We start from the raw sequence: 55,534 nt of genomic DNA on the forward strand, positions 1-55,534 counted from the left end.
CGGTCCTGGCGCGCGTGCGTCATCGCAGTGCTCGCGCTGCTGCTGGTCGCCGTACCCGCACTCCTCGCACAGGACGGGCGTTCAGGCGAGCCCTCCGCCGGCCCGCAAGCCGTCCCGCTCGCCCCGGGAGCCGGCGAAGACCCCTCGGCGCCCGCGGGCGATCCCGGCAGGGCGCGTCCCACCCCGGCTGTCCAGGAACAGGCCGTGGGCAGCGCTTCCAAGCCCGGCGCGTCGCTCGCGGACAACCGGACCCAGCCTGCCGCCGACCCTGAGCCCCGCGTCCTGCCCGAGCGGATGCAGGGCCGCCCCGCCGTACGCGCGCTCGGTGACCGGCTCCCCGCCGTGGCCGCCAGCAACGGACTCTCCCCGGCAGGCTTCGAGGAGCTGCTGGTCGAGGACGACACCGTCTGGCTGACCCCGGAGGGACGGGTCTACTTCGAGGAGGAGGCCCCCGCCGAGGTCACCACCACCTCGGGTGCCGCCGCCCCGACCGTGGCCGCGGCGTACGCCGTGAGCGAGACCTTCACCCTGCACAGCCGGCCGGACGCCCCCCGCAAGATCTTCCTCGACTTCGACGGGGCCACCGTCACGGGCACCGGCTGGAACACCTCCAGGGGCGGCTCGATCCCCGACGGCGTCCACACCGGCTTCGACACCGACGGTTCACCGAGCACGTTCAGTGCCTCCGAGCACGGGTTCATCCAGGAGGTCTGGCGCCAGGTCGCGGAGAGCTATGCCCCGTTCGACGTGGACGTCACCACGCAGGATCCCGGCGTCGCCGCGATCACCAGGAGCTCGGCGAGCGACACCACCTACGGCACCCACGTCGTGGTGACCAGCTCCGAGGCTCCCCGGGCGGCGGTGTGCGGCGGCTGCCTCGGAGTGGCCTACCTCGGCACGTTCAACCTGATCAGGGCCACCCCCGACTACCAGCCGGCCTGGGTCTTCGCCTACAACAAGGGCTTCGACCCGATGACGGTGGCGCAGGCGGCCACCCACGAGACCGGGCACAACCTGGGACTCCAGCACGACGGCACCACGTCCACCGACTACTACGCCGGCACCCGCGCGTGGGGCCCGATGATGGGTTCCTCGATGAACCGGGCAGTGAGCCAGTTCAGCATCGGGGAGTACGCCAGGGCCAACAACACCCAGAACGACTTCGCCGTGATGCAGTCCAACGGACTCCCGCTGCGCACCGATGACCACGGCGGGACCGTCCAGACCGCCACGCCGCTCACCGCCAGCACGCCGTACGACGTCTCCGGGGTGATCGGCACCCGCACCGACACCGATGTCTTCGCGATCACCCGCTCGTGCGTGAGCGAGCTGCGGGCCTCCGTCACCGGCATCGGCGCCCAGACCGCGCTCGACCTCAAGCTGGACCTCCTCGACGCCGACGGCCGGGTGCTGGTCAGCAACTCCCCCGTCTCCGGCTACACCGGCACCACCGTCCCGGTCTCAACCGGGATGAACGCCTCCCTCGTGCGGGAGCTGGGTCTCGGGACCTACTACCTGCGCGTGGACGGTGTCGGCAACGGCGATCCGCTCTCGGGCGGCTGGTCGGACTACGGCAGCCTCGGGCAGTACCGCCTCACCGCGACCGGATGTCCGACCACCCCCACCGACCCGCTCTCCCCGTCACCGACTCCCACTCCCAGTCCGGGGCCGTCCCCTGCCCCGGGAGCGACCCCGTCGCCCAGCGCCCCGGCGGTGCCGGCGCCCAAGCCGACCGCGGCTCCGGCACCCAAGCCCACTGCGCCGAAGCCCCCGGCTCCCAAGGCCCCGGCTCCCAAGGCCCCGGCCCCCAAGGCCCCGGCTCCGCAGGTCAAGAAGCCCACCGCACCGCGCATCGGCGTCGCGGCCGCCGGCGCCCGCCGCGGACCCAAGACCGCGCTGGTCCGCTGGGGTGCCCCCGTCCGCACCGGCGGTGCCGCGATCACCCGCTACCGCGTCGTGGCGTTCCGCCTCAACGCCCGCAACCGGGTGGTGCGCACGTTCGCCTCCGGCTACCAGCGGGCGAGCGCGAGATCGCTGGTGATGCGCCTTCCGCGCGGCCGCTACGTGTTCAAGGTGATGGCCCAGAACAGGGCCGGCTCCTCGCCGTGGTCGCCGGCCTCACGCGTCGTCCGGGCCCGCTGACAGGTCCGGCAGGTGGCGGACTGCTCCGGTTGGCCCTAGCCCTGGGCCAGCCGCTTCAGCGCCCGGCGTACGACGGCGGGGTCGTCGGTCTGCCACATCGGCGGCAGGCTGGCGCGCAGGAAGCCGCCGTAGCGAGCCGTCACCAGCCGCGGGTCCAGGCAGGCCACCACTCCCCGGTCGGTGGTCGTGCGGATCAACCGGCCGGCCCCCTGGGCCATCAGCAGCGCCGCGTGCGTGGCGGCCACCTTCATGAACCCGTTGACCCCGGCCTTGTCCGCGGCCCGCTGGCGCGCCGACATCAGCGGGTCGTCGGGGCGTGGGAACGGGATCCGGTCGATGATCACCAGCTGGCAGGTGTCCCCGGGCACGTCGAGGCCCTGCCACAGGCTGAGGGTGCCGAACAGGTTGGTGTGCGGGTCGCCGACGAACTGCCGGGCCAGCTCGGGCAGCTGCGCGTCGCCCTGCGCCAGCGTGGTCAGGTGCGGCAGCGCCTCGCGGACGTGCTCGGCCGCAGCCTCCGCGGCGCGACGACTGGAGAACAGCCCCAGCGTGCGGCCGTCGGCCGCATCGACGAGCTCGGCGATCTCGTCGAGGTGGGCCTGGGTGAGGCCGTCACGGCCCGGGGGCGGGAGGTGCCGGGCGACGTAGAGGATCGCCTGCTGGCCGTAGTCGAACGGAGAGCCGACATCGAGGCCCTCCCAGGTCCCGTCGCTCGCCTCGGTCGCCCGGTCGCCGGGGCGCAGCCCCAGCGAGGCCGCGACCGCGTCGAAGTCGCCGCCGAGCTTGAGCGTGGCCGAGGTGAACACCACGGTCTTCTCGGCGAGCAGCTTCTCCCGCATCGGGCCGGCCACCTCCAGCGGCGCCACGCACAGGGGGTTGGCCCCGCGGGGACGGTCGCTCTTCCCGCCGGAACGGTCGGCGATCCAGAGCACGTCGCGGTCCGAACCTGACGACATCCGCTCGGCCACCTTGAACAGCTCCTGGGCCCAGCCCCTGGCCTGGGTGCTCGCCGCGTCGGCGCCACCGCCCTCACCGCCCCGGGGCGCGTCCTTGGGGAACGCCGAGACGAGTGCTCGGGCCGCGTCGCGCACCAGCACGATCGCGTCGGCTAGCTGCTCGGGCACCCGGTCGATCCGCCCGGGCTCGCTGACCTCGATCGCGTCCCGCAGCCGCTCCCCGGCATCGGCGAGGTCGTCGGCCTCGGGCCCGTCGACGTGGCGCTGGGAGCGGCGCGCCGTACGGTCGATCTCGAAGACCGAGAGCTCGTCGGTCGCTGCCTGGGTCACCCGCGAGACGAGCTCGTGCGCCTCGTCGATCACCGCGACGTCGTACTCCGGGATCATCGGCACGCCCTCGATCGCGTCGATCGCCAGCAGCGAGTGGTTGGTCACGATCAGCTGCGATCGCGCCGCCTTCTCCTTGGCGCGCTCGGCGAAGCACTCCATGCCGTAGGGGCACTTGGCTGCCCCCAGGCACTCCCGGTGGCTCACGCTGACCTGTCGCCAGATGCGGTCGGTGTGCCGCGGCGCATGGTCGCGCTCACCGGTACCGCTCTCCCTGGCCTCCTCCTCGACCCACTCGCGCAGGGCGAGGACCTCGGCGCCCTGCGACCCCTCGGGGAGCTCGACCAGCGCACCCTGGTCGTCGGGCACTCCCTCGCGGACGCGGTGCAGGCAGGCGTAGTTCGAGCGCCCCTTGAGTACGGCGTAGCTGCCGTTCTCGCCGAGCTGGTCACCGGCCGCCTCGATCAGCGCCGGGATGTCGCGCTCGACCAGCTGGTGCTGCAGGGCCAGGGCCGCCGTCGCGATCACGACCCGGTCGTGGTGCAGCAGCGCCGGGACGAGGTAGGCCAGCGACTTGCCGGTGCCGGTGCCGGCCTGGACGAGGAGGTGCCGACCGCGCTCCATCGCCTCGGTGACGGCCTCCGCCATCGCCACCTGGCCGGGCCGCTCCTGGCCGCCGAGCTCGGCCACGGTCGCACCGAGGACCGTCCGCACATCACGCTTCTCGACCGACTCCTGGACCACCAGGGCACCCTATGTCCTGGCTCCACCAGGTCCGTGAGCGCGCACACACCCTGAGGCGGGAGGGTGCACTTCAGGCTGGTCAACGCGTTGCGTTCTGGGGTAAGCAAGTCAGATGTCCACCACTGAGAAGACTCCAAAGCCCGCTCGCCGGGCCGGGCGCGGCCACTTCACCGTCCACCCGGCCCTGGAAAGTCCGGTCGAGGACCACCAGGCCACAGGCGGCCTGGACCGGGTCGTCTTCGGTGTCACCGCCGCGATCGCGCTCGCCTTCCTGGTGTGGGGCTTCGTCGACACCGGCTCCCTGGGCAGCGCGTCCTCCTCGGCCCTGGACTGGACGGTCACCACGATGGGGTGGCTGTTCGTGCTCACCGCCTCGGCGTTCGTGCTCTTCGTGATCTGGCTCGCGATGGGCAAGTTCGGTGACATCCCGCTGGGCAACGACGGCGAGCGCCCGGAGTTCTCCACCATCTCCTGGGTGGCGATGATGTTCAGCGCCGGCATGGGCATCGGCCTGATGTTCTACGGCGTCAGCGAGCCTCTTGCGCACTTCGTCACCCCGCCTCCCGGCACCGGGGGCGAGAACGATCCGGCCGCCGTCCAGACCGCGATGGCCACCACGCTGTTCCACTGGACGCTGCACCCGTGGGCGATCTACGCCGTGGTCGGCATCGCGATCGCGTACGGCGTCTACCGCAAGGGCCGCCCGCACCTGATCAGCGCGGCGTTCACCTCCCTGATCGGCAAGCGTCGCGTCGAGGGCCCCGCCGGCCGGGTGATCGACATCCTGGCCATCTTCGCCACCCTGTTCGGCTCGGCCGCCTCGCTGGGCCTCGGTGCCCTGCAGATCGGCAGCGGCCTCGAGATCGTCGGCGGCATCGGCAAGATCGGCAACGGCGTGCTGGTCGGCGTGATCGCCGTACTCACCGTCTGCTTCATCGCCTCGGCCGTCTCGGGCATCAGCAAGGGCATCCAGTGGCTCTCCAACATCAACATGGTGCTCGCGCTGACCCTGGCGGCGTTCGTGTTCGTGGTCGGACCCACCGTGTTCATCCTCGACCTGGTCCCCACGGCGCTGGGCTCCTACTTCCAGGACCTCGCGCAGATGTCGGCTCGCACCGAGGCCGCCGGCGGCGACGGCATGGCCTCGTGGCTCTCCGGGTGGACGGTCTTCTACTGGGCCTGGTGGATGTCGTGGACCCCGTTCGTGGGCATGTTCATCGCCCGGATCTCCCGCGGTCGCACGATCCGGCAGTTCGTCACCGGCGTGCTCCTCGTCCCCAGCCTGGTCAGCCTGGTCTGGTTCGCGGTCTTCGGTGGTGCAGCCATCAAGCTGCAGCAGGGCGGCACCGACATCGGCGGCGAGTCCAGCGCCGAGGGGCAGCTGTTCGCGATGCTGGAGCAGTACCCATGGGCAACCTTGACCTCGGTGCTCGTGATGATCCTGGTGGCGATCTTCTTCGTCTCCGGAGCCGACGCCGCCTCGATCGTGATGGCCGCGCTGTCCGAGCGAGGCACCCTGTCCCCCAGCCGCTGGGTCGTCATCTTCTGGGGCGTCACCACCGGTGGCGTGGCCGCGGTGATGCTGCTGATCGGCGGCGACACAGCCCTGACCGGCTTGCAGAACATGACCATCGTCGCGGCCCTGCCGTTCGCGCTGGTGCTGATCGGTCTCTGCGTCGCCCTGGTCAAGGACCTCCGCTCCGACCCGCTGATCGTGCGCCGCGAGTACGCCGCAGCCGCTGTCGAGGACGCGGTCGTCAGCGGCGTCACGCGGCACGGCGATGACTTCTCGCTCTCGGTGGAGGAGAAGCCGGAGGCCGAGCCGCAGGCTGGGCCGCAGACTGGGCCGCAGGCCGGGCCGCGGGAGGGCTAGCCGGTTTCCCAGGTCTAGATGTCAAACTGCCTCTTCACACACCGCGTGGGGTGTGTGAAGAGGCAGTTCGGGTTCATCACCTGGGAAACCGGGTCCACGGAACCGCCCCTCAGAACGTGACGCTCGGCGCGCTCGCCTGGCCCTCGGGGGCGCGATAGAAGTCGCGCTCGTGCACGCTGGCGATGCTGGTGAAGAACATCCACGGGATCGTCTGGGTGAGCTTGTTCAAGGTGGCGACGGCGTCGTTGTAGTACTGGCGCGCGAACGAGATCTTGTCCTCGGTCTCCGCGAGCTGGGTCTGCAGCTCGAGGAAGTTGGTGTTCGCCTTCAGGTCGGGGTAGTTCTCCGCGACCGCGTTCAGGCTCACCAGCGAGGAGGTGAGCTCGGCGTCGGCCGCGGCCTTGGCCGGCACGTCGTCACCCTGCGCCGCCTGCTGCACCCGGGTGCGCGCGTTGGTGACCTGCTCGAAGACCCCCCGCTCGTGGGTGGCGTAGCCCTTCACCGTCTCGACGAGGTTGGGGATCAGGTCGGCGCGCCGGGTCAGCTGCACGTCGATGCCACCGAGCGCCTCCTGGGCGCCGATGTCGGCGGTGCGGAGCTTGTTGAAGCCGATGATGCCGAAGCCCACGAGCGCCACCACGACGACGGCGATCACGATCAGTGTGGTCATGTCAGTTCCTTCTCTCAGGTGTGGTGGCCGCGGTGACCACCGTGAGTGTGGCGCAGCGACTCACCAGGAGCCACCCCCGCCGCCGCCTCCGCCGCCACCGCCGGAGAAGCCGCCGCCGCCCCCGCCGCTGCTGCTGCTCGAGGAACTGCTCTGGGAGTCCTCGTACGCCGAGATGGCGGAGTTGACCGTCGAGGAGAAGTCCTCGACCAGGTCCGAGGCGATGCTCCCGCCGGCGTACCCGCCCGCCGAGCCGGCGAGGTAGTGCGGCTCCGGGGGTGCCTCGCCGGTCTCGAGCTGGTACTTGCGCGCCCACTCCTCGGCGACCCCGAACGCCACGGCCCAGGGGATGTAGCTGGTGTAGAGCTCCTTGCGTCCGGAGAAGTCGAAGCGCTGCTCGGCCGACGGGGTGGCCAGCATCCGGCGGAACCCGCCGATCCGTGACCACAGCTCCCGACCCGCCTCCGTCCGCTTGGTGCTCGAACCCGGCACCAGCAGCTCGGCCGCGGCCAGGGCGAACAGCCCCGGGACCAGCGCGAGGGCCGAGACGTGGAACGGGTTGGCCACACCGATCCCGATCGCGAGCAGTGCCGCAACGATCACCAGGACACCACCGAGGCTGCCGATCCCCGCAGTGACGATCAGGTGTTGCTGCCTCGCCCAGGACTCGACCTCGGACTCGAATCCGGAGATGGCCCGTTGCAGCTTCTTGCCGGCCTTGACGCTCGCGTCGGCCTGGAACGAGCCGCCACGGACGCCGAGCTTGGTCACGGCGTACGCGGTGACCGGGTCGAGGCGCTGCCAGGCGGCCTTCTCCATCGTGTCGGTCACCTTCCAGCCGCCCTCGTTGCGACTGAGCCGGGTGGCCCCGACCTCGGCGGTCTGCATGATCGAGGCGACGAACCCACGCTGGTCGACGTCCTCGCTGTGCAGGTACGCCGCCTGCGCCGGCCCGATTCCCTCCGGTGGGGCGTACATCAACGGGAACTGCGGCTTGCGTTCCCTGGTCCGCCTGGCCAGCCACTCCCCGATCAGTCCCGCCGCGGCGGCCAGCAGGAGCAGCGAGACCAGCGCCGGCGTGCTGGTGCCCAGGACCGGGTCCCACCGCAACGGCCATGCCGAACGCTCTCGCTCCGGCGCGGCCAGGTCGAGCGAGGTCTTCACCGTCAACGGGGTACGCCGGGCGATCTCCCCGGTGGTGACCGTGAAGCCGTTGCCACTGACAGCGGCGGTGCACCCGTCGGCGCTCCCGACGCCCACCGCGCAGCGGACGTCCTGCGGCGGGCCGGGCAGGGTGACGCTCAGCCGCGCTCGGTCGATCCCCATCTGCCAGCCCCCGGGGACGAGGTTCCAGTAGAACTGCGAGCCGGCGCCCGCCGGGGCGAGCACTCCGTCGATCGTGTAGCTGATGACGTAGGTGTGCTCGCCGCTGATCTCCCGGGAGGCCGAGCCGATCTTCACGTTGCGGTAGCGGCTGTTCCCGACGTTCTCCACGTCGAAGTCCTCGGGCCGGCCGTCGCGGGTGACCGCGATGTCCTGCGGCTCGAGCCGGACCCGGGAGTCGCCCGGGTCGCGCAGGTCGAAGAACCTGAAGATGCCGTGCTTGTCGGTCCGGAAGTCCACCGTCAGCGACTCGGTCGCGCTGAGCCGCCCGTCCTCGGAGACCACGAAGTCGGCCGTGTAGTCGGTGATCCTCGTCGGGTCGAAGCGCCCCTCGTCACCGTCCGATCCCCAGTAGAGGGCCGGGAAGACGAGCATCAGGGCGAGCACGAGCAGCCCGAGAACGCGGCCCCCCCAGCGCAACATGCCCGCACGCTACTGGCTGCCGCGCTCCCCCGTGTCGGAAACGGTGCGGTCGGCCGGGTTGCCGGAAGCCTCAGCCCTGCTGGGCGTACGGCGCGAGCTCGCCGGCGAGCGCCTCGTTGACGCGGGCGGTGAGCAGGGTGCCGTCGGGGGTGTGCTCCACCGAGAGGACCTCGCCGCCCTCGTGGGCGCGGCTGAGCAGGTCGCCGCGGTCGTAGGGAAGCAGCGCCTCGATCTCGACCGAGGGGTGCGGCAGGTCGGCCTCGACGGCTTCCAGCGCCTCGGCGATTCCCTCGCCGGTCTGGGCCGAGACGACCACGGAGTGTGGCTCGCGCTGGCGCAGCCGGGCCAGCACCAGCGGGTCGGCGATGTCGGCCTTGTTGATCACCACGAGCTCGGGCACCTTGTCGGCGCCGATCTCGGCGAGCACCTCGCGCACGGCGGCGATCTGGCCCTCGGGGTCGGGGTGCGAGCCGTCCACCACGTGCAGGATCAGGTCCGCGTCGGCGACCTCCTCCAGCGTGGACCGGAACGCCTCCACGAGCTGGTGCGGCAGGTGCCGGACGAAGCCGACGGTGTCGCTCATCGTGTAGATGCGGCCGTCGGAGGTCGTCGTACGCCGCGTCGTGGGGTCCAGCGTCGCGAAAAGGGAGTCCTCCACGAGCACGCCGGCGTCGGTGAGCCGGTTCAGCAGCGAGGACTTGCCGGCGTTGGTGTAGCCCGCGATCGCCACGCTGGGGATCTCGTGGCGACGACGCCCGGAGCGCTTGGTGTCGCGGGTGGTCTTCATGTGGGCTAGCTCGCGGCGCAGCTTGGCGATCTTGGTGTTGATCCGCCGCCGGTCGGTCTCGATCTTGGTCTCACCGGGGCCACGGCCACCGATGCCCTCACCGCCGGCGACCCGGCCACCGGCTTGGCGGGAGAGGTTGCCACCCCAGCCGCGCAGCCGCTGCTTCATGTAGCTGAGCTGGGCCAGCTCGACCTGCGCCTGACCCTCCTTGCTCTTCGCGTGCTGCGCGAAGATGTCGAGGATCAGGGCGGTCCGGTCGACGACCTTGACCTTGACCTTGTCCTCGAGGTTCCTCAGCTGGCTGGGAGCGAGCTCCCCGTCGAGGATCACCGTGTCGGCGCCGGTCGCGCGGACGATCTCGGCGAGACCCTCGACCTTGCCGCGGCCGATGTAGGTCGCGGGGTCGGGGCTGTCGCGGCGCTGGTAGAGCGCGTCGAGCACCTCCGAGCCCGCGGTCTCCGCGAGCAGGGCGAGCTCGGCCATCGAGTTCTCGGCGTCCTGGACGGTGCCGCTGGTCCACACGCCGACGAGGATGACCCGTTCGAGCCGGAGCTGGCGGTACTCGACCTCGGAGATGTCCTCGAGCTCGGTGGAGAGCCCGGCGACGCGGCGCAGCGAGTGCCGCGCGGCGAGGTCCATCTCGCCGGTGGTCTCGTCGGCGGCCTCGGGCCACTCGGTGTCGGTGTCAGCGCGTGCCGGGGCAGCGTGATCGGCCGCGGAGGCGTCGGCCGGGGAGTCGTCCCAATCGGCTGTCTCGGCAAGCTCGGCGGCGAGGTCGAAGTGTTCTGGTGCGTTCGTCATACGCGTCCAGAGTATGGCGGCACGCAAGTCATTAGTGCAGATCGGGGCCGAAGATCCGATTTGGGCGACTGCGTCGGCGACGACCCCGAAGGCGACTCCGTCACCGCCGGGAGACGACGAGCGCCGAGCCACCGCCGCGGCGTACCGGCTCGCTGACCGCGGTGACCTGGCCGCGGGGCCCGAACTCGATCGCGGTGGCCGCCCCGATCTCCGCCTTGCTCGTGAGCGCGTCACCGGCCAGGACCAGGTCGTGGTCCAACGGCGCCAGCACCTTCTCGTACGCCGAGATGAACGCCGGCTCCGCGGTCACGGTGGCGGTGTTGCGCTGCGAGGCGCGCGGCGCGGCGATCGCCTGCTCGACGCTCATCCCCCGGTCGAGCCGGTTGAACAGCATCTGCAGCACCGTGGTGATGATCGTGGAACCGCCGGGCGAGCCCAGCGCCAGGAACGGCTTGCCGTTCTTGAGCACCAGGGTCGGCGCCATCGAGGAACGGGGCCGCTTGCCCGGCTGGATCCGGTTCGGGTCGGCCGGGTCGTAGGTGGCGGAGAAGTCGGTGAGCTCGTTGTTGAGCAGGAACCCGCGGCCGGGCACGGTGATCCCGGAGCCGCCGGTCTGCTCGATCGAGAGGGTGTACTCCACGACGTTGCCCCACCGGTCGGACGTGGTCAGGTTGGTGGTGTCGATGTTCTCGGTGTCGGCGGCCTTGCGCCCGCTGCTCGCGGGGTCGCACTTGCCGTCGTAGCTCGCGACGTTCCCGGCCGCCACCGGCTTGGTCGCCGCCCTGGCCGGGTCGATGCTGCAGGCGCGCTCGGCGGCGTACTTGTCGGAGAGCAGGTCGCGCAGCGGCACCTTGGTGTACGCCGGGTCGCCGACGTACTTGCCGCGGTCGGCGAAGGCCAGCGCGCTCGCCTCGAGGTAGCGGTGCAGCGCGTTCGCGTCGCTCATCCCGCTCAGGCGGAAGCGCTCGAGGATGTTCAGCGCCTCCCCCACGGTGGACCCGCCGCTGGAGGACGGCGCCATCCCGTAGACGTCGTAGCCGCGGTAGCCCACCCGGGTCGGTGCCTGCTGCTTGACCCGGTAGCGCCTCAGGTCGCCGGCGGTCAGGTGGCCCGCCGGGACCGGCAGGGTGGCGTCGGCCCGCTTCGGGGGCGACTGGACCGTGCGTGCCATCTGCCGGGCGAGCTTGCCCCGGTAGAAGGCCTTGGTGCCCTTGCGGGCGATCAGCTGGTAGGTGCGGGCGAGGTCGCGGTTGCGGAACACCGAGCCGACCGCGGGCGGCTTGCCGCCGGGCAGGAACAGCTTGCGGGTCGCCGGGAACTGCGCGAACCGGGCCTGGTTGTCGGCCGTCTGCTCGTTGAAGGTCTTGTCCACCACGAACCCGCGCTTGGCCAGGCGGGTCGCGGGACGCAGCGCCTGGCGCAGGCTCTTGCGGCCCCACTTGCGCACCGCGGTCTGCCAGGTCGCGAGCGTGCCCGGGGTGCCGACCGCAACGCCGCTGGTGACCAGCTCGGGGGTGAAGTTGTAGGGCTTGCCGGTCGCGGGGTCGATGAACGCGTTGCGCGGCATCGTGCGGGGCGCGGTCTCGCGGCCGTCGAGGGTGCTCACCTTGCCGGTGCGCCCGTTGTAGTGCACGAAGTAGCCACCGCCGCCGATGCCGGAGCTGTAGGGCTCGGTGACGCCGAGGGCGGCTGCAGTGGCGATCGCCGCGTCCACGGCGTTGCCGCCCCGGCGCAGCACCGCGATGCCGATCCGCGAGGCCTCGGGGTCGACCGAGGTGACCGCGCCGCCGTACCCCTTGCTGGTCGCGGTCTTCACGTTGTAGCGCTTCTGCTTCGGTGGCAGCTCGCGGGACTGCTTGACCTCCGCCTGTCCGGTGGCCCCCACGGCCGGGGGCGGCACCAGGGCGAGACCGGCGAACCCGGTGAGGACGGCCGTCCCGGCGGCCACGAACCTGCGATGTGCCTGCGACATGGGTGCTCCCGAAAACGTCGACGAGTGCGTTCATCCAAGATGAGCACGTCCGGGCGACGCAAGGGGGGACGTGGCGCCACGGCGTGTTTGCCGGGTTCGGGGGCGGGTACGTCGTTCCCCATGACCGACGAGCAGAAGGACGACGCCAAGCAGGGTCCTGCCAACCCGCAGGCCGCGGGCGTGGAGGCACCCACACCGCCCCGCGGCCCCCAGCGCCAGGACGAGCCCGAGGGCGACCTGTCCGAGGGCCACGACGACGACGTCTCCGGGAGCGCGACCGCGAACAAGCACGCCTCCGAGTCCGGCGGCGGGACGATCCCGCTCGAGGACGAACAGCCCGGCCCATCGGATTCGGGCCAGGATTCTGGGGAGGCGCTGCAGGAGGAGAACGCGGGCACCTCCCAGGACCAGCCGTCCGGCGCGGCGTCGGAGGGCTGAGCGATGAGCGGCAACGACGACGCCGACCACACCCTCGCCGGTCCCGACGAGGTTGCTCCCGCGGGGCAGACCCCGCCCGCACACATCGAGGAGTCCGACCCCAGCGCGGACAACAGGACGGGCCTCGCCGGCGAGATGGGCGTGAGCAGCGAACGCCCCGGCCGGGTGCGCGGCCTCGACGAGGAGGTCACCTACGGGGCGGTGCCCACCCAGCACGACGACGATGAGAGCGAGCTCGCCGAGGGTGAGGATCCGCCCGAGCAGTCCACCTCCGGCGACCGGCCCGAGGTCAACCCCGCGGAGCTCGGCCGGCACGAGTCCGACCCCGACGCCCATCCCGGGCACGGCGTCTGAGACCTCACCCCACGACGACGGGGTGCCTGACCACGGCGTCGAAGAAGTAGCCGGCGTCGTTGAACCTGGCCACGTCCGGCTGGGTCCGGCCGTGCACGTCGGTCGCGCGGGCCAGCAGGACGTGCTCCCCCGGCGCCGCGCCGTCCCAGCGCACCGACCACCGGGTCCAGGCCGTGCCCCGGTCCTCGAGACGAGCCCGGCGCCAGCTGCGGCCGCCGTCCAGGCTCAGCTCGACCTTGCGGATCGGCCCGGCCCCGCTCCAGGAGCGGCCGTGCAGCACCCGGCCGCCGCGGCGCGGCAGGCGGGCACCCCAGGCGAGCTCCCAGGCGCTGCGGACCGGGTTGACCGTCAGCGGCGGGCTGTCGGCGGGCCAGTCGCCGCCGCTCATCCGGTACCACTTCGTGTTCCACGGGGACCTCAGCACCGACCGGGACACCTCCAGCGAGCCGAGCCACTTGATGCTCGCGATCCCGACCCAGCCCGGGACCACGAGGCGTAGCGGGAAGCCGTGGTCGGGGAGCAGCGCTCGCCCGTTCATCCCCCACGCGAGCAGGGCGTCGTCGAGGGCCTTGCCGATGGGCAGCGGTCGGCGTACGGGTCCGTGGTCGACGCCCTTGTCGACGTAGTCGGGGTCCAGCCCGGTCGCCATCACGTCGACGGCGTCGCGGGAGACCCCGATGCGCTGGAGTACGTCGGCCAGCCGGACGCCCTGCCAGGTGACGGCGCCCACCGAGCCCAGCTGCCACTGGGTGCCCGAGGCGGGCGTGCCCTGCTGCCCGGCGAAGAGGCTCCGGCCGTTGCCGGTGCACTCGTGGACCGTGGTGGTGCGGACCACCGGGAACCGCCGCAGGTCGCGCAGGCTCAGCCGGGTCACGCGGTCGCTGCGCAGCCCGTCGCCGAAGATCTCCAGCCGGTATGCGTCCGGGTCGATCACCGGCGTCCGGGTGTGGTTGCGGACGAACAGCCGCGACTGCGGGGTCAGGTGGCGCGCGTGCACGACCGAGTCCCAGCGCATCTCGGCGTTGGTGCCGTAGCCGATGAAGAACCGCTCCGGCAGCGGCTTGAGGATCGCTGCGGGCGCGCCACCGGCTGCCGGCGCCGCGGGTGCGGCGACGGCGGGCAGCGGCGCCCCGGCCACCCAGCCCGCGCCAGCCGCTCCCGCGGCGGCCTGGAACAGCCCGCGACGGCTCAGCGGCCGCTCGGTGGGAGCGGCGGTGCCGGGGAGACCGGCACCGGCCGCGGGGTCAGGGATGCGTCCACGGGGCGAGTCCATGCCGAGTGAGCATACTCTAGTAATCCACTCGACATAGTCCCCAACCCGGGGTGTCGGACTACTTCGGGGGCATCCTGATGCCGCCGTCGACGCGGATGGTCTCGGCGTTCATGTAGGAGTTGGTCACGCACTCCACCACCATGCTGGCCAGCTCGTCGGGGACGCCGAGGCGCTTGGGGAACAGCACGCTCTCCCCCAGCTTGGCCTTGAACGTCTCGGCCGCCTCGCCCTCGCCGTAGATCGGGGTGTCGATCAGGCCCGGGGCGACGGTGTTCAGCCGGATCCCCACCGCCGCGAGGTCGCGCGCCACCGGCAGGGTCATCCCGACGACACCGCCCTTGGACGCGGAGTACGACGCCTGGCCGATCTGGCCGTCGAAGGCGGCGACGCTGGCCAGGTTGACGATGGCGCCGCGCTCCCCGCTCTCGGTCGGCTCGTTGCGCGAGATCGCCGTACCCGCGAGGCGGATGCAGTCGAAGGTACCGATCAAGTTGATCTCGACGACCTTGCGGAACGCGTCCAGGTCGGCGGCCGACTCGTAGGTGCCGTCGCGCCCGACGGTGCGCTGGGCCCAGCCGATGCCGGCGGAGTTCACCAGGACCCGGATCGGGCCGAGCTCCTCGGCCTGCTCGATGGCGGCCTTGATCTGCTCGGTCTTGGTCACGTCGACCGGGGCGAAGACGCCGCCGATCTCGTTGGCGAGGGCCTCGCCCTTCTCCGCGTTCAGGTCCGCGACCACGACCTTCGCACCCTTGGCTGCGAGCTGACGGGCGACTGCTGCTCCGATGCCGGAGGCTCCGCCGGTGACGATCGCACTGGCTCCGTTGATGTCCATGCGCGGCATCCTAGGGGCACCGCGCTCCTGCCCGCGGCCCGCCCACGTGTCGTCAGCCGACGTAGCTCTCCGGCCGTCCCCACCCGGCGGTGCGGGTGGTGCCCCGGTCGACCAGGACGCACCGGGTGCCGGTGTAGTTGGTGGGCATGCACTTGTTGCAGTGGATGCACAGGGACGGGGTCGCGGGCTGGTCGGCGATCCGGTTGACGAGGTCGGGCTCGCGCAGCAGCGCCCGCCCCATCGCCACGAACTCGAAGCCCTCCCGCATGGCGAGGTCCATGCTGGGACGGTCGGTGATGCCACCGAGCAGGATCATCGGCAGGTCCACCGCGGCGCGGATCTGCCGGGCGTCCTCCAGCAGGTAGACGTCCCGGTAGGGGTACTCCCGGAGGAAGTGGCGGCCCACCGACTTCACGCCGAGCCTAATCGGCTGCGGCATCACCGCTGAGAACTCCTCCAGGGGCGCGGCACCCTTGAACAGGTACATCGGGTTCAGCAGCGAGGAACCGGCCGTCATCTCCAGCGCGTCACAGGTGCCGTCGGCGGTGAGCCACTGCGCGACCGGGATCGCCTCGTCGAGCCAGAACCCGCGGGAGACGCCGTCGTCCATGTTCATCTTGACGATCACCGCGACCTGGTCGCCCACGGCGTCGCGCACGGCGCGCATCGTCTCCCGCGCGAACCGGGCCCGGTTCTCCAGAGACCCTCCGAACTCGTCGCTGCGACGGTTCAGGCGAGGGCTCAGGAACGAGCTGATCAGGTAGTTGTGCCCCAGGTGGACCTCGACGGCGTCGAACCCGCACTCCACCGCGCGCCGCGCGGCGTCGGCGTGCGCGTGGACCACGCGCCGGATGCCGTCGGCGGTGATCTCCCGAGCGAAGGTGAACGCCGACTTGTTGAACAGGCGACTCGGTGCGAGCGCGGGGAGGCCGTTGCCCTTCGCGTGGGCCACCGGCCCTCCGTGGCCGATCTGCGCGGAGACGGCCGCCCCCTCGGCGTGCACCGCGTCGGTCAGCGCGCGCAGGCCGGGCAGCGACTCGTCGGTCCAGTGGACCTGGTGCCGGTCGGTGCGGCCCTCCTTGGCCACCGCGCAGTAGGCGACGGTCGTCATCCCCACCCCGCCCTTGGCGTAGGCGACGTGGAAGTCCACCAAGTCCTGGGTGACCCGACCCCGGTGGCTGAGCCCCTCGTAGGTGGCGGCCTTGATCACCCGGTTGCGCAGGGTCACCGGTCCGAGTCGTGCCGGAGCGAGCGGGTCGGGACCAGGTCGTGTGGCACCGGGGCCTTGGTCGGGTAGGGAGATCACGCCAGCACGCTAGGAGCGGCCCCTGGCGGACACGCGGCCCGATCTCGCTCACCGGGAGCCCGACCAGCCCGGCTGCGTCTGTCTCCCGGTGAGTGGGACCGCCCCGGCGAAGCGCTCGGCCGCGACCTCACTCTGACCAGGAACAAGCGGTACGGCGTCCTGGCTCGGGGGGGCACGTGCCCGTCCACCCCGGAGGAGTACCAGTGAAGTCATCCATCTCTCGTCGTTCCCGGCTGGCGGCGGCGCTCGTGGCAAGCACCCTGACCCTGACCGCGTGCGCGGCCTCGTCGGACGAGGCAGGCGACGACAAGGACGCCTCGAAGAGCAAGGTCAGCAAGTCCGAGATCTACACGACCGGCATCGTCGGCGCGACCGGGGAGGAGGGCGAGCCCAAGAAGGGCGGCACCCTCACGATCGCGGACTTCGGCGAGCCTCGAGTCCTGGATCCCGCGAAGACCTACGCCAACGGGGCCACCGGCGGTAGCGCCATGGCGGCCGTCTACGACACGTTGATGCGCTTCGACTACGAGAAGCAGACCTTCGAGCCCAAGCTGGCCGAGTCCCTGACCAGCGACGACGACACAGTCTGGACGCTGAAGCTGCGTGACGGCGTGAAGTTCACCGACGGCACCCCGCTGGACGCCGACGCGGTGCTGGCGAGCCTGAAGTACTACCAGGACAACTTCGCCTACCAGTCGCTGCTGCTGCTGGCGAACGTGGCCGGGACGAAGAAGACCGACGACCGCACGGTGGAGTTCACGCTGCGCACCCCGTGGGCGAGCTTCCCGAACATGCTGGCGCAGGGCCCGGGCATGATCCTGGCCCCGGCGGCGTACGCCGACCCGAAGAAGTTCCAGCCGATCGGGGCCGGCCCGTTCGTCCTGGACAAGTACTCCCCCGGCGAGGAGCTGACCCTCAAGGCGAACAAGGACTACTGGGACGGCGCGCCGTACCTCGACGGACTCCGGTTCATCTGGCTGGGCGGCACCGACGACCAGCCGAAGCTCGACGCGATGAACAGCGGCGACGCCGACACCGCGTTCCTGCGCGACGCCGCGGTGGTGGAGAAGGCCCGTAACGAGGGCGCGGCCGGGATGATGTTCGCCACCGGCCTCGGCGACAACCTGTGGATCAACAGCCGCAAGGGCTCCCCCGGGGCCGACCCGAGGGTGCGCCAGGCGATCAGCTACGCGTTCGACGCCAAGACCTACGTCGCCCGCACGCTGGACGGTGCCGGCCTGCCGACGAAGAGTCTCTTCAACGAGACCTCGCCCTGGTTCACCGAGGTGGAGCCGCCGGCTGCGGACCCGAAGCAGGCCAAGAAGCTGCTGGAGGAGGCCAAGGGCGACGGCTACGACGGAGAGATCTCCTACTCCCACGCCGCCGACGCCTCCGCGCAGGCGGGAGCGGTCGCGATCAAGGCCATGCTCGAGGCGGTCGGGTTCAAGGTCACCCTGGACCCCATCCGCAGCGTCGCCGACCAGGTCAAGAAGATCTACGTGGACCACGCCTACGACATGGCAGTGGCCGCGACCAGCATCCCCGACGAGGACCCGTACTCCCGGCTCGCAGGTGCCCTCGGCGGCAAGTCGCCGTCCAACCCCACCGGCTACGCCAGCGCAGAGATGGACGGGCTGCTCGCCGAGCTGCAGACCGCCGACTCCCCGGAGACCGGCAAGGACGCGATGACCAAGATCGAGGAGCTGTGGCACCAGGACGCCCCGGGGGTCGCGATCTCGGCCGGCGGGACCTTCCAGCCCTGGAACGAGGACGTGCACGGCATGTCCCCGACCACGGAGACGATGTTCCTGCTCGACAAGGCGTGGAAGGGCTGATCCCCACGGCCTGAGGACCGGTCGTGCCCCGGACCCCGATGGGGTCCGGGGCACGACTGCGTCCGGGGTAGGACTGGTCCGGGGTGGGGACGCTCAGGTCAGCGGACCGTCCGCGGCCACGGCAGCGCCTGCTCGAGCTGGGCGGCCAGGCCGAGCAGCAGCGACTCCTGCCCGAGGTCGGCGGCGAGCTGGACGCCGACCGGCAGGCCGTCCTCGTCGCTGCCCAGCGGCAGCGAGATCGCCGGCATGCCGGTGAGGTTGAAGACGCTGGTCCAGGCGGAGTAGGTGCTGCCGTGCTCGTACATCGTCTCGGGGCGCGTCGTGTCCAGCAGCCCGAGCGGTGGGACCGGTCGCGGCAAGGTGGGCGTGAGCAGCACGTCGTACGTCGTGAAGGCGGCGCCCACCTCCCAACCGATCTCCTGGGCCCGCCGCAGCGCCCGGTGGACCTGGGACCCGGTCAGGGAGCGGTAGTGCTCGAGGAGCAGGTGGGTGAACGGCTCCACGTCGTCGGGGCGCAGCTCCCGGCCCAGCGCCGCGAGCCGGTCCTCGACGGTGACCACGAGGTCCGCTCCCATGAGCACCCCGGAGGTGGCACCGACGTCGTCGACCTCGAAGGCCGGCACGGTCTCCTCCACCACGTGACCGAGCTCTTCGCAGACCTTGGCGGCCGCGAGCACCGCGTCGCGGCACGCCGGGTGGAGATCGATCCCGTTCCGCGGGCGCAACGCCAGCCCGATCCGCAACGCTGACGGTGCTCGACCCACGGCGTCGAGGAAGGTCCCGTCCGGCGTCGGGGCGGCGAACGCCTCCCCGGGCAGCGGGCCGGCGACGACGTCGAGCAGGAGCGCGCTGTCGCGAACGGTGGTCGTCACCGCGTGCGGCACCGACACGGGGCCGGCCAGCGTCCCCGGATCGGGTGAGCCCGTCACCCTGCCCCGGCTCGGCTTGAGCCCGACCAGCCCGCACATCGAGGCGGGGATCCGGATCGACCCGCCACCGTCGGTCGCGTGCGCCGCCGGCACCATCGCGACCGCGACCGCGGCTGCCGAGCCACCGCTGGAGCCCCCGGTGGAGCGTGCCGGGTCGCGGGGGTTGCGCGCGGGGCCGTGCAGCTGGGACTCGGTGCTGGCGTTGAGCCCCAGCTCGGGGGTGTTGGTGGTGCCGAGCACCACGAGGCCGGCCCGCTTGTAGCGTCGTACGAGCTCGCTGTCGTGGGGCGGCACCTGGTCGGCGAACAGGCGACTGCCCTGGGTGGCGGGCAGTCCCGCCACCTCGATGCCCAGGTCCTTGACCAGGAACGGCACCCCACGCAGCGGCCCCTCGGGGAGACCGGCCTCCACCTCGGCGAGTGCCTGCTCGTAGCGGCGACCGACGACCGCGTTGACGCCCGGGTCGAGCCGCTCGATGCGCTCGATGGCGTCCTCGACCACCTCCCGGGCGGTCGTCTCGCCGGTGCGGATCGCCGCCGCGGTCGCGATGGCGTCCCTGGTCTGGTTGCTCTCGGTCACGGCAGCGGCTCCTCGGGGACGGGTTCGACGTGGTGGCAGGCGATGAAGTGCCCGGCGCCGACCGGTCGTAGCTGTGGTTCCTCCTCGGCGCAGCGTTCGGTGGCGAGCGGGCACCGGGTGCGGAAGCGGCACCCGCTCGGCGGTGCGAGCGGCGAGGGGAGCTCGGTGCTGCGGACGTCGGGACCGACCTTGTCGTCCACGTCTTGGTCGGGAGCGACCTGACCGGGGACGGACGCCAGCAGCATCCGGGTGTACGGGTGCAGGGCCTGGGTGTCCACGGTCGCCGAGGGCAGCACCTCGCAGGTCTTGCCGAGGTAGAGCACCATCACCCGGTCGCTGACGCTCTTCACGACCGCCACGTCGTGGGCGATGAACACCATGCTGAGGCCGAGACGCTCCTTGGTCCGCTCGAGCAGGTTCAGGATCTGGGCCTGGACGGAGACGTCGAGGCTGGAGACGGGCTCGTCGCAGATCAGCACCTGCGGCTCCAGCAGCAGGGCCCGGGCGATGCACACCCGTTGGCACTGGCCACCGGACAGCTCGTGGGGCCGCCGGTCCCAGACGGAGTCGGGGTCCAGCCCGACGGCGGCGATGGTCTCGCGGACCAGCCCGTCGCGGTCGGGGCCGTCGTACCCCCACACGGAGAGGCCCTCCGCGACCAGGTCCTTGACCCTGCGTCGCGGGTTCAGGGCGGAGACCGGGTCCTGCAGGATCATCTGCATCCGGGCCCGGGCGCGACGCAGCTCGCGTGCCGACAGCCCGGTGAGCTCTTGCCCCGCGAACCGGACCGACCCCGCCTTGGGCCGCGGCAGCTGCATGATCGCCCTGCCGGCGCTGGACTTGCCGCAGCCGGACTCCCCGAGGATGCCGAGGGTCTCGCCCGGGAGCAGGTCGAGACTGATCCCGGACACGGCGTGGACGCGCTGGCGACGACCAACGGGGAACTCCACGACGAGATCGCGTACGGCGAGGACGGGCTCGGCCTCTGCGCGCAGGTGTGCGTCACCGGTGCCCGCCATCAGTCCCTCTCCCCGATCTCGACAGGTCCGGGCACGGTCTGCTGCGGACCGAGCGGACGATGGCAGGCGACGACGCGCGTCGTCCCCGCGGTGACCAGCGCGGGCGACTCGGTCTCGCAGCGGTCCACGCGGCGTGGGCAGCGCGGCGCGAACCGGCAGCCGGGGACCTCCTCGACCATGTCCGGCGGAGCGCCCTCGATGGTCCGCAGCAGCGTGTGCGGCGGCGCGGTGAGATCCGGGATGGAGCCGAGCAGCGCATCGGCGTAGGGGTGCCGCGGCGCCGCGAACAGGTCGCGGGTCGCTGCCTGCTCGACGACCCTGCCGGCGTACATCACCACCACCTGGTCCGTGCGGCCGCGGATGGCGCCGAGGTCGTGGCTGACCAGGACGGTGGCCATCCGCCGCTCTGCCGCCAGCTCGGTCAGCAGGTCCAGGATCTGCTTCTGCACGGTCACGTCCAGCGCAGTCGTGGGTTCGTCGGCGATCAGCACGGCGGGGTCGCAGCTGATCGCGACCGCAATCATCACGCGCTGGCGCATGCCGCCCGAGAGCTCGTGCGGGTACTGGCGCAGCCGCCGGCGGGGGTCGGGGATGCCGACCCGCTCGAGAAGCTCGGCCGCCCGTTCGACCGCCTCGCGCCGCCCCAGTCCCAGGTGCACCCGGAGCGGGTCGGTGAGGTGGGCGCCGATCCTGCGGACCGGGTTGAGCGAGGTCATCGGGTCCTGGAAGACCATGGCGACCCGGGGCCCCCACAGCTTGCGGCGCTCCCGGGGCGGCAGGGCGTGGACGTCTCGTCCGGTGAGCCCTGACGTGCCGGTCACGACGGTGGTGGGACCGGTCGTCACCAGCCCCATGATCGTCCTGCCCAGCACCGACTTCCCGGAACCGGACTCCCCGACCACGCCGATGGTCTCGCCGGCGCACAGGCTCAGCGAGACGCCGTCGACGGCCCGGACCGCACCGCGCGGGGTCCAGAAGGTCGTCCTGAGGTCCTCCACCTCCAGCACCACCTCGGCACCGGGGCTCACAGCTTCGCCCCCCGGGGGTCCCAGCGCTGCTGGGCCCGCTCCCCCAGCAGGTTGAAGGAGAACACGGTGAGGAACAGCACCGTGCCCGGGACGAGCAGCACAGCAGGGTGCTTGGCCATCGTGTCGTTGGCCTCCGCCTCGGCGATCATGTTGCCCCAGGTGGGGCTGGGCGCCTGGATCCCCAGCCCGAGGAAGCTCAGCGAGGCCTCGGCGACGATCAGCCCGGAGATCACCACCACCCCCATCGAGAGCATCGGTGGCAGCACGTTCGGGACCAGCTCGCGCATCATGATCCGCCAAGGTCCGGCGCCCAGCGACCGGGCTGCCAGCACGTACTCCCGCTGGGAGTAGGCGATCGTGTTCGCGCGGGCCAGCCGCACCATGGTCGGGATCGTGAGCAGCGACAGCGCGAAGGCCATGTTGCGGACCTCCGGCGCCAGGATCGAGGCCAGCACGATCAGCAGGATGAGCGGCGGCACGGACAGCAACGCGTTCGTCAGCACGCTGACCACCGAGTCCACCCCGCGCCGGTAGTAGCCCGCGAGCACCCCGATCGCGCCACCCACGACCAGGCCCGTGGTGACCGCGAGCAGCGAGATGGTCAGCGACGCCCGGGCGCCGTGGAGGACCCGTGCCAGGACGTCGAGGCCGTAGCCGTTCGTGCCGAGCGGGTGGTCGAGGTAGGTGAACGGCGGCAGGTACGCCGGGTCGAGGATCGTCGCGGCGACGTCCTCGTGCTCGCCCAGCGGCAGCAGCGGTGCCGCGACCGCGGCCAGTCCCAGGACCACCACCCAGCCGGCGCAGAGCACCAGCAGCAGGTCCACGCGGCGCCGTCCTCGCGCCCGTCGGGACGACCGGCGACGCGAGGGCTGCTCGGCGCCGAGCTGCGGATCACGCATGAGCATGGCGCGTCCTCGGGTCCAGGTAGCCGTAGCTGAGGTCGATCAGCGCGTTGACCAGCACGTACAGGGCAGCGATCACCAGAGCCGCGCCCTGGACCATGGGGAAGTCACCCTGGCTGGCCGCGGTCACGACCAGCGTGCCCATCCCGGGGAGGGTGAACAGGTACTCCACGATCACCGTGCTCCCGATCAGCGTGCCCAGGGCGATGCCGAGCACCGTCACCAGCGAGAACGACGACGGCCGCAGGGCCTCGTTGACCATGACGTGCCGCGGCGACATGCCCTTGGCCCGGGCGGCGAGGACGAAGTCCTCACGCACGGTCCGGGTGAGGTCGTTGCGCAGGATGCGGGTGAACAGCGCAGCCTCGGGCAGGGCGATCACCACCGCGGGCAGCAGCGCGTGCGTGAGGTTGCCGACCAGGCTCTCCGAGAGCCGAACCCACTGGGACCTGGGGAGCAGCTCGAGACCGTCGACGAGCAGCATGATCAGCAGCAGCCCGAGCAGGAACGACGGCACCGAGAGCACCGCGAACACGGCGGCCCCGATCACCCGGTCGGCGAGCCCGCCCTCCCGGTGCGCGGAGACCAGGGCCAGCGGGACGGCCAGGAGCAGGGCCATCAGCAGCCCGAGGGCGGCCAGCTCCAGGCTCACCGGCAGGGCCGCCCCGATCCGCTCGAGGACCGAGTGGTTCGGGGGGACGATCGAGCGGCCGAGGTCGCCGGTGACCGCGCCGCCCAGCCAGTCGGCGTACCGCTGGGGAAGGGACTGGTCGAGGCCGAGCTCGGTGCGCAGCGCCGCGTACTCCTCCGGCGGGTGCCCCGGACCGAGGATGGCGGCGGCCGGGTCCCCGGGCAGCAGAGCCACCAGGAGGAAGACACCGAAGCTGACCAGGGCGAGCACCGCGAACAGCTGGACGAGTCGACGCAGGACACCCACGACGCTGCTCCCTCCTCGGGTTCTCGGCCGACTCGGGACAGGCTAGGAGCCGGGGCCGGGCTCGTCAGGGTGCTTGTCCCGCTGACCGGGAGGATCCCGCTCAGTGGACGGGCCGGTTCCCCATCACGACGGCGCTCCCTACCGTGCGCGGGTGAGCTCCCCAGACCCCGCCCGGACGCCCGAGCGCGATGACGTCGCCGCGATCACCCGACTGAAGTACCGCTACCTGCGCTGCCTGGACACCAAGCAGTGGGACGAGTTCGCCACCTGCTTCACTGCCGACGCGACCGCCGACTACAACGGACTCGCCTTCGAGGACCCCGTCAGCCTGGTCGACTACATGCGCACCAACATGGGCCCCGGAGTGCTGACCATGCACCAGGCACACCACCCGGAGATCGACCTCGACCCCGACCACCCCGACCGGGCCGCGGGGCTGTGGTACCTGCACGACAAGGTGATCGTGGACCAGTTCCGCTTCGCCCTGGAGGGAGGCGCGCTCTACACCGACAGGTACGCCAGGACCGACGACGGGTGGCGGATCGCGCACACCGGCTACCGCCGTACCTTCGAGATGACGTGGAACCTGGATGACCCGGGCGCGGTCAAGGTCGCGGGGCCCGAGGTGCGCTCCCGCTTCTAGACCGGCGGGTCCGCCCACCGGTTCAGCCGTGACCCAGGCCCGCCAGCAGGGCACGGGCCTCGGACCCGCCGTCGAGGCCGCGGGTGGTGCGCGACTGGATCTGCCAGCCGTCCCCGGTCCTCCTCAGCTCGAACCGGTTGGCCCCGATCCGGACCGGGAAGACGCGCTCGTCACGGCCGCGCACGAGCAGCACGGACTCGCAGACCGCGACCGCGCGGTCTGTGTCCACGACGACGTGCGCCGGTCCCAGGAAGTGCGAGCAGCCGCGGCCGATCAGGCCCTGGTGGGCCTCGGAGCGCACCATCTCGGCGACCTCGGCGCGCGAGCGCATCTGCAGGTCCTCCACGTCATAGCTGCCGTCCTCGGTCCACAGCCCCGCGACCCGCTCCGCCTCCCCGGCGTCCACGAGCGGACCGTAGGCGGCGACTACCTGGGCGACCGCCTGCTGGTCCTCCAGCCGCTGCAGTCGCTGCTCCAGCGCGGCCAGCCGGTCCTCCTGCGCGTCGCTCATGTGACTGCCTGCCCTGCTCGCTCGAGGACTGCCAGCGTCTCCAGCTGCTCGAGGTAGTGGTCGCAGGACTCGGCGGCCAGGTGCACCGAGACCAGCGTGGCGCCGGCCTCGCGGGCCCGAGCCACCGCTGTGGCGGCTCGTGCCGGGTCCTGCATCGGGTCCAGGGGCCGCCCCGCACCGAGGACCACCTCGAAGCCTTCGGGCAGCGAGTGCTCGGCCAGCATCTGCGCCAGCTGCGCGTGCTTGAGCCCGAACGGGACCCAGCCGTCCCCGCGCTCGACGGCCCGGCGCAGGGAGCGGGAGGTGTGCCCACCGATCCACAGCGGCACCCGCTCCTGGACGGCGTGCGGCTCCACCACGAACCCGGAGAACCGGAACCGGCTGCCGGCGTACTCCGGGCGGGACTGCGACAGCGAGGCGCGCAGCGCGTCGATGGCGTCGTCGGCCACGGCGCCGCGGGCCGAGTAGTCGGCACCGAGCAGGTCGAACTCCTCGGGGACCGATCCCACCCCGAGCCCCAGGACGACGCGACCGTGGCTGAGAAGGTCGAGCGTGCCGTAGCGCTTCGCGACGGCGAGCGGGTGGTGATAGCCCAGCACGAGCACCTGGGTGAGCAGCCGGATCCGCGTGGTCACCGCGGCCAGGAAGCTCAACGTGGCCAGCGGGTCCCAGTACGTCGCCCCCCGAGCGGCCGCGAGCTCGTCCGGGAGGGCCACGTGCTCGGAGCAGGTGAGGTGGTCATAGCCCAGCCGGTCGGCGGCCTGGGCCACCCGGACCAGCTCCTCGGGCCCGGCGGTCCGCTCCCAGGGCGAGTGGAAACCGGGCAGCGCCGTGACGATGGGACTGGTGATCCCGAGTCGCATCGCACCTCCTCCTGCGGCCGGGCCGGTCGCCCCGCGGCGCCCCCGAGTCAACCTGCTCGGGACCGACCGGCGCCCGAGCACTCCCACTGAACGAAACAGAATGAATTTCAGAATGCTCTGGTCGTCAACCCCTCGGGTTGTTACCGTCGTCACATCTAGAATTCGTTTCAGTTCTGCCGGAGGTGGCCGTGGTGACCGTCATGGAACTCGAACTCGACGACGCGGGCGATCCGCAGCTGCTCCCCGGCGTCATCCCGACGTCGATGGTCGAGCGGATGACGCTGATCCTCGACCTGTTCACCACCCGGGAGGAGCTGCTCCCGCTGGAGCAGATCGCGCGCCGGACCGGGCTGCCACGCTCCACCGCGCACCGGATCCTCGACCAGCTGGTGCGGCTGGACTGGCTCCAGCACGCGGCCACGGGCTACGGCCTCGGCCGCCGTTCCCTCGGCCTCGGTGGCGGGCACGGCGAGAACGACCGGCTGCGCTCGGTGGCCTCGCCGTACCTGCAGGACCTGTTGCTGCGCACGGGTGCGGTGGTGCACCTGGCAGTGCTCAACGGCGGCCGGGTGCAGTACCTCGACAAGCTGGGCGGTCGCTCGGCCGTCGTGGTGCCCTCCCGCGTCGGCGGGACCGCCCCGGCGCACTGCACGGCCCTGGGCAAGGCGATGCTGGCCTGGCTCCCGCCGGAGGAGGTCGACGAGCGCCTCGGCAGCCGCCGCGAGGCACCCACCCGGCAGTCGCTCGCCCAACCCGAGGCCCTCCACCAGGAGCTGGCGCGCATCCGCACCCGCAGCGGGCTGGCCATCGAGCACGGCGAGTGCTTCCCCGACATCGCCTGCGTCGCGGCGGCGGTCCGCGGGCCGCTGGGACCGGTCGCCGCGGTCTCCCTTGTCGTGACCAACGGCGCGGCGCTGGAACGGGCTGCTCCGCTCCTCGTCGGCGCGGTCCGCCGAGTGACCGCCGAGCTGTACCCCGAGCACGTCCGCCGGGACCAGCACTCCGCGTTCGCCCAGGTCAGGCAGACGGAGGCACGAGCGATCGGATGACCCGGTCGGTCCGGGTGACCACCTGGGCCCGGTCACCGGCGACCTGCGCGTCCGCCACCCGCTGGTGCTCCCGCACGACGTGCACCGGGCCGTGCGGGAGCGCGGCCAGCCCTTCCCGGGCGACCGCAACCGGGTCCGAGACCCGCAGCCCCGGGAGGTCCAGCTGCAGCCCCGCGCGTTCCATGGCCGGGGTCCGGGTGGTTCCCAGCACCAGCTCGAGCACGTCCACGCCGTACGGCTGCAGCTCTGCCCACAGCCCCTCGGCGAAGACGCGGCTGAACGCCTTCACGCCGGCGTACACGGACTCGGTGCTGGTGCCGACGTAGCCCGCGAGCGACCCGACGAGCAGGATGCCCCCGCGTCCGCGCTGCTTCATCGGCCGCGCGAAGTGCTGGGTGAGCCCCAGCATCGTGGTGAGGTTGACGTCGACGACCTGGCGGAAGGCGGCCAGGTCTCCCTCGGTGAACGGGCGGCCGTGGCTGTTGGCACCCGCGTTGTAGCACAGCAGCCCGACCTCGAGGTCCGCCGTGGCCTCCCCGACCGCCGCCACCGCGCGCTCCTGGCTGAGGTCGACGGCCACCGTGCGCACCTCGGCCCCGAGCCCGCGGACCCGGGCCGCCGTCTCGTCGAGGGGACCCTGGCGGCGGGCGACCAGCACCAGGTTGATCCCCTCGCCCGCCAGCTGGGCGGCGACCTCGGCCCCCACCCCCTCGGAGCCTCCGGCGACCACGGCCCAGGGGCCGTACGGGGACGCGTCCACGTCGTGGTGTCGTGGTTCCTCGTGTGCTGGGGACATCCCGGGAGTCTGTCTGGGACCGGGGCGACGGGGGCCCGCGATCCCACTCACCGGTAGCCTGCGAGTGCGGAGCGCGGCGAGCGGCGCACGATGGTGACGACCGGGGAGCACCGGTCTCCAGCCGACCGAGCGTCGGCGTCTCTGGTTCCCAGGAGGTCGCGTGCCACGGATAGCGGAGACGCGCACACCTGCCGAACCCGTCTCGCAGGTGCAGAAGGAGCGTTACCGCCGGATCCTCCAGGCCGCGAGCCGGCTCGGGGCCGAGCACGGCGCGGAGCGGATGCAGATGAACGACGTCGCCAAGCAGGCCGGCGTGGCCATCGCCACCCTCTACCGCTACTTCCCCTCCAAGACCGACCTGTTCGTCGGGGTGCTGCGCTCCCAGGTGGAGCGACTCGGCCAGGAGCCACGGCCCGCCCCGCAACCCGGTGGGCGAGCGATGGCCGTCGCCGAGGTGCTCATCGAGTCCAGCCGCCGGATGCTGCGCCGCCCGCAGCTCGCCACCGCGATGCTGCAGGCGAACAACGCCGCCCAGCTCAAGGCCGGTCGCGAGCACGCCGAGGCCAGCTCGGCCTTCCACCACCTGCTCCTGACCGCCCTGGGCTGCACCGAGCCCGGTGAGGAGGACCTGCGGATGGTGCGACTCGTCGAGCAGACCTGGTACGGCATCCTCGTCTCCGCCCTCAACGGGTTGATCTCGCTGGAGCAGGCCGAGGAGGACGTCCGGCTGGCGTGCACGCTCCTGCTCGGCCCCCGCTACGACCGGGCTGCTCCAGCCTGAGCCGGTGACGGCGCCCCCGGTCCGGTCCGGTCACGGTCCCGGTCAGTGGAAGGGCCCGCCCGGACCCGGCCCGGGCCGCCGGATACTCGCGCGGTCCTGACCTCTCGGAGAGGAACCGCAGATGAGCACCCAGACCGACCCCGCCGCGGCGGCCCAGGCAGCCCTGGTCGCCATCACCGGCCCCGGTGGTCCCTGCGAGATGCAGGTCGAGGAGGTCCTCGGAGCTCCGGTCAGGGTGTTCACCCGCCGGTTCCGCGCCCTCCACGAGGTGCTGGCCGCATCCGTGCAGTACGGCGACCACCCCTACCTCGTCACGCTCGAGGGTCGTCTCACCTTCGAGGAGCACGCCGCCCGCGTCTCCTCGGTGGCACAGGCACTGCGCGAGCAGTACGGCGTAGGTCCTGGCGACCGGGTCGCCATCACCTCGGCCAACACCCCCGCCTGGGTGGAGTCGTTCTGGGCGATCACCTCGATCGGGGCGATCGCCGTCGGCTGCAACGCGTGGTGGGCACCGCGCGAGCTCGCCGACGCCCTGGCCCTCACCGAGCCCGTCCTGGTGCTGGCGGACCGCAAGCGGGCTGCCGTGGTCGCGGCGCTGCCCGACGTCACCGCCCGGCTCGTCGTCCTGGAGGACGAGCACGAGCAGCTGGCCACCGCGCACCCCGGGGCACCGCTGCCGAGCACGGAGGTAGCGGAGGACGACCCCGCCGTCATCTTGTTCACCTCCGGCACCTCCGGTCGCCCCAAGGGGGTGGTGCACACCCACCGCAACCTGTGCTCGGTGATCGGCTTCCACCAGTTCAACGACGCCGTCGCCGCAGCGTTCGGCGACCCGGTGGCACCGCAGGACAAGACCTATCTGCTGGCGATGCCGCTGTTCCACGTGGGCAGCCTGCACAACCTCGCGGTCACCCGCCTGGCGACGGGCAGCACCGCGGCCATGCACCTGGGCGCGTTCGAACCCGCCCGGGTCCTGCAGCTGGTCGAGCACGCCCGGGTCACACACTGGGGAGCAGTCCCGACGATGGCCAACCGCCTGCTGACCTTCGACGCGGTGGGCGACTACGACACCTCCTCGCTCTATGCGTTCTCGCTGGCCTCCGCTCCGTCGTCCCCCGCGTTCAAGGAACGACTGCGCGAGCGGCTGCCGTTCGCCGGGACCCTAGTGGACAGCTACGGCCTCACCGAGTCCTGCACCGCGGTGGCGGTCGCGACCCCGATGGACCTCGCCGAGGCACCGGGGACCCTGGGCTCACCCGTGGTCGGCGTCGAGCTCGAGGTCCGGGACCCGCTCGGAGGCCCCCTGCCTCCGGGCGTGGAGGGGGAGGTCTGCGTGCGCAGCGCCTACAACATGCGCGGCTACTGGCAGAACCCCGAGGCCACGGCAGCCGCCATCGACGACGACCGCTGGCTGCACACCGGCGACCTGGGCACGCTGGACGACAAGGGCCGGATCCGGCTCTCGGCGCGACGCTCCGACCTGATCATCCGCGGTGGGGAGAACGTCTACCCGCCCGAGGTGGAGGCGGTGCTCTCCGAGCACCCCGCGGTGCGCGAGGTCGTGGTGATCGGCGCCGAGGACGAGGACCTCGGGCAGACGGTGTGCGCGGTGGTGGTGCCGGTGGACGCCACCATCGACCCCGACGAGCTGGTGCGGGTGCTGCGCGCGTACGCGGCCGCGGAGCTGGCGCACTACAAGGTCCCCACCATCTGGCGGGTGGACCCCACCGCGCTGCCACGCAACGCCACCGGCAAGGTGGTCCGCCCCGCCGTCACGCTCTGAGCCGGCGTGCCCCGGGGTCAGAGCCCGGGGGTCAGAGCCGGGTGACGCCCTCGGCGGTGAGCACCGCAGGCCCGGTCATCAGGATCCGGTTGTCCTCGGTCCACACGATCCGCAGCGTGCCGCCGGGCAGGTCCACGGTGTACGTCGTGCCGCGCGGCGCCTCGTCGGCCAAAGCGGCGGCGACCATCGCGGCGCAGGCACCGGTGCCGCAGGACCGGGTCTCGCCGGAGCCGCGCTCGTGGACCCGCATGGCCACGTGGTGCTCACCGCGGCGTACGACGAACTCGACGTTGACGCCCTCGGGGTAGACGCTCGGGTCGTGACCCGGCGCCTCCGTCAGCGACCCGGCCTCGGCGAGGTCCTCGACGAAGACCACGGCGTGCGGGTTGCCCATGCCGATGTTGCGGGCCTCGAACGTCCGCTCGCCCACCGTGACCGTGCTCAGCCCGAGGACCTCGGGGGTGCCCATGTCCACGGTGATCTGGTCGCGGTCGAAGGTGAGGGTCTTCACGCCGGCGCGGGTGGCGATCGGCAGCGGGTTGCGCGGGTCGACGTCGGCGTGGGTGGCCAGGTAGTGCCCCAGCACGCGGATGCCGTTGCCGCACATCTCGGAGACGGAGCCGTCGGCGTTGCGGTAGTCCATGAACCACATCGCCTCGCCCCGCGCGGCCACGGCTGCGGGGTCCTCGGTCGCGTCGGTGCGCACCACCCGGATCACGCCGTCGGCGCCGATGCCCGAACGGCGGTCGCACAGCAGCAGCGCCTGGCCCGCGGTCAGCTCCTCGCGCCCGTTGGCGTCGGGGAGCAGGACGAAGTCGTTCTCGGTGCCGTGGCCCTTGACGTAGGAGTACTCGATCACGGGTCTGATCCTGTCATGGGCCTGTCGGGCACTGGCCTCCTCGGCCGGGGTGAGAGCGGGTTCGCCCGGAGAAGGTTCGGGTGCGGGTTCCTCGACGGGACCCTCCGCCGGGCTCTGTTCGGGGTCCTTCTCTGGATTCGGGGCGTCCGCGACGACCTCGTCCTTCTTCTCCGGCAGCCCGACCAGTCGGCGTGCCCAGTTCCACGCGGCCACGGCTCAGGCCCCCGGGTTGCGGTAGAGGTTCTCGGCGTAGGCGGGCCCGTAGTACTCGTCGAGCTCGTCCACGGTGGCCTCCGGTCGTTCCAGTCGCTGGGCGATCACCGCGCGCCGGGCCACCACCCCCTCGGGGTCCCAGGTGGTCGGGTCCCACAGCGAGGAGCGCAGGAACGCCTTGGCGCAGTGGTGGAAGAGCTCGTCGATCTCGACCACCAGGGCCAGCAGCGGCCGGTGCCCCTTGACCACCATCTGGTCGAAGAAGGGCGCCTCGGAGACCAGCCGCGCCCTCCCGTTGATCCGCAGGGTGTCGCCGCGTCCGGGGATCAGGAACAGCAGGCCGACGTACGGGTTCTCCAGGATGTTGCGGTAGCCGTCGGCCCGGCGGTTCCCGGGACGCTCGGCCAGGGCGATCGTGCGCTCGTCGATGACGTGCACCATCGTGCCCGCGGGGTCGCCCTTGGGCGAGACGTCGGCGGCCCCGGACGCCGAGGCGGTGCCGACGACGCAGAACGGGGACGCCTCCAGCCAGGCGACGTCGACGTCGGTAAGGCGCTGGCGCGCCTTGTCCCGCACGCGAGGCGTGGGCTCACCGAGGAGAGCCGTGAGCGCGTCGACGTCGACGATCTCGGTCCACGGCTGGTGAGCGGTCATGGCGTGAACCTACGTCGCTGCCCTGTGGCTTCAAACCCCGGTAGGTGCCGCGGCCGCTCGCCGGGTACTCACTGGGCACTCAGTGGGCACTCACTGGGGCGAGGGGACGGCGGCGAGCGCCTTCTCGACGCGCTCGGGGTCGTCGTGGGCGACCCAGACGATCCGGGGGTCCTTGCGGAACCAGCTGTCCTGGCGGCGGGCGAAACGACGGGTGCGGTTCACGGTCTGCTCCTTGGCCTCGGCCTCGGTGATCTCGCCGTCGAGGAACGCGAGCACCTGCTGGTAGCCCAGTGCGCGGTACGCCGTACGCCCCTCGCGCAGACCGCGGCCCGCGAGCTCGCGGACCTCCTCGACGAGGCCCTCGGCGAACATCTCGTCGACCCGCTGCTCGATCCGCCGGTCGAGCGTGGGCCGGTCGATGTCGACGCCGATCTGGACCGCCCCGGGGTAGTGATAAGTCGGCTCCGGCAGCGCCGCGCTCCACGGGCGACCGGTGAGCTCGATGACCTCCAGCGCCCGCACGACCCGGCGGCCGTTGCGCGGCTCCATCTGCGCGGCAGCGGCAGGGTCGACCTCGGCGAGACGGGCGTGAAGCGCCTCGGCACCGATGGCCTCCAGCTCCTCCTCGAGGCGGGCGCGTACGACGGGATCGGTGCCGGGGAACTCGAAGTCGTCGATGACTGCGCGCACGTAGAGCGCGGAACCGCCCACCAGGACGGGGGTGACGCCGCGCCGGTGGCAGTCCTCGATCACCTCGCGGGCCCAGCCCTGGAACTGGGCGACCGTGGCGGGCTCGCGGACGTCGAGCAGGTCGAGCAGGTGGTGCGTGATCCCGCGGCGCTGGGCCGGCGGCATCTTCGCCGTACCGATGTCCATGCCGCGGTAGACCTGCATCGAGTCGGTGTTCACGACCTCACCGCCCAGTCGCTCGGCGAGGTCGAGGGCCAGGGCGCTCTTGCCCGCCGCGGTGGCGCCCACCACCGCCACCACCCGCGGGGTGGTCGGGTGCGGACTCGCGGGCGTGGACACGGCCGTTAGTTTGGCAAAGGTGGAGGCGGGTACGCCGAGCGGCACAGCCCGATGACATCGACGAAGCCATCCGTGGCCGACACGAGGAGAAAAACAGTGAGTTTCCTGGACCAGGCGAAGAAGCAGCTCGGTGACGTCGTGCACCAGCACGGCGACAAGATCGGCCAGGGTCTCGACAAGGCCGGGCAGGCGTTCGACACGAGGACCGGCGGGAAGCACACCGACAAGATCCGCGCCGGCGTGTCCAAGGCGAAGACCGCGCTCAACGACTACGAGGCGCGGAGCGGGGACCTCCGGGCCACCTCCGGCGGCAGCCAGCCCCCCGAGCCGTCCGCCGACCCGCCCGGTGGCCCGGCCAGCGACCCGACCGGCCCCAGCGGCCCCTCGGACCCGAGCGAGCCCACCGCACCGACCGAGCCCACCGCACCGAGCGGGCCGATGAGCTCGGCCGGCGGAGGCGACGAGGACCCGGTCCCCACCGACCCCTCCCCCGTGCCGCCGGAGCCCGGCGCCGACCCCAACGAGGAGATCGCCGACGGCACCCGTCCGGTCCCCGCAGGAGGCACCGAGTGAACGGCGACAGCCAGGAGCCGGGCGAGGCACCCGAGCCCAAGACCGACCCGGCCCCCGACCCCGCCCCCGGCGGCCCCGCGGACCGGGTCCTGGACGAGGACGACCAGCCGCCCGCCACGCCCGACCAGCCGCGCTCGGCCCAGGTCGAGGAGGAGAGCGTCCCCGACGAGATCGAGGAGGCCGAGGACGTCGACAAGGACGTCGAAGAGGGCGAGAAGGGCACCGACGAGGCGACCGACGAGCCTGCCTGAGGGCTGGGGGCGGGTTCGGCCTGGGTTCGGCCTGGGTTCGTGTTCGAGAGTCCGTTGCTCGCCGGCTCGGCGGGCCGCAATTGCTGGCAAATGACAGTCGCTTTCCCCGGGCGTACTGACATTTGCCAGCATTTGCGCGCCACGGGCGCCTCAGCAGTGGAGCCAGGACCGGGCCAGCTGACCCAGCGACCTCAGAGCGAGCAGCCGTCCTGGGGCGGCAGGGGTGCGGGTACGCCGACCGTGGGCAGTCCCAGGGAGACGCCGACCGGCGCCGGGGTGGCGGTGCGGGCCTCCCAGGCGTCGCCGGCTCGGGTACGCCGCAGCGAGCGGATCGGGCCGTCGGCGACGAGGTGGTGCGGTGCGCCGTAGGTGATCACGCACTCCACCATGTCGCCGGGACGCACCTCGACCGGGGTGCCGTCCTCGAGCACCGGGGTGAAGTGCACCAGCCGGTTGTCGCGGGACCGGCCGGACAACCGCAGCGTGGCGGCGTCCTTGCGGCCCTGCCCCTCGGCAACCATCAGCTCGACGGTGCGGCCCTCCAGGGCGCGGTTCTCCTGCCAGGCGACCTCGTCGGCCAGCGCCACGAGGCGCTCGTAGCGCTCCTGGACGACCGCTTTGGGGAGCTGGTCGGGCAGCACGGCGGCCGGGGTCCCGGGCCGCTTGGAGTACTGGAAGGTGAACGCCCCCGAGAAGCGGGCCGCGCGGACGACGTCGAGGGTGGCCTCGAAGTCCTCTTCTGTCTCGCCCGGGAAGCCCACGATGATGTCGGTGGTGATCGCCGCCTCGGGCATCGCGGCGCGGACCCGCTCGATGATCCCGAGGAACTTCGACTGCCGGTAGGAGCGCCGCATCGCCCGCAGCACCCGGTCCGAGCCGGACTGCAGCGGCATGTGCAGCGAGGGCATCACGTTGGGGGTCTCGGCCATCGCCTCGATCACGTCGTCGGTGAACTCCGCGGGGTGCGGTGAGGTGAACCGGACGCGCTCGAGCCCCTCGATCTCCCCGCAGGCACGCAGCAGCTTGGAGAACGCCTGGCGGTCACCGAACTCCACGCCGTAGGCGTTCACGTTCTGCCCCAGCAGCGTCACCTCGGCGACGCCCTCGGCGACGAGCGCCTCGATCTCCGCGAGGATCTCGCCGGGCCGGCGGTCCTTCTCCTTGCCGCGCAGTGCCGGCACGATGCAGAAGGTGCAGGTGTTGTTGCAGCCGACCGAGATCGACACCCAGGCGGCGTACGCCGACTCCCGCTTGGTGGGCAGGGTCGAGGGGAAGACCTCGAGCGACTCGAGGATCTCGACCTGCGCCTCCTCGGCGATCCGGGCGCGCTCGAGCAGGACCGGGAGTGACCCGATGTTGTGGGTGCCGAAGACGACGTCGACCCAGGGGGCCTTCTCGGTGATCGTGGAGCGGTCCTTCTGGGCGAGGCAGCCGCCCACGGCGATCTGCATCCCCGGTCGCGTTCTCTTCACCGAGGCGAGCTGCCCGAGGTTGCCGTAGAGCTTGTTGTCGGCGTTCTCCCGCACCGCGCAGGTGTTGAACACCACCACGTCGGCGGGTTCAGCGCCCGCACCCCCGGGCGCCGCGACGTAGCCCGCGTCCTCCAGCAGACCGGTGAGCCGCTCGGAGTCGTGGACGTTCATCTGGCACCCGTGGGTGCGGACCTCGTAGGTGCGGGCGGAGGCAGGCTCGGGTGCAGTCATGGCCGCACCAGCCTACGTCGGGCAGTGCGGGCCTCCGCCCGGCCCGCTCAGCCCTTGTCGGGGTCGGCGGCCTTGCGCAGGGTCTCGCTCTCGCTCTCGACGGCCTTGGCCACGGCCGGGTCGAGCAACGCGGGCGTGCCGGGCTGCTGGAGGTCGCTCTCCGCAGTGGAGGGGTTGGTCGCGGCCTCGGCACCGGTCGTGCCCACGGGGGTCTCGATGTCGGCGTCCGGGGTGGGGATCTCCTCGGCGTACCCCGAGCTCTCCTCACGGCCCCCGGTGCCACCACGTGCCGAGCTGCGCGTCGCGGCCTTGGGCTCGTTGTGGAACGACTCCGGGGGCGTCGCCGGCTCGGCCTCGATCACGATGGGCTCGGGCAGGTCCTCGGGCGCCGGCGGGGCGAACGCGGCCAGGTCGGGGCCCGGGATGTGGTCGCGCGGGTCCTCGGTCGGAGCCTTCTTCGCCGCCGCCTTCTTCGCGGGGGCCTTCTTCGCCACCGCCTTCTCGGCGGGGGCCTTCTTCGCCGCCGCCTTCTCGGCCGGGGCCTTCTTCGCCACCTTTGCGGCGGGAGCCTTCTCCGCGGCGGGAGTCTCGGCAGCCGGCGCTTCCTCGGCCGGGGCCTTCGCGGGAGCCTTCTCCGCCGCCGCCTTCTTGGCGGGAGCCTTCTTCACCGGGAGCTTCTTCTCGACCTTGGCCTGGACGTCCTCGACGGTCTCGGCGACCTTGACCTTCGCCTCCGCAGCCGTGCCCTGCACCTCCGCGGCGACGTCCTTGACCGCGTCCGGTACCGGCTTCGGGCCCGCTTCCCGGCCCGTCTCCGGAGTCTTCTCCGGCCCCTTCTCTGCACCCTTCTCTGCGTCCTTCTCTGGGGCACCCCCGATCCGGCTGCGCACCAGGCCGATCCCCGCCCCGGCGGTATCCTTGACGAGTCCGGTCGCCTTCGCAGCGGTACCGAACGGAAGTCGGACCGCGGTGCGGGCAGTGCTCACCGCGGTGTGCGTGAGTGACTCGACGGTGCTCTTGATCGACATGCTGGTCCTCTCGGGAGGGTCGGAAGTGCGGTGCCGCGGCGTGGCCCCGAGGCCTCGCAGGACGGGTTGCCAGACCTGTGCCCGCCTCAGGGAAGGCCAAACCGTCACCAAGATCACCCCTACGGTTACTGGTGTGCAACGAAGTGGCGCGTGACTCGACTCAGGTCCCACCGATCCCTAGAGTCACCGAATGACTGGGCCTTGAGCAGCAGGGCCACCCGGCGCCGACAACCTGCCCAAGGCATCTACAGAGGAGCAACGTGTCGACCTACGAGCCCCTGATCGTCCTCGACGGCGTGAACAAGTGGTTCGGCGACCTGCATGTCCTCAAGGACATCAACCTGAGCGTCGGCAAGGGCGAGGTCGTCGTCGTGATCGGCCCGTCCGGGTCGGGCAAGTCGACCCTGTGCCGGGCGATCAACCGGCTCGAGACCATCGACCAGGGCACGATCACCCTCGACGGTGAGCCGCTCCCGGCCGAGGGCAAGGCCCTCGCGGCGTTGCGCGCCGAGGTCGGCATGGTCTTCCAGAGCTTCAACCTCTTCGCCCACAAGACGATCCTCCAGAACCTCACCCTGGGGCCGGTCAAGGTGCGCGGCAAGGGCAAGGCGGAGGCCGAGACGCGCGCTCGTGAGCTGCTGGCCCGGGTGGGCGTCGCCGAGCAGGCCGACAAGTACCCCGCCCAGCTCTCCGGTGGCCAGCAGCAGCGGGTCGCGATCGCCCGGGCGCTGGCGATGGACCCCAAGGCGATGCTCTTCGACGAGCCGACCTCGGCGCTGGACCCCGAGATGATCGCGGAGGTCCTCGACGTGATGGTCGACCTCGCCAAGCGCGGCATGACGATGATCGTGGTCACCCACGAGATGGGCTTCGCGCGTACGGCGGCCGACCGGGTCGTGTTCATGTCCGACGGCGCGATCGTCGAGGAGAACACCCCTGAAGAGTTCTTCACCAACCCCAAGTCGGACCGGGCCAAGGACTTCCTCAGCCGCATCCTCAAGCACTGACCAGGCACGTCCACACCACGAAGGAGAGATCCATGCGATTCACGAGGACCAAGGCACTGATCATGGCCGGGGCGATGTCTCTCGCCGTCGCCGGCTGCGGCGCCGATGACGACAACAACGGGTACCAGGGCGACGACGCCGCTGACGCCAAGTTCGACGCGGGCACCACGATGGCCGAGATCCAGAAGTCGGGGAAGATCACCATCGGCACGAAGTTCGACCAGCCCGGTTTCGGCCTGCTGGGTCTCGAGGACAAGCCCGAGGGCTTCGACGTCGAGGTGGGCGAGATGATCGCCAGCGCCCTGGGCATCGACGAAGACAAGATCACCTGGAAGGAGTCGCCTTCCGACGTCCGCGAGCAGCTGATCGAGGACGGCGAGGTCGACATGGTGGTGGCGACGTACACCATCAACGACGAGCGCAAGAAGCGGATCACCTTCGCCGGCCCCTACTACGTCGCCGGGCAGCAGCTGATGGTCAACTCCGACAACGACGACATCAAGGGACCCGAGGACCTCAAGGACCCCAGCATCAAGGTGTGCTCGGTGACCGGCTCGACGCCCTCGGAGCAGATCAAGACCTACCTCGCGGACGAGAAGAAGCAGCTCACCCTGTTCGACGTCTACGACAAGTGCGCCGCGGCCCTGCGGAACAACCAGGTCGACGTGGTGACCACCGACAACGTGATCCTGCTCGGGTTCGCCGCGAAGTCCGACGGCAAGTTCAAGCTCGTCGGTGAGCAGTTCACCAAGGAGCCCTACGGCATCGGCATCAAGAAGGGCGACGTCGAGTTCTGCGAGTTCATCAACCAGACGCTCAAGGACAACGAGAAGGAGTACGAGGAGGCGTGGGCGGACACCGCCGGCGAGATCGAGGGCACCCAGACCCCGACCCTCCCCGAGCCCGCTCCCTGTTCCTGATCACCCGGTGGTCCCGCCGCGGCATGCGGCGGGACCACCGCTTTCCAGCTGAGAAGAGGCACACGTGGAGGGAGTGACCCAGAACCTCGACCTGTTCTGGTCGGGTTTTCTCCGGTCCCTGGGCATCTGCCTGTGGGGGATGGTCGGTTCCCTGTTGCTCGGCACCGTCCTGGCGACCTTCCGGGTCTCGCCGATCCCCTCGCTGCGCTGGTTCGGCACCGCGTGGGTCACCGTCGTGCGCAACTGCCCGCTGACCGTGGTGCTGTTCTTCTTCGCCTTCGGACTGCCCGAGATCGGGATCAACCAGTCCTACTACACCTTCGGGGTGGCGGCGCTGGTCGTCTACACCTCGGCGTTCGTGTGCGAGGCGGTGCGATCGGGCATCAACTCCGTGCCTCCGGGCCAGGCAGAGGCGGCGCGCGCGATCGGGCTCGGCTTCACCCAGTCCCTGCGCGAGGTCATCCTGCCGCAGGCGTTGCGGACCTCGGTCCCGCCCGTGGGCAGCGTGATCATCGCGATGTTCAAGAACTCCGCGGTCGTCGGCGCCTTCGGCGTCGGCGGTGACCTGTACGCCGTGGGCAAGAGCCTCACCAGCGCCCAGGGCTACGCCACCATCCCGGTGCTGACCGGGGTCGCGATCGGCTACCTGCTGATCACCATCCCGGCCGGCCTGATCCTCGCCGGCATCGAGCGCAAGGTGGCGATCGTCCGATGAGCGCCGAGACCGTCCTCTACGACGCCCCCGGGCCCCGCGCGCGCCGACGCGCGTTGATCGGCACGGTGATCGCCTCGGTGCTGATCCTCGGCCTCATGGCAGTGGTGATCAAGCGCCTCTACGACCAGGGACAGTTCTCGATGGAGCTCTGGGGTCCGCTCATCGACCCCGGCAACGAGTCCTTCGAGCCCGTCTGGAGCCTGCTCTGGAAGGGCCTCCAGGCCACGCTGATCGCGGCGGTGCTGGCGATCGCTCTCTCACTGGTCGTGGGCTCCGTGGTCGGCTCGGTCCGGCTGCTGCTCTCGCCGGGGGCGCGGATCCCGCTGGTCGGCCTGATCGAGCTCTTCCGCGGCCTGCCCGTGGTGATCACGATCTTCTTCGTCTGGCAGGGGCTCCCCGACCTCGGCATCGACGTCGGGCCGCTCCCGGGTGAGGACGGGCTCTGGTACGTCGTCATCGGGCTCACGCTCTACAACTCGGTGATCATCGCCGAGATCATCCGCTCCGGGGTGAACTCACTGCCGCGTGGGCAGGCCGAGGCCGCCCTGGCGATCGGGATGACCCCGGGCCAGACGATGCGCACGGTGCAGCTGCCGCAGGCGTTCCGGACCATGCTCCCCGCGCTGATCAGCCAGCTGGTGGTGATCCTCAAGGACACCTCGCTCGCGGCCGTCCTGGGGATCTACGTGGAGCTGCTGCGTCGCGGCAACATCATCGCGCTCAACCTGGACAACCCGATCCAGACCCTGACCGTGGTCGGGCTGATCTTCATCCTGATCAACTACGCCCTCTCCCGCCTCGCGGTGTTCGTCGAGGGGCGGTTGGCCCGGCGCGGCGTCTCGCGCGAGCAGATGGACAAGAGCATGACCATCGAGGCGGGCCTCGGCGGCGGCGCCCTCAGCTGAGACCCGGCGGGGTCAGGCCTTCTTCTTCGGGGTCACCCAGAGCCGGATCGTGCCCTCGATCACCACGGTGCCGTCCTTGCGGACGCCCTTGACCCGCACCGGGACATCAGGGTCCGTCCCGGTCCACTGCTCGGGGTCGGTCTCCGCGATGCAGGTGATGTCGGTGGTCGCCTTCGCGGTGTAGCTGACCTCCATCCCCTTGGGGATCCAGCGCTTGTCGCTGGGGATCGAGGCCTCGGCGAGCACGCCCATCGCCGCCTCGAGGCCGTTGCACAGCGCGATCGCGTGCACGGTCCCGATGTGGTTGTGCACCCCGCGGCGCTTGGGGATCACCACCTCGGCGTGGTTCGGCTCGATCACGGTGAACCGCGGCCGGATCGTCCAGAAGTACGGCGCCACCTGGGAGAACGCGAACGAGAACAGCCGGTCGCCGATCACCGGGATCGCGTGGGCCTTGGCGTGCAGGTCGAGGACTTTGCTCATGGGCCAACCTTACTCACCGGTAACCGGCGAGTACGGCGTGCTCAGCCGGCGGTCTCCAACCGCGACACCAGTCGGCGCGCGTCGTGCGGGGCGTAGCCCTTGATGTCGTTGTCGAAGTAGACGAACGCGTCCCGGCCGTCGGCGGTCCAGCCCCGCAGCTTCTCGGTCCACTCGTCGAGCGCCGTGTCGGTGTAGCCGCTCGCGTAGAGCTCGGTGGCTCCGTGCAGCCGGACGTAGACCACCGGTCCCACCGCCTGCTCGAACCGCGGCCAGGTGCCGGCGGAGTCCGCCACCACCAGGGAGAGGTCGCAGGAGGACAGGTGCGCGATCGCCTCGTCCGCGGCGAAGCTCGGGTGCCGCGGCTCCAGCGCGTGGAACAGCGGCCGCTCCACCACCTCGCCGCTCCACAGCCTGTCCCCGGAGACCTTGTCGTCGTGGAGCTCGGCGAGCGCGGCGGCCTCGGTGGTGGTGCGCGGGAGCAGCGCGCAGAAGTCGGCCAGCACCTGCTCGTCGTAGGGGAAGGTGGCCGGCAGCTGCCACAGGATCGGGCCCAGGGTCTCCCCCAGGCTGAGCACCCCCTGGGCGAAGAAGTTGGCCAGCGGGACCTCGATGTCCCGGAGCCGCTTCATGTGCGTGATGAACCGGCCGCCCTTGACCGCGAACACGAACCCCTCGGGCACCTCGCTGCGCCACTTCTCCCAGCTCGTCGGTCGCTGGAGGGAGTAGAACGACCCGTTGATCTCGATCGAGGACAGCTGCGAGGCGGCGTACTCCAGCTCGCGGCGCTGCGGCAGTCCCTCGGGGTAGAAGTCGCCGCGCCACGGCGGGTAGCGCCACCCCGAGATGCCGACCCGGATGCTGCCCATCACGGCAGAATAGGCGGCGAGGTGGCGAGGTTCAGCGACGGGCGAAATGGGAAGGTATGCGCCATGCGCGCCCTCCCCCTCCTCGTCACCAGCGTCCTCCTGGCCTCCCTGCTCGTGCCGTTGACCGCACCGGCCGGCACCGCAGCCGACGCCACGCAGACCAGCGGACGCCTTGTCCTGCTGCTGGACTCCTCGGGGTCGATGAAGGACAAGGCCGCCGGCGGCGGCACCAAGATCGAGGCGGCCAAGGAAGCGTTGAACGACGTGGCCGACACGCTCCCGGACGGCGTCGAGGTCGGCGTGCGCGTCTTCGGGGCCACCGTCGAGAACAGGTCCCAGCGCGGCGCCTGCACGGACACCCAGAACGTGGTGCCGGTCGGCCCGGTCGACCGTACGGCGATCAAGCGCGCGGTCTCGAAGTACAAGCCCTACGGCGAGACGCCGATCGGCAACGCGCTCAAGGGAGCCGCGAAGGACCTCGGCTCCGCGACGGACGGAGCGCCGCGCACGATCGTGCTGCTCTCCGACGGGGAGCCCACCTGCGCCCCCGACCCCTGCCAGGTCGCCCGCCAGCTGCGGACCCAGGGAGTCAACCTGCGGGTCAACGTGGTCGGGCTCGGCGTCTCCGGCAAGGCCCGCAGCGCCCTGCAGTGCGTGGCCCGAGCCGGCGGCGGCCGCTACTTCGACGCCTCCAGCGCCGCGGAGCTCACCGAGAGCATGGTGCAGGTCAGCGTCCGCGGCCTGCGGCTGTTCAGCCTGTCCGGAGAACCGGTCACCGGTGGCACCAGCACCGCCGATCCCACCGCCCTCGAGCCCGGTGACTATGTGGACGAGACCCTCGCGGACGAGGCTCCGAAGTACTACCTCGTGGACAAGCCGACGAACGGAGCCGTCACCGCCTCGGCAGTGCTGCGCCCGCGTGACAGCGACAACATGTCGGATCTCCTCAAAGTCTCCCTGCTCACTCGGGACGGCCAACGGTGCGTGAACGACTACGCGAACAAGCTCAACGTGTTGGGGCTGGAGACGATCATGGGGTCGTCGGCGACCTTCAGTCCCGTCATGGAGTCGAGCGCCCACACCTCCTGCGCGGCCGAGGAGCAGCTGCTGGTCCAGGTCAGCTTCAACGGCCCGCCCACCCCGATGAGCTTGCGCGTGCGCACCCATCCCGAGGTGACCAACGTGGCCGAGCTGCCCGAGCCGGCGAACCAGGCCGACGAGGACACCTGGCAGCGCCCGGCCCCTCTGACCGGCACAGGGACCCCGATCATCGGCGGAGCGAGCTTCGAGGAGGCGCCCGAACTGGAGCCCGGGACGACGTACTCCGACACCCTGCGGCCCCGTGAGCAGCTGCTCTACAAAGTCAGGATGGAGTACGGCCAGAGTGCCCGGATGACCGCACGGGTCGAGACCGATGTGCATGCGGCCAAGCTGCAGGGGCCCATCGGTGTGCAGGTGCAGGCCAAGGGGTTCAACCCGTTGGGCCGGGACCTCGGCTACACCAACAACCTCGATGCCGGTGTCCGCCCGATGGGCCGCTACAACGGTGGGGACCCGGTAACGGTGAGCCATGCCGTGCCCCCCGTGCGCCTGCAGAACCTGAAGTCCCTGCGCACCGAGATCAGGGCGAGCGCCTTCGACGGCTTCTACTACTTCACGATCGAGATGGGCGGGGTGAGCGACAGGGCTTCGGAGGAGTTCGCGGCCCCGGTGCGGCTCGCGGTGGCAATCGACGGGGAGCAGCACGGTGCGCCCGAGTACGACGGGGAGGTGCAGGGCGCGTCGACCGAGGAGTCCCCGGCTGCCGAGCCCGAGGCCGCTGACGCCCCGGAGGCGGGCCCTGACGACGCCAAGGACAGCGACACCGCGGAGTCGAGCGCGGGCTACGTGGTCGAGCCCTGGATGCTGGCAGTCGGTGGCGTCGTCGTGCTGGTGCTGGTGGCGGCAGCGGTGTTCGCCGGGCTCAGGGCCGGTCGTCGCCGCCGGGGGGCCTGACCCGGCCCCGAAAGGCGGCGAGCCCGCGTGGTTCGTCGTTGGGCGAAATGGGATGATGCGCGCCATGCGCGCGCTTCCCCTCCTCACCGGCACTGCCCTCCTGGCCGCCCTGCTGGTGCCGGTGACGGCACCAACGGGCTCGGCCGCCGACGTCGCGGAGACGAGCGGACGTCTCGTCCTGCTGCTGGACTCCTCGGGGTCGATGAAGGACCCGGCTGCCGGCGGCGGCACCAAGATCGAGGCCGCCAAGGCCGCGCTCAGCGACGTGGCCGACGAACTGCCCGACGGCGCCGAGGTGGGCGTGCGGGTCTTCGGCGCCACCGTCGAGAACAGGTCGCAGCCCGGCGCCTGCACGGACACCCAGAACGTGGTGCCCGTGGGCCCGGTCGACCGGGCGGCGATCAAGCGCGCCGTCTCCACGTACAAGCCCTACGGCGAGACACCGATCGGCAACGCACTCAAGGGAGCCGCCAAGGACCTCGGTGCCGCGAGCGACGGTGACCGGCGCACGATCGTGCTGCTCTCCGACGGGGAGCCCACCTGCGCTCCCGACCCCTGCAAGGTCGCCAGCCAGCTCCGGTCCCAGGGAATCGACCTGCGGATCAACGTGGTGGGCCTCGATGTCGCCGGCAAGGCACGCTCCGCGCTGCAGTGCATCGCCCGCGCCGGCGGTGGCCGCTACTTCGACGCCGACAGCGCCGAGGACCTCGCCGACTCGATGGTCCAGGTCAGCGTGCGCGGGCTGCGCGAGTTCAGCCTCTCCGGTGAGCCGGTCGTCGGTGGGACCAGCACCGCCGACCCTGCCGAGGTCGAGCCCGGCGACTACGTGGACACCACCCTGGCCGACAAGGCCCCGAAGTACTACCTCGTCGACGTGCCCGAGAAGGGCGCTGTCAGCGCCTCGATGGTGGCCCGCCCGGAGAACGGCAGCACGGTCGACTCCGGCACGGTGACCCTGATGACCCCGGACGGGACCCGGTGCAGCTACGGCATGGGGCAGAAGGCGAACGTCCTGGGCCTGCGCTCGATCATGGGGATGACCGCCTACTACGGCGCGGCCACCGACCGCACCACCAGCAAACCCTGCGCGGAGGCCGAGCAGATGCTCGTCTCGGTGAGCTTCAACGGCCCGCCGAGCCCGTTCTCGCTGCGGGTGCGGACCTATCCGGAGATCGAGAACTTCGAGGAGCTGCCGGGACCGGTCGACTCGAAGGACGAGGACACCTGGCAGCGCCCGGTCGCGCTCACCGGCACCGGCACCCCGGTGACCGGCGGTGCGAGCTTCGAGGACGCGCCCACGCTCGAGCCCGGCACCACCTACTCCGACACGCTGCGGCCCCGCGAGCAGCTGATCTACAAGGTGCCCGTCGGTTGGGGCCAGTCCCCGCGGTTCACCGCGCGCCTCGAGACCGACCCCACCGCCGACAAGCTCCAGGGCATCATCGGCATCCAGGTGACCTCGACCGCGTTCAACCCGCTGGGCCACGAGCTGCAGAAGACCTTCAACACCGACACGGGCATGGTGCCGTCTGGGCGCTACAACGGCTCCGAGCCGATCACGGTGGGCGCGGCGTACCCGCCGGTGCGGCTGCGCAACCTCGAGCCCTACGACCACGAGGTGAACCAGAACTCGCAGGCCGGCGACTACTACTTCACCCTGGAGATGGGTGGCGACCCGAACCGCGCCGACGAGCAGTTCGCCGCACCGGTTCGGCTGGCGGTCGCCGTGGACGGTGAGGTGTCCGGGGAGCCGAAGTACGCCGGCGAGGTCGAGGGCGCCCCTGAGGAGGCCGAGCCGGCCGAGGACTCCGAGACCTCGAAGGCGGCGGACGCAGCCGAGGACGCGAAGGCGGAGGACTCCAGCGCCGGCCTCGTGGTCGCGCCGTGGATGCTGGCGGTCGGTGGCGTCGTCGTGCTCGCCCTGGTGGCCGCCGCGGTGCTGGCCGGGCTCAGGGCCGGTCGCCGCCGGGCTGGCTGAGCCGGCTCACCCGGCGTGGCCGCGGAGCACCGTGGCGACGTCGATGCTGCACCCGATCACGGTGTCGGCCCGGCCACCGGCCTGCGGTTCGTCGAACCACAGCCCCTGGGTGGCGCCGAGCTTCTCCAGAACCCTCAGCGAGCGCGCGTTGCGGTGGTCGGGTGCGGCGAACAGCTCGCCCACTCCTTCTCCGGCCCCGTCGTACGCCGGGACCACGATGTCGCGCAGGAAGACCCACAGCAGGCTGGTGCCGAGACCGCGGTCGACGAAGGCGGCCTCCCCGATCACGTAGTCGAAGCCGACCGCGTCGGGACGCCCGCACAGGAGCGCGAACTCGGGGTGGTCGGCGATCCGGTAGTCCTGGCAGAACCCGACCGAGCGGCCGTTGACCTCCCAGACCCAGTAGCGCACCGCGTCCTCCCCGCGGATCCCTGGCCCGTAGTGGGCGGCCACCTGCTCCGGTGAGCGGTTCTCGTCCCACCAGCGCGCCACGTGCGGGGCGTTCACCCAGCGGGTGACGTCGCCGAGGTCCCCCATCGTCATCGGGCGCACCGCGAACCGGTCGTGCTCGGGGACCCGGAACCGAAGCGGGTCACCGGAGAGGTCGACCGCGAGCACCGGCCCACTCCCCCGGCCCAGCGCCTGGGCACGGCGGTCCGCGGCCTGTGCCCAGGACTCCCCGGGGCGCACGTCGTCGCGGGCGATCTCGAGCTGCACGGCCTCAGTGTGACCCGTCAGCCGAGGTCCTCGTGGAGCTCCAGGTCGGACTGGAGCTCCTCCTTGACCACGCGGAAGGCCACCGAGCTGGAGTGACCCTTGCGGGCCAGCATCCCGACGAGGCGGCGCACCGCCTTGTCCTGGTCGAGGTTGCGGACCGAGCGCAGCTTGGCCTGCACCAGCCTCCGGGCGGCCTCGACCTCGTCGTCGGGATCGATCTCGTCGATCACTTCCTTGGCGAGCTCGTCGTCGATGCCCTTGCGACGCAGCTCCTGGGCGAGCGCCCGCGAGGCCAGCCCGCGACCGGACTGGCGCTGGGCCACCCACTCGCGGGCGAACCCGGCGTCATCGATCAGGCCGACCTCCTCGAACCGGTCGAGGAGCCGGTTGGCGACCTCGTCCGGCACGTCGCGGGAGGCCAGCTTGTCGGCCAGCTCGGAGCGGGTCCGCGCCCGGCCGGTCAGCTGGTCGAGCAGGATCTTGCGGGCCACCGACTCCGGATCGGCGTCAGGCCCCGTGTCCAGCCCCTCGGCCGGCTCGGCCGCCTTGGGCGCGGGCCAGCGGCTGCGCCCCCGCGTCACATGCACCCCGCGTTCACTTGCATCGACCCACTCACAGCCACGCGCCGTGTCGCGTCAAACCGCGGTAGTGGCAAGGCGGAGGAGGGAAGGCGGCCTTTGAGCGAAGCGGGCCGTCGACCGACGACAACGCCGCCAATGCCGCGGTTTCACGCGTCACGGTCAGAAGTCGATGCCGTCGGGGTCAATACCGGGAGCATCGGCTGCGAAGCCGTCGGCCGGCTTGTCGACCTCCGGGCCGATGCCGAGCTTCTCCAGGATCCGCTTCTCCAGCTCGTTGGCGAGGTCGGGGTTGTCCCGCAGGAAGGTGCGGGCGTTCTCCTTGCCCTGGCCGAGCTGGTCGCCCTCGTAGGTGTACCAAGCACCGGCCTTGCGGACCAGGCCGGCCTCGACGCCGACGTCGATCAGGCCACCCTCGCGGCTGATCCCGAGGCCGTACATGATGTCGAACTCGGCCTGCTTGAACGGCGGCGCGACCTTGTTCTTGACCACCTTGACGCGGGTGCGGTTCCCGACCATCTCGGTGCCGTCCTTGAGCGTCTCGATCCGGCGCACGTCGAGCCGCACGGAGGAGTAGAACTTCAGCGCCTTGCCACCGGTGGTGGTCTCGGGCGAGCCGAACATCACGCCGATCTTCTCGCGCAGCTGGTTGATGAAGATCGCGGTGGTGCGGGAGTTGCTCAGCGCACCGGTCATCTTGCGCAGCGCCTGGCTCATCAGCCGGGCCTGGAGGCCGACGTGGCTGTCGCCCATCTCGCCCTCGATCTCCGCGCGCGGCACCAGGGCGGCGACGGAGTCGATCACGATCAGGTCCAGGGCGCCGGAGCGGATCAGCATGTCCGCGATCTCAAGTGCCTGCTCACCGGAGTCGGGCTGGGAGACCAGGAGCGCGTCGGTGTCGACACCGAGTCGCGCGGCGTAGTCGGGGTCCAGCGCGTGCTCGGCGTCGATGAAGGCCACGATGCCGCCGGCCGCCTGGGCGTTGGCCACCGCGTGCAGCGCCACGGTCGTCTTTCCGGAGGACTCCGGACCGTAGATCTCCACGACCCGGCCGCGCGGCAGGCCGCCGAGGCCCAGGGCGATGTCGAGGGAGATCGCTCCCGTCGGGATCACCTCGAGCGGGACGCGGACCTCGTCACCGAGGCGCATCACCGAGCCCTTGCCGAACTGCTTGTCGATGTTGGCGAGCGCTACGTCGAGCGCCTTGTCCCGGTTGTTCTCGCGGTTGTTCCCGGCTGAAGCCATGGTCTTGGTCCCTCACGTCTCTGGTGCGCCTGACTGGTGTCTGGTCAGACGTTAGGTGTCGGCACCGACAACCACTCCGGCTGCGCTCCCCGCCTGTGGAGAACCCGGTGTCGACCCCTGCCTGTGCACCCGACGGTAGTACGAACACCTGTTCGATGCGAACCCCGACACGCCGGGCCGCGGGACTACCGGGTGATCCGGTCCTGCGGCCCCGGCGTGTACGGCGAGGAATTGGTCAGGAACGTGGTGAAGGCATCGATGTCCAGACCACCGAAGTACCTCGCCGTGCCGCTCGTGAACGCGGGGAAGCTGTCCCCGCCGTCTGCGAGGAAGTTGTTGGTCACGATCCGGTAGCTGGCGGCCTTGTCGATCGGGGCGCCGTTGAGCTGCACGCTGCCGTCGACCGGGCCGGTGGCCCCGAGCCGGTAGCTGAACCCCTCGGAGACCTGCAGCACCTTGGGCGAGGCCGCGTTCGGCCCGGTCACCTGCTGGGTGAGCACGTCGTAGATCTGCTGGCCGGTGAGGTTCATCGAGACGAGGTAGTTGTTGAACGGCTGGACGGTGAAGGCCTCCTCGTAGGTGATCTCCCCCGGGGCCTCGCCGTACGCCGAGCTGGCGAAGCTGAGGTCGGCGCGGATCCCGCCCGGGTTCATGAACGCGATCACCGGGGTCTGGCCGCCGGTCACCACCGAGGGGTCGGCCAGCTGTGCGTCGGCCACGAGGTCACCGAGCGGGGTCTCGCCGGCCGGGTTGGCGTCGCGGGTGACGTCGGAGGTGACGCGTCCCACGACCTTGCTCGCGATCGGGCGCACCAGCTCCTTGTAGGAGTCGATCAGCGCGGTCTGGGCGCGGTCGGGCACCACGTTGCGCGTCACCTGGACGTTGGAGCCCTTGACCGAGCTGCGGACGATGTCGCGGGTGCGCCGGTCGTAGGTCAGGTGGGTCTCGGTGAACAGCCGGCCGAAGGAGGACGCCGAGGTCAGCAGCCGGGAGCGGCCCGCCGGGTCCTTGACGTCGCACACGTAGGGCTGGTGGGTGTGCCCCGAGACCACCATGTCGATGGCCGGGTCGAGGTTGGCCGCGATCGGGAGGATCGGCGAGCTGGCCGGGATCAGGCTGCCGCCCCCGCCGCAGGTGTAGTCGTAGCGCGGGTTGACCGCGTAGGACTTGCCGGTGGACGGGTCCGTCCACTGCTCCTTGTCGGGGTTGCCGCCCTGGTGGATGAGCACGACGATCGCGTTGACGCCCTTGCGCCGCAGCTCGGGCACGATCGCGTTCGCGGTCTGCACCTCGTCGGCGAAGTCGAGCCCGGCCACGCCGCTGGCGGTGACGATGCTCGGGGTGTCCTTCAGGGTCATCCCGATGAAGCCGATCCGGGCACCGTTGAGGTTCTTGATCGAGTACGACGGCAGGATCGACTGCTTGGTGCCGGCGTAGCGCACGTTGGCGGCGAGGTAGTCGAACTTCGCGCCGCGGAAGGTGTGCGCGGCGCAGGAGTTCTGGTTGTCCGCCCCGTCGCCGTCCTCGATGCAGCCGCCGTCGGCCATCCGCTGGAGCTCCTTGTAGCCCTCGTCGAACTCGTGGTTGCCCACCGAGGCGACGTCGAGGCCGAGCTTGTTCAGGGACTCGATGCTGGGCTCGTCGTGGAAGGCGGCCGAGAGCAGCGGTGAGCCGCCGATCAGGTCCCCGGCAGCCACGGTGAGGCTGTTGCGGTGGCCCTTGCGGGCCTGCGCCAGGTGGGTGGCGAGGTAGGCGGCGCCGCCGGCGTCGGCGGTCACGTCGGCCGGCAGGCCCGTCGCAGGGTCGATGCGGTGCCCGACCACGTTGCGGCCCGAGGAACCGCTGGGCGGCTCGAGGTTGCCGTGGAAGTCGTTGAACGACAGCAGCTGGACGGGCATCAGCGGGCCGTGCCTGTGCTTGGGCCGGTGCTTCTTGGGCCCGTTCTTCGACCCGTGCACCTGGCTGAGGTCGGGACGCTGGCCCGGCTTGAGGCCCGCCCGGTCGTCGGGGGCGGCGGTGGCGGGCGCGATCGCGGTCGCACCGGTGGTGACCAGCGCCACTGCGCAGGCGGCGGCACCGAGGAGAAGGGCGGGGCGCTTCTTCGAGTGCATGGCTGCTCCATCCTCCGAGTCGGATCACGGCAGGCTAGTACGGCTCACGGCAGGTCCGATACCCGTCGAAGGTCACTATCGGGTGACGAACCGGAACAATCACCGTTCGCGTGCAGGCAGGCCCAGCTCGGCCCAGACCGCGCGCCACACGGTCTTCGGGGCCTCGCCGTCCTCCAGCGACTCCTCGACCGTGCGCTCCCCCAGCGACCCGAGCACGTGCTGCTGGGCCCACATCCGGGCGTACGCCGGGCCGAGGGCCTGCTCCATCCGCACCCAGAACTCGGTGTGCCTCACCCGGCGACTCCCTGGCCGTCCGCCTGGTCGTCCTCGTTGACCGGTCCCGAGGGAGTGACGCTCACGTCCCACAGGTGGTGCACCACGTCGTGCAGGTGGTAGCGACCCAGGGTCTCCACGGTGAAGCGCGACCCGTTGCTGCGGTGCCCGGGCCGCTGCCACTGCTCACCGGTGACGCCGGCGTAGAGCGCCGCGACCTGCGCGGCGTTCTCGACGAGGTCGGCCCCGACGTCACCGGCGTCCTGCAGGCCGTACTCCTCCTGCTCGGCGGTCGCGTCCTGGTCCCAGTTCTCGAAGGCGGGGTCGTCCTGCTCCAGCAGCAGCCGGACCCGCTCGGCGAAGATGCGGTGGACGTCGCGGACGTGGCAGGCGTACTCCAGCCGCGACCACACGTGCGGCGCCGGCCGGACGGCGAAGTCGGCGTCGAGGAGCACGTCGTACCAGCCCCGGGTGTTCTCGTGGAGCCGGTCGGGGAGCTCCTCGGGCCGCACCTCGCGAGGATCGAACCCACACGCCTCGCAGGGCTCCTCGACGACCCAGGTCCAGTCCTTGGTGTCCGGCTCGATGCTCACGTGGCGATTGTGCCCACCTCCTGCGCATGCATGCGAATCGGCGTCTCGCCCCGGCCGCGCGGCCCCTCTCCCGGACCGGCGTCGAGACCACGATGCGACGCGACTGGCACGAATCGTGTAAACGTAGGCACGCCGACCCACCCCGGGCGGCGATGACAAGAAGGCTCCCCATGTCCTTGGGCTCGATCCTGCTGTTCGCACTGGCCGTGGTCCTGGGGGTCTCTGCGGCCCTGCTGGCGCGCGCCAGCAGCCGCGCGCCCTGGCCGGCGATCGTGGTCGCGGCCCTGACCTCCGCGGTCTGCTACACCGTCGGCGGCGAGTCCAGCATGGACTCCGCCGGCCCGAGCATCGCCACCGTGACCGGATCGATCGCCGGCCTGCTCAGCGTGGTCGCTGCGATCATGACGCTGGTGCCCTCGCGGTCCCGCTCCGAGGACGGGGAGGCCTCGCGCACTCCCATCCTGCTCAGCAGCGGTGGCATCGCGATCGGCGCCGTCGGCCTGCTGATCACCTCAGTGATCAGCTGACCCGGGCCCTCCCCGGCCCCGGACCCGCCAGAGGCCGGCTGCCACCCCGGCCAGCACGCCCACCGCGACAAGGACCACCAGCACCAGCCAGCCGCCCACGTAGTCACGGTCCAGGAGCGTGGGGTTGTCGGGGCGCGCCCCGAAGCTGCCGAGCACGGGGATCGCGGTGACGGTGACGGTCCCCAGCACCACCAGCACGACCAGCGCGGCGGTCCGCAGCCGCGTGGGCAGCACCCGGCCCAGCAGCACACCCACAGCGACGGTCAGCGGGGCGAGGACCGCGTCGTGCAGGATCACGCCGCCGGCGAGCCAGGCCGCCGCGTCCACCAGGTCGGGACGGTCGAGCTGGAGCAGGCGGAGCACGCCGTAGCCCGCGGCCAGGGTCCCGATCGCGCCGAGGAGCAGGCGGGCCGCCCTCATCTGCGCACCTCCAGCCGCGTGACCCACTTGGTCTGGAAGACGCCGGGCCGGTTGGGGGCGATCAGGCGGCACGGGAAGCCGTGGTCGAGGGAGAGCTCCTCGCCGTTGAGCCGCAGCGCGAGCAGGGTCAGCGGGTCGTGGGCGAACGGGGCGGGGATCTCGGTCACCGCGAACGCCCCCCGGCGCTGCATCGAGCGCACGCGTACGGCGGCGTCGCCGGGTGCGTCGACAAGTGCGAGCAGGTCCCCGAGGCGTACGCCGGTCCAGCGGCCGCTGGCGCTCCAGCCCTCGACGCAGGCGATCGGCAGCCGGTGGGTGCGCTGGGTCATCGCCTCTAGGTCCGAGCGGCTCAGCACCACCTCCCGGTCGCCGTCGGCCACGGTGAGCCGGAACGCGTCACCGGTGACGGCCGCGGTGACCCCCGCCGCGACCGCCGACCGGTTGATCGGCACACCCTGGGGCCCCTCTCCGGTGCGTACGGCGAGCACGGAGACCTTGCGCAGGAACGGCACCGTCCCGCCGGCGACGGCGAGCACCGCGACCCCCGAGGACAGCAGCGCGGTGCGCAGGACGGCCCGGCGGTCTGGGCCGACGGGCTCGAGGGGTTCGGCTCCGGTCGCGGATGCGGGCCCGGTCAGCGGTTCGGCGTACGCCCTCCTGATCACCGGGAGCTTGACCGCGACGTGCACCACCAGCGCGCCGATGGCGATCCACGCGACGGCGTAGTGGGTCGGGCGGAAGGAGAACGCCCACGGGTACCACTGCGCGGAGTTGGCCAGGCCGGTGGCGAGCTGGAAGATCGACGCCGCGACGAGCACGGCGATCGAGACCTTCTCGGCAGCGGCGAGGAGCAGCGCCCGCAGGTTGCCGAACGGGATCGTGACGAACAGCCGCGGGTAGACGCTCCAGAGCTTGACCAGCAGCAGCGGCACCGCCGCGGTGCCCGCGAGGACGTGCAGGCCCTGGGTGACCCGGTAGCCCCAGACGGGACGGACCGGCGGGAGGATCGGCACGTCGTCGAGGTAGTACCAGTGGCTGACCATGCCGGTGGCGAAGCAGATCGCGAAGGCGACGCCGACCCACGAGCCGATCCTCGCCGTGAGCGTGGCGTCGCGCAGCGGCGAGGTGAACGACGCCTCGGTGGGGACCGGGAGGCGTCTCATCGGGTCAGGACCGCGAACCAGCGCCGGCGACTCTCCCCGAGGTGCTCCACGTGCAGGCCGGCCTCCGCCGCGAGCGCGCCGATCGCGTCCGGACCGACGCGGGCCCAGCGGAAGGTGGGCGACCTCCGCCGGTGCGAGACCAGTCGGGCGGCGTGGACCCGGAGCCCGGTCCCGGGCTCGTCGAGGTCGCACACCACCCGGCCTCCGTCCTCCACCAGCTCGGCGGCGCGGGCGAGCAGCGCGCCCGGGGCGCCGGCGATGCCGATGTTGCCGTCGGCGAGCAGCACCGTGTCCCAGGACCCCTCGCCGGGCACCGGGTCGAAGACGTTGCGGCGCAGGGCGGGCACCCCTCGTCGACGGGTCTGCTCGACGGCCTCCTGCACCACGTCGACCCCGAGCACGAGGTGTCCGTGCAGGGCGAGGTGCGCGCTCATCCGTCCCGGGCCGCAGCCCACGTCGAGGGTGGCGCCCCGGCAGTGGTCGAGCAGCAGCCGGTCGGAGTGGCTGGCCGGTCGCAGCCACTCCCCCATCGGCATCGGCTGGTCCTCGGCGCCGAGCCCGCGCACCGAGACCGGGACCCCGCGCAGCGCGTCGCTGAAGAGCTCGGTGAAGGACCCGTGCAGTGGCTCGCGGACCCGGTCGTCGAAGGCGCCGGCGAACTCGGCCGTGCTCATCGCCAGCTCCTCGCGAACCGGGTCCCGGGAGCGGCCGCGGCGACGAGCTCCGCGTCGGCCACCTCGTCGACGTCGCGCAGGGGGGCCACGTTGCTGACCACGGCGCCGCCACGGACCAGCGCCGCACGGGTCAGCTCCCCGGTCGCGGGCGTGGACATCGGGACTTCGCGCAGGTGGGCGAGCAGGTGCGGTCCCCCGACTCCGACGAGCCACCAGCCGCCGTCGTACGCCGGGCCGAGCACCGCGGAGTCCCGCGTGGTCAGGAGCCCTGCGGCCTCGACCAGGGCCCGCGCCGGCAGGTGCGGGGTGTCCATCCCGACCTGCACGACCGGTGCCCCGGAGAACGCCGCGGCGTCCTCGTGGGCGTGGACCAGCCGGTCGGCGAAGTCCAGCCCGCGCTGGGGGTGCACCGTCCACGCGGCGGTCGCCTCCAGGAGCTCGTCGGCGCGCTCACCGTGGGCGAGGACGCCGTCGAGCGACAGGTGACAGCGGGCCGGGCCGTACGCCGCCGCGCAGGCCGCCACCGTGTCGAGCAGGGCGGCCGCGGCCAGGTCGGCGGCGCGACGCATCCCCACCTCGCGGCCCAGCCTGGTCTTCACCCGGCCCGGGACCGGCGACTTCGCCACGACCAGGACGACCGCCGGTCTCACGAGAGCACCCGGGCGAAGTCGCGGGCCGCGCGGATCGTGCCGATCATCGAGCCCGAGACCTTGGACCTCGTCCCGGCGGCTCGCGGGTGGTAGCCGATGTCGCGCTCGACCAGGCGCCACCGGGCCGCCGTCGCGCGTTGGAGCAGCTCGACCGGGTACCCGAAGCGCCGGTCCTCCACGCCGAGGGCCAGGAGGTCCGCCCGGCAGGCGACCCGCATCGGGGCGATGTCGTGCAGCGTCATCCCGATCCGGCGTCGCAGCCACCACAGCACCACCGCGTTCCCGGCGCGGGCGTGCCAGGGCCACACCCCCCGGGCGCTGGGCCGGCGGCGACCCACGGCGAGGTCGCCACGCCCGGAGGTCACGTCCTCGAGCAGCGGCACCAGCTCGGCGGGGTCCATCGAGCCGTCGCCGTCCATCACCGCGACGTACTGCGCCGTGGCCGCCTCCAGGCCTGCATGCACGGCCGCGCCGTAGCCGGCACGGGGCTCGCTGACCACGGTGGCGCCGAGGCGCCGGGCGACGTCGGCGGTGGCGTCGCGGGAACCGTTGTCCACCACGATCGCGTGGAAGCCCTCGGGCAGCCTGGCCAGCAGGTCCGGCAGCGCGGGCGCCTCGTCGCGGCAGGGGATCACCACCTCGCACCTGGTTGTCGCCATCCCACCACCGGGGGACCCGCCGGGGCCGGGAGGTGTCGCTTCGGTCGAGAAACGGATGTGAACTCCTACTGTGGGGGGCCCATGAGACTCTCCGGACGCCCGCGTGCAGCGCCCTTCATCGGGTTGTTCGTCGCCGTGGGGCTCGCCGGATTGGCGATGGCCCTTCCCGCGGTGGCCGACTGGGACGTCCACGTCCGGTCCTTCCCGCCGCTGCACGCGGAATGGGACCCGCGGATCGGGATCGGCACCCTCCCCGCGGTGCTCCTCGGCGGGCTCGGGGCGTGGTTCTCCGTGGGCCTGGCCCAGCGGCTGTCCTGGCGCGCGCTGCTCCTCTCGACGTACGCCGCGGGGGTGGCCTGGCTGTTCGCCCTCGCGCTGGTCGACGGCGCGAAGCTGGGGATCGGCACGATCCTCGACGACGAGTACGAGTACCTGCGGACCGCGCGCGCCACCGACGACCTCCCCGCCACGCTGCGCGAGTACGTCTCCCGGATCCCCTACGACGGCCTCCCGGACAACATCGCGAACGCGAACTGGCCGGTGCACATCGCCGGCCACCCGCCGGGGGCGCTGAGCTTCTTCGTGCTGCTGGACCGGATCGGCCTCGGCAGCGGGGTGCAGGCCGGAGTCGTGGTCGTCCTGGTCGCCGCCTCCACCGCCGTGGCCGTGCTGGTCACCCTGCGGCTGCTCGGCGCGGAGCCGGTCGCCCGCCGGGCCGCTCCGTTCCTGGTCCTCGGGCCTGCGGCGATCTGGCAGGCGGTGAGCGCGGACGCCATGTTCGCCGCCGTCGCCGCGTGGGGCATCGCCGC

At 71.7% G+C, this 55,534-nt stretch carries 53 protein-coding genes (2 of these 53 only partly in view); 19 read left to right on the plus strand and 34 right to left on the minus strand.

The features are described from left to right. Nucleotides 1-2,142 carry the 3' portion of a hypothetical protein gene (locus tag AC4BGB_RS07100; protein ID WP_490546028.1) on the plus strand. It extends 9 nt beyond the left edge of the window, so the window shows 2,142 of its 2,151 coding nt (coding positions 10-2,151); its start codon lies beyond the left edge, outside the window; its stop codon occupies nucleotides 2,140-2,142. Between the two features lie 35 nt (nucleotides 2,143-2,177). Here AC4BGB_RS07100 and AC4BGB_RS07105 read toward each other — a convergent pair whose 3' ends face one another. Continuing rightward, complete coding sequence (locus tag AC4BGB_RS07105) at nucleotides 2,178-4,172, minus strand: ATP-dependent DNA helicase (protein WP_490546795.1); 1,995 nt, start codon at nucleotides 4,170-4,172, stop codon at nucleotides 2,178-2,180. Between the two features lie 109 nt (nucleotides 4,173-4,281). Between AC4BGB_RS07105 and AC4BGB_RS07110 the strand changes: the two genes are divergently transcribed. Beyond that, nucleotides 4,282-6,042: a BCCT family transporter gene (locus AC4BGB_RS07110; protein ID WP_490546030.1), complete on the plus strand. Its 1,761-nt coding sequence runs from the start codon at nucleotides 4,282-4,284 to the stop codon at nucleotides 6,040-6,042. A 109-nt stretch (nucleotides 6,043-6,151) separates the two neighbouring features. Here AC4BGB_RS07110 and AC4BGB_RS07115 read toward each other — a convergent pair whose 3' ends face one another. The 4 genes from AC4BGB_RS07115 to ggt all read right to left on the minus strand — a co-directional run bounded on the left by AC4BGB_RS07115 (nucleotide 6,152) and on the right by ggt (nucleotide 12,075). Further along, nucleotides 6,152-6,712 (minus strand): LemA family protein, encoded by a 561-nt coding sequence (locus tag AC4BGB_RS07115; RefSeq protein WP_490546032.1) that lies wholly within the window; start codon nucleotides 6,710-6,712, stop codon nucleotides 6,152-6,154. 60 nt (nucleotides 6,713-6,772) lie between these two features. Then, the gene (locus tag AC4BGB_RS07120) at nucleotides 6,773-8,515 is read right to left on the minus strand and encodes a DUF2207 domain-containing protein (RefSeq protein WP_490546034.1); all 1,743 of its coding nucleotides are present in this window, start codon (nucleotides 8,513-8,515) and stop codon (nucleotides 6,773-6,775) included. A 70-nt stretch (nucleotides 8,516-8,585) separates the two neighbouring features. Further along, on the minus strand, nucleotides 8,586-10,103 hold the full coding sequence (hflX, locus tag AC4BGB_RS07125; protein WP_490546035.1) for a GTPase HflX: 1,518 nt from the start codon (nucleotides 10,101-10,103) through the stop codon (nucleotides 8,586-8,588). Nucleotides 10,104-10,203: 100 nt separating this feature from the next. Next, complete coding sequence (gene ggt / locus AC4BGB_RS07130) at nucleotides 10,204-12,075, minus strand: gamma-glutamyltransferase (RefSeq protein WP_490546037.1); 1,872 nt, start codon at nucleotides 12,073-12,075, stop codon at nucleotides 10,204-10,206. Nucleotides 12,076-12,195: 120 nt separating this feature from the next. Between ggt and AC4BGB_RS07135 the strand changes: the two genes are divergently transcribed. Together AC4BGB_RS07135 and AC4BGB_RS07140 are read left to right on the plus strand one after the other, a co-directional pair. Further along, the gene (locus tag AC4BGB_RS07135; protein WP_490546039.1) at nucleotides 12,196-12,513 is read left to right on the plus strand and encodes a hypothetical protein; all 318 of its coding nucleotides are present in this window, start codon (nucleotides 12,196-12,198) and stop codon (nucleotides 12,511-12,513) included. A gap of 3 nt (nucleotides 12,514-12,516) precedes the next feature. Beyond that, nucleotides 12,517-12,867 (plus strand): hypothetical protein, encoded by a 351-nt coding sequence (locus AC4BGB_RS07140; RefSeq protein WP_490546041.1) that lies wholly within the window; start codon nucleotides 12,517-12,519, stop codon nucleotides 12,865-12,867. Between the two features lie 4 nt (nucleotides 12,868-12,871). On the opposite strand, the gene AC4BGB_RS07145 is transcribed toward AC4BGB_RS07140, so the two are convergent. From AC4BGB_RS07145 to AC4BGB_RS07155, 3 genes are read right to left on the minus strand one after another with little or no spacing between them, the layout of a single operon-like run. Beyond that, nucleotides 12,872-14,140, minus strand: coding sequence for a sulfite oxidase (locus AC4BGB_RS07145; protein WP_490546042.1), 1,269 nt, complete (start codon nucleotides 14,138-14,140; stop codon nucleotides 12,872-12,874). A 58-nt stretch (nucleotides 14,141-14,198) separates the two neighbouring features. Continuing rightward, nucleotides 14,199-14,975: an SDR family NAD(P)-dependent oxidoreductase gene (locus AC4BGB_RS07150; protein WP_490546044.1), complete on the minus strand. Its 777-nt coding sequence runs from the start codon at nucleotides 14,973-14,975 to the stop codon at nucleotides 14,199-14,201. A gap of 52 nt (nucleotides 14,976-15,027) precedes the next feature. Beyond that, nucleotides 15,028-16,281 (minus strand): NADH:flavin oxidoreductase, encoded by a 1,254-nt coding sequence (locus tag AC4BGB_RS07155; protein ID WP_490546046.1) that lies wholly within the window; start codon nucleotides 16,279-16,281, stop codon nucleotides 15,028-15,030. A gap of 203 nt (nucleotides 16,282-16,484) precedes the next feature. Here AC4BGB_RS07155 and AC4BGB_RS07160 point away from each other — a divergent pair, with 203 nt between their 5' ends. Next, nucleotides 16,485-18,116, plus strand: coding sequence for an ABC transporter substrate-binding protein (locus AC4BGB_RS07160; RefSeq protein WP_490546048.1), 1,632 nt, complete (start codon nucleotides 16,485-16,487; stop codon nucleotides 18,114-18,116). Between the two features lie 98 nt (nucleotides 18,117-18,214). Here AC4BGB_RS07160 and AC4BGB_RS07165 read toward each other — a convergent pair whose 3' ends face one another. Genes AC4BGB_RS07165 through AC4BGB_RS07185 form a run of 5 tightly spaced genes read right to left on the minus strand, consistent with a single transcriptional unit; the run spans nucleotide 18,215 to nucleotide 23,510 of the window. Then, nucleotides 18,215-19,624 (minus strand): amidase, encoded by a 1,410-nt coding sequence (locus AC4BGB_RS07165; protein ID WP_490546049.1) that lies wholly within the window; start codon nucleotides 19,622-19,624, stop codon nucleotides 18,215-18,217. After that, nucleotides 19,621-20,643, minus strand: coding sequence for an ABC transporter ATP-binding protein (locus AC4BGB_RS07170; protein WP_490546051.1), 1,023 nt, complete (start codon nucleotides 20,641-20,643; stop codon nucleotides 19,621-19,623). Before AC4BGB_RS07170 ends, AC4BGB_RS07165 begins: the two co-directional genes overlap by 4 nt. After that, on the minus strand, nucleotides 20,643-21,671 hold the full coding sequence (locus AC4BGB_RS07175) for an ABC transporter ATP-binding protein (RefSeq protein ID WP_490546053.1): 1,029 nt from the start codon (nucleotides 21,669-21,671) through the stop codon (nucleotides 20,643-20,645). Before AC4BGB_RS07175 ends, AC4BGB_RS07170 begins: the two co-directional genes overlap by 1 nt. After that, nucleotides 21,668-22,570, minus strand: coding sequence for an ABC transporter permease (locus tag AC4BGB_RS07180; protein WP_490546054.1), 903 nt, complete (start codon nucleotides 22,568-22,570; stop codon nucleotides 21,668-21,670). The genes AC4BGB_RS07175 and AC4BGB_RS07180 overlap by 4 nt, the downstream gene beginning before the upstream one ends. Beyond that, nucleotides 22,563-23,510 (minus strand): ABC transporter permease, encoded by a 948-nt coding sequence (locus AC4BGB_RS07185; protein ID WP_490546056.1) that lies wholly within the window; start codon nucleotides 23,508-23,510, stop codon nucleotides 22,563-22,565. Before AC4BGB_RS07185 ends, AC4BGB_RS07180 begins: the two co-directional genes overlap by 8 nt. A 151-nt stretch (nucleotides 23,511-23,661) precedes the next feature. Between AC4BGB_RS07185 and AC4BGB_RS07190 the strand changes: the two genes are divergently transcribed. Further along, entirely contained in the window at nucleotides 23,662-24,153 is a 492-nt protein-coding gene (locus tag AC4BGB_RS07190) for a nuclear transport factor 2 family protein (RefSeq protein ID WP_490546058.1), read from the plus strand. Between the two features lie 22 nt (nucleotides 24,154-24,175). Here AC4BGB_RS07190 and AC4BGB_RS07195 read toward each other — a convergent pair whose 3' ends face one another. Next, nucleotides 24,176-24,664 (minus strand): nuclear transport factor 2 family protein, encoded by a 489-nt coding sequence (locus tag AC4BGB_RS07195; protein WP_490546060.1) that lies wholly within the window; start codon nucleotides 24,662-24,664, stop codon nucleotides 24,176-24,178. Next, the gene (locus tag AC4BGB_RS07200) at nucleotides 24,661-25,527 is read right to left on the minus strand and encodes an LLM class F420-dependent oxidoreductase (protein ID WP_490546061.1); all 867 of its coding nucleotides are present in this window, start codon (nucleotides 25,525-25,527) and stop codon (nucleotides 24,661-24,663) included. The genes AC4BGB_RS07195 and AC4BGB_RS07200 overlap by 4 nt, the downstream gene beginning before the upstream one ends. A gap of 200 nt (nucleotides 25,528-25,727) precedes the next feature. Here AC4BGB_RS07200 and AC4BGB_RS07205 point away from each other — a divergent pair, with 200 nt between their 5' ends. After that, complete coding sequence (locus AC4BGB_RS07205) at nucleotides 25,728-26,576, plus strand: IclR family transcriptional regulator (protein ID WP_490546063.1); 849 nt, start codon at nucleotides 25,728-25,730, stop codon at nucleotides 26,574-26,576. Here AC4BGB_RS07205 and AC4BGB_RS07210 read toward each other — a convergent pair. Next, nucleotides 26,545-27,372 carry an SDR family NAD(P)-dependent oxidoreductase gene (locus AC4BGB_RS07210; RefSeq protein WP_490546065.1) on the minus strand — a complete coding sequence of 276 codons (828 nt, stop codon included), beginning with the start codon at nucleotides 27,370-27,372 and terminating at the stop codon, nucleotides 26,545-26,547. The genes AC4BGB_RS07205 and AC4BGB_RS07210 overlap by 32 nt on opposite strands. 160 nt (nucleotides 27,373-27,532) lie before the next feature. On the opposite strand from AC4BGB_RS07210, the gene AC4BGB_RS07215 reads away from it, so the two are divergent. Further along, complete coding sequence (locus AC4BGB_RS07215; protein ID WP_490546066.1) at nucleotides 27,533-28,153, plus strand: TetR/AcrR family transcriptional regulator; 621 nt, start codon at nucleotides 27,533-27,535, stop codon at nucleotides 28,151-28,153. A gap of 121 nt (nucleotides 28,154-28,274) precedes the next feature. Further along, nucleotides 28,275-29,936 (plus strand): steroid-24-oyl-CoA synthetase, encoded by a 1,662-nt coding sequence (casG, locus tag AC4BGB_RS07220; RefSeq protein ID WP_490546067.1) that lies wholly within the window; start codon nucleotides 28,275-28,277, stop codon nucleotides 29,934-29,936. 31 nt (nucleotides 29,937-29,967) lie between these two features. Here the strand turns inward: casG and dapF are convergent, their stop codons facing one another. The 3 genes from dapF to miaA all read right to left on the minus strand — a co-directional run bounded on the left by dapF (nucleotide 29,968) and on the right by miaA (nucleotide 32,691). Then, nucleotides 29,968-31,008 carry a diaminopimelate epimerase gene (gene dapF / locus AC4BGB_RS07225; protein ID WP_490546068.1) on the minus strand — a complete coding sequence of 347 codons (1,041 nt, stop codon included), beginning with the start codon at nucleotides 31,006-31,008 and terminating at the stop codon, nucleotides 29,968-29,970. Between the two features lie 3 nt (nucleotides 31,009-31,011). After that, on the minus strand, nucleotides 31,012-31,662 hold the full coding sequence (locus AC4BGB_RS07230; RefSeq protein WP_490546070.1) for an MSMEG_1061 family FMN-dependent PPOX-type flavoprotein: 651 nt from the start codon (nucleotides 31,660-31,662) through the stop codon (nucleotides 31,012-31,014). Nucleotides 31,663-31,752: 90 nt separating this feature from the next. Beyond that, entirely contained in the window at nucleotides 31,753-32,691 is a 939-nt protein-coding gene (gene miaA, locus AC4BGB_RS07235) for a tRNA (adenosine(37)-N6)-dimethylallyltransferase MiaA (RefSeq protein ID WP_490546072.1), read from the minus strand. Nucleotides 32,692-32,787: 96 nt separating this feature from the next. Between miaA and AC4BGB_RS07240 the strand changes: the two genes are divergently transcribed. Both AC4BGB_RS07240 and AC4BGB_RS07245 read left to right on the plus strand, forming a co-directional pair. Further along, complete coding sequence (locus AC4BGB_RS07240; RefSeq protein WP_490546073.1) at nucleotides 32,788-33,264, plus strand: antitoxin; 477 nt, start codon at nucleotides 32,788-32,790, stop codon at nucleotides 33,262-33,264. After that, on the plus strand, nucleotides 33,261-33,515 hold the full coding sequence (locus AC4BGB_RS07245) for a hypothetical protein (protein ID WP_490546075.1): 255 nt from the start codon (nucleotides 33,261-33,263) through the stop codon (nucleotides 33,513-33,515). The genes AC4BGB_RS07240 and AC4BGB_RS07245 overlap by 4 nt, the downstream gene beginning before the upstream one ends. A gap of 191 nt (nucleotides 33,516-33,706) precedes the next feature. Here AC4BGB_RS07245 and miaB read toward each other — a convergent pair whose 3' ends face one another. Then, nucleotides 33,707-35,218 (minus strand): tRNA (N6-isopentenyl adenosine(37)-C2)-methylthiotransferase MiaB, encoded by a 1,512-nt coding sequence (gene miaB, locus AC4BGB_RS07250; protein WP_490546077.1) that lies wholly within the window; start codon nucleotides 35,216-35,218, stop codon nucleotides 33,707-33,709. 47 nt (nucleotides 35,219-35,265) lie between these two features. Next, entirely contained in the window at nucleotides 35,266-36,246 is a 981-nt protein-coding gene (locus tag AC4BGB_RS07255; protein ID WP_490546079.1) for a hypothetical protein, read from the minus strand. A gap of 278 nt (nucleotides 36,247-36,524) precedes the next feature. Between AC4BGB_RS07255 and AC4BGB_RS07260 the strand changes: the two genes are divergently transcribed. The 4 genes from AC4BGB_RS07260 (at nucleotide 36,525) to AC4BGB_RS07275 (ending at nucleotide 39,793) form a co-directional block, all read left to right on the plus strand. Continuing rightward, on the plus strand, nucleotides 36,525-37,253 hold the full coding sequence (locus AC4BGB_RS07260) for an amino acid ABC transporter ATP-binding protein (protein WP_490546796.1): 729 nt from the start codon (nucleotides 36,525-36,527) through the stop codon (nucleotides 37,251-37,253). Nucleotides 37,254-37,285: 32 nt separating this feature from the next. Next, nucleotides 37,286-38,173 (plus strand): glutamate ABC transporter substrate-binding protein, encoded by an 888-nt coding sequence (locus AC4BGB_RS07265; protein ID WP_490546081.1) that lies wholly within the window; start codon nucleotides 37,286-37,288, stop codon nucleotides 38,171-38,173. 64 nt (nucleotides 38,174-38,237) lie between these two features. Further along, nucleotides 38,238-38,888, plus strand: coding sequence for an amino acid ABC transporter permease (locus tag AC4BGB_RS07270; RefSeq protein ID WP_490546082.1), 651 nt, complete (start codon nucleotides 38,238-38,240; stop codon nucleotides 38,886-38,888). Next, nucleotides 38,885-39,793 (plus strand): amino acid ABC transporter permease, encoded by a 909-nt coding sequence (locus AC4BGB_RS07275; protein WP_490546084.1) that lies wholly within the window; start codon nucleotides 38,885-38,887, stop codon nucleotides 39,791-39,793. Before AC4BGB_RS07270 ends, AC4BGB_RS07275 begins: the two co-directional genes overlap by 4 nt. Nucleotides 39,794-39,805: 12 nt before the next feature. Here AC4BGB_RS07275 and AC4BGB_RS07280 read toward each other — a convergent pair whose 3' ends face one another. Together AC4BGB_RS07280 and AC4BGB_RS07285 are read right to left on the minus strand one after the other, a co-directional pair. Further along, nucleotides 39,806-40,276 carry a hotdog fold domain-containing protein gene (locus AC4BGB_RS07280; RefSeq protein ID WP_490546086.1) on the minus strand — a complete coding sequence of 157 codons (471 nt, stop codon included), beginning with the start codon at nucleotides 40,274-40,276 and terminating at the stop codon, nucleotides 39,806-39,808. Nucleotides 40,277-40,317: 41 nt separating this feature from the next. Continuing rightward, the gene (locus tag AC4BGB_RS07285) at nucleotides 40,318-41,142 is read right to left on the minus strand and encodes a DUF72 domain-containing protein (protein WP_490546088.1); all 825 of its coding nucleotides are present in this window, start codon (nucleotides 41,140-41,142) and stop codon (nucleotides 40,318-40,320) included. A gap of 63 nt (nucleotides 41,143-41,205) precedes the next feature. Here AC4BGB_RS07285 and AC4BGB_RS07290 point away from each other — a divergent pair, with 63 nt between their 5' ends. Both AC4BGB_RS07290 and AC4BGB_RS07295 read left to right on the plus strand, forming a co-directional pair. Next, nucleotides 41,206-43,137 carry a vWA domain-containing protein gene (locus tag AC4BGB_RS07290; RefSeq protein ID WP_490546090.1) on the plus strand — a complete coding sequence of 644 codons (1,932 nt, stop codon included), beginning with the start codon at nucleotides 41,206-41,208 and terminating at the stop codon, nucleotides 43,135-43,137. Between the two features lie 64 nt (nucleotides 43,138-43,201). Beyond that, the gene (locus AC4BGB_RS07295) at nucleotides 43,202-45,115 is read left to right on the plus strand and encodes a vWA domain-containing protein (RefSeq protein WP_490546092.1); all 1,914 of its coding nucleotides are present in this window, start codon (nucleotides 43,202-43,204) and stop codon (nucleotides 45,113-45,115) included. 6 nt (nucleotides 45,116-45,121) lie between these two features. Here the strand turns inward: AC4BGB_RS07295 and AC4BGB_RS07300 are convergent, their stop codons facing one another. The 6 genes from AC4BGB_RS07300 to AC4BGB_RS07325 form a co-directional block, all read right to left on the minus strand. Then, nucleotides 45,122-45,832, minus strand: a complete 711-nt coding sequence (locus tag AC4BGB_RS07300) for a GNAT family N-acetyltransferase (RefSeq protein WP_490546094.1) — start codon at nucleotides 45,830-45,832, stop codon at nucleotides 45,122-45,124. A 17-nt stretch (nucleotides 45,833-45,849) separates the two neighbouring features. After that, on the minus strand, nucleotides 45,850-46,419 hold the full coding sequence (locus AC4BGB_RS07305) for a regulatory protein RecX (RefSeq protein WP_490546095.1): 570 nt from the start codon (nucleotides 46,417-46,419) through the stop codon (nucleotides 45,850-45,852). Between the two features lie 153 nt (nucleotides 46,420-46,572). After that, complete coding sequence (gene recA, locus AC4BGB_RS07310) at nucleotides 46,573-47,655, minus strand: recombinase RecA (RefSeq protein ID WP_490546097.1); 1,083 nt, start codon at nucleotides 47,653-47,655, stop codon at nucleotides 46,573-46,575. Between the two features lie 185 nt (nucleotides 47,656-47,840). Further along, the gene (locus AC4BGB_RS07315; RefSeq protein WP_490546098.1) at nucleotides 47,841-49,766 is read right to left on the minus strand and encodes a bifunctional metallophosphatase/5'-nucleotidase; all 1,926 of its coding nucleotides are present in this window, start codon (nucleotides 49,764-49,766) and stop codon (nucleotides 47,841-47,843) included. Between the two features lie 99 nt (nucleotides 49,767-49,865). Then, entirely contained in the window at nucleotides 49,866-50,060 is a 195-nt protein-coding gene (locus AC4BGB_RS07320) for a DUF3046 domain-containing protein (protein WP_490546099.1), read from the minus strand. Continuing rightward, on the minus strand, nucleotides 50,057-50,632 hold the full coding sequence (locus AC4BGB_RS07325; RefSeq protein ID WP_490546101.1) for a DinB family protein: 576 nt from the start codon (nucleotides 50,630-50,632) through the stop codon (nucleotides 50,057-50,059). The genes AC4BGB_RS07320 and AC4BGB_RS07325 overlap by 4 nt, the downstream gene beginning before the upstream one ends. A gap of 170 nt (nucleotides 50,633-50,802) precedes the next feature. On the opposite strand from AC4BGB_RS07325, the gene AC4BGB_RS07330 reads away from it, so the two are divergent. Then, nucleotides 50,803-51,159: a hypothetical protein gene (locus AC4BGB_RS07330; protein WP_490546103.1), complete on the plus strand. Its 357-nt coding sequence runs from the start codon at nucleotides 50,803-50,805 to the stop codon at nucleotides 51,157-51,159. On the opposite strand, the gene AC4BGB_RS07335 is transcribed toward AC4BGB_RS07330, so the two are convergent. From AC4BGB_RS07335 to AC4BGB_RS07355, 5 genes are read right to left on the minus strand one after another with little or no spacing between them, the layout of a single operon-like run. Further along, on the minus strand, nucleotides 51,145-51,579 hold the full coding sequence (locus AC4BGB_RS07335; RefSeq protein ID WP_490546105.1) for a hypothetical protein: 435 nt from the start codon (nucleotides 51,577-51,579) through the stop codon (nucleotides 51,145-51,147). The genes AC4BGB_RS07330 and AC4BGB_RS07335 overlap by 15 nt on opposite strands. Next, nucleotides 51,576-52,742 carry a molybdopterin-dependent oxidoreductase gene (locus AC4BGB_RS07340; RefSeq protein WP_490546107.1) on the minus strand — a complete coding sequence of 389 codons (1,167 nt, stop codon included), beginning with the start codon at nucleotides 52,740-52,742 and terminating at the stop codon, nucleotides 51,576-51,578. The genes AC4BGB_RS07335 and AC4BGB_RS07340 overlap by 4 nt, the downstream gene beginning before the upstream one ends. Beyond that, entirely contained in the window at nucleotides 52,739-53,416 is a 678-nt protein-coding gene (locus AC4BGB_RS07345) for a class I SAM-dependent DNA methyltransferase (protein ID WP_490546109.1), read from the minus strand. Before AC4BGB_RS07345 ends, AC4BGB_RS07340 begins: the two co-directional genes overlap by 4 nt. Then, nucleotides 53,413-54,066: a TIGR04282 family arsenosugar biosynthesis glycosyltransferase gene (locus tag AC4BGB_RS07350; RefSeq protein ID WP_490546111.1), complete on the minus strand. Its 654-nt coding sequence runs from the start codon at nucleotides 54,064-54,066 to the stop codon at nucleotides 53,413-53,415. The genes AC4BGB_RS07345 and AC4BGB_RS07350 overlap by 4 nt, the downstream gene beginning before the upstream one ends. Beyond that, the gene (locus AC4BGB_RS07355) at nucleotides 54,063-54,725 is read right to left on the minus strand and encodes a glycosyltransferase family 2 protein (protein WP_490546113.1); all 663 of its coding nucleotides are present in this window, start codon (nucleotides 54,723-54,725) and stop codon (nucleotides 54,063-54,065) included. The genes AC4BGB_RS07350 and AC4BGB_RS07355 overlap by 4 nt, the downstream gene beginning before the upstream one ends. An 81-nt stretch (nucleotides 54,726-54,806) precedes the next feature. Here AC4BGB_RS07355 and AC4BGB_RS07360 point away from each other — a divergent pair, with 81 nt between their 5' ends. After that, on the plus strand, nucleotides 54,807-55,534 hold the 5' portion of the coding sequence (locus AC4BGB_RS07360) for a hypothetical protein (protein ID WP_490546115.1). 628 nt of this gene lie beyond the right edge of the window; 728 of the gene's 1,356 nt are visible here — the first part of the coding sequence; it begins with the start codon at nucleotides 54,807-54,809; its stop codon lies off the right edge, out of view.

The organism is Nocardioides sp. Z30_9 (assembly GCF_058215735.1).

Bases quoted from the DNA above. Each gene is read 5' to 3' on its own strand.
- AC4BGB_RS07110 (WP_490546030.1), top strand. From the start codon at position 4,282: ATGTCCACCACTGAGAAGACTCCAAAGCCCGCTCGCCGGGCCGGGCGC.
- AC4BGB_RS07115 (WP_490546032.1), bottom strand. From the start codon at position 6,712: ATGACCACACTGATCGTGATCGCCGTCGTCGTGGTGGCGCTCGTGGGC.
- AC4BGB_RS07120 (WP_490546034.1), bottom strand. From the start codon at position 8,515: ATGTTGCGCTGGGGGGGCCGCGTTCTCGGGCTGCTCGTGCTCGCCCTG.
- hflX (WP_490546035.1), bottom strand. From the start codon at position 10,103: ATGACGAACGCACCAGAACACTTCGACCTCGCCGCCGAGCTTGCCGAG.
- ggt (WP_490546037.1), bottom strand. From the start codon at position 12,075: ATGTCGCAGGCACATCGCAGGTTCGTGGCCGCCGGGACGGCCGTCCTC.
- AC4BGB_RS07135 (WP_490546039.1), top strand. From the start codon at position 12,196: ATGACCGACGAGCAGAAGGACGACGCCAAGCAGGGTCCTGCCAACCCG.
- AC4BGB_RS07140 (WP_490546041.1), top strand. From the start codon at position 12,517: ATGAGCGGCAACGACGACGCCGACCACACCCTCGCCGGTCCCGACGAG.
- AC4BGB_RS07145 (WP_490546042.1), bottom strand. From the start codon at position 14,140: ATGGACTCGCCCCGTGGACGCATCCCTGACCCCGCGGCCGGTGCCGGT.
- AC4BGB_RS07150 (WP_490546044.1), bottom strand. From the start codon at position 14,975: ATGGACATCAACGGAGCCAGTGCGATCGTCACCGGCGGAGCCTCCGGC.
- AC4BGB_RS07170 (WP_490546051.1), bottom strand. From the start codon at position 20,643: ATGGCGGGCACCGGTGACGCACACCTGCGCGCAGAGGCCGAGCCCGTC.
- AC4BGB_RS07180 (WP_490546054.1), bottom strand. From the start codon at position 22,570: ATGCGTGATCCGCAGCTCGGCGCCGAGCAGCCCTCGCGTCGCCGGTCG.
- AC4BGB_RS07195 (WP_490546060.1), bottom strand. From the start codon at position 24,664: ATGAGCGACGCGCAGGAGGACCGGCTGGCCGCGCTGGAGCAGCGACTG.
- AC4BGB_RS07200 (WP_490546061.1), bottom strand. From the start codon at position 25,527: ATGCGACTCGGGATCACCAGTCCCATCGTCACGGCGCTGCCCGGTTTC.
- AC4BGB_RS07205 (WP_490546063.1), top strand. From the start codon at position 25,728: ATGGAACTCGAACTCGACGACGCGGGCGATCCGCAGCTGCTCCCCGGC.
- AC4BGB_RS07210 (WP_490546065.1), bottom strand. From the start codon at position 27,372: ATGTCCCCAGCACACGAGGAACCACGACACCACGACGTGGACGCGTCC.
- casG (WP_490546067.1), top strand. From the start codon at position 28,275: ATGAGCACCCAGACCGACCCCGCCGCGGCGGCCCAGGCAGCCCTGGTC.
- AC4BGB_RS07230 (WP_490546070.1), bottom strand. From the start codon at position 31,662: ATGACCGCTCACCAGCCGTGGACCGAGATCGTCGACGTCGACGCGCTC.
- miaB (WP_490546077.1), bottom strand. From the start codon at position 35,218: ATGACTGCACCCGAGCCTGCCTCCGCCCGCACCTACGAGGTCCGCACC.
- AC4BGB_RS07255 (WP_490546079.1), bottom strand. From the start codon at position 36,246: ATGTCGATCAAGAGCACCGTCGAGTCACTCACGCACACCGCGGTGAGC.
- AC4BGB_RS07265 (WP_490546081.1), top strand. From the start codon at position 37,286: ATGCGATTCACGAGGACCAAGGCACTGATCATGGCCGGGGCGATGTCT.
- AC4BGB_RS07275 (WP_490546084.1), top strand. From the start codon at position 38,885: ATGAGCGCCGAGACCGTCCTCTACGACGCCCCCGGGCCCCGCGCGCGC.
- AC4BGB_RS07280 (WP_490546086.1), bottom strand. From the start codon at position 40,276: ATGAGCAAAGTCCTCGACCTGCACGCCAAGGCCCACGCGATCCCGGTG.
- AC4BGB_RS07285 (WP_490546088.1), bottom strand. From the start codon at position 41,142: ATGGGCAGCATCCGGGTCGGCATCTCGGGGTGGCGCTACCCGCCGTGG.
- AC4BGB_RS07290 (WP_490546090.1), top strand. From the start codon at position 41,206: ATGCGCGCCCTCCCCCTCCTCGTCACCAGCGTCCTCCTGGCCTCCCTG.
- AC4BGB_RS07295 (WP_490546092.1), top strand. From the start codon at position 43,202: ATGCGCGCGCTTCCCCTCCTCACCGGCACTGCCCTCCTGGCCGCCCTG.
- recA (WP_490546097.1), bottom strand. From the start codon at position 47,655: ATGGCTTCAGCCGGGAACAACCGCGAGAACAACCGGGACAAGGCGCTC.
- AC4BGB_RS07315 (WP_490546098.1), bottom strand. From the start codon at position 49,766: ATGCACTCGAAGAAGCGCCCCGCCCTTCTCCTCGGTGCCGCCGCCTGC.
- AC4BGB_RS07330 (WP_490546103.1), top strand. From the start codon at position 50,803: ATGTCCTTGGGCTCGATCCTGCTGTTCGCACTGGCCGTGGTCCTGGGG.
- AC4BGB_RS07335 (WP_490546105.1), bottom strand. From the start codon at position 51,579: ATGAGGGCGGCCCGCCTGCTCCTCGGCGCGATCGGGACCCTGGCCGCG.
- AC4BGB_RS07340 (WP_490546107.1), bottom strand. From the start codon at position 52,742: ATGAGACGCCTCCCGGTCCCCACCGAGGCGTCGTTCACCTCGCCGCTG.
- AC4BGB_RS07345 (WP_490546109.1), bottom strand. From the start codon at position 53,416: ATGAGCACGGCCGAGTTCGCCGGCGCCTTCGACGACCGGGTCCGCGAG.
- AC4BGB_RS07355 (WP_490546113.1), bottom strand. From the start codon at position 54,725: ATGGCGACAACCAGGTGCGAGGTGGTGATCCCCTGCCGCGACGAGGCG.